This window comes from Streptococcus suis, assembly GCF_002964045.1.
GTDB classification, from domain to species: Bacteria; Bacillota; Bacilli; order Lactobacillales; family Streptococcaceae; genus Streptococcus; species Streptococcus suis_U.
The window spans coordinates 1-49,848 of the sequence record NZ_POPB01000330.1 but is presented as its reverse complement, the minus strand read 5'-3'; the positions used below and the strand labels follow the sequence as shown (position 1 = coordinate 49,848).

The 49,848-nt window shown below is 43.5% G+C and carries 45 protein-coding genes and 3 pseudogenes; 40 read left to right on the top strand and 8 right to left on the bottom strand.

What is annotated here, in order from left to right; all coding sequences use genetic code 11:
* The first annotated feature begins 286 nt into the window (after positions 1-286).
* The 12 genes and pseudogenes from C1E99_RS06775 (at position 287) to C1E99_RS06720 (ending at position 12,741) form a co-directional block, all read left to right on the top strand.
* A complete protein-coding gene (locus tag C1E99_RS06775) occupies positions 287-2,014 on the top strand; it encodes an ABC transporter ATP-binding protein (RefSeq protein ID WP_105207054.1) in 1,728 nt (575 codons plus the stop codon).
* The gene (locus C1E99_RS06770; RefSeq protein ID WP_105207053.1) at positions 2,014-3,753 is read left to right on the top strand and encodes an ABC transporter ATP-binding protein; all 1,740 of its coding nucleotides are present in this window, start codon (positions 2,014-2,016) and stop codon (positions 3,751-3,753) included. The genes C1E99_RS06775 and C1E99_RS06770 overlap by 1 nt, the downstream gene beginning before the upstream one ends.
* 141 nt (positions 3,754-3,894) lie before the next feature.
* Positions 3,895-4,452: a carboxymuconolactone decarboxylase family protein gene (locus C1E99_RS06765; protein WP_105207052.1), complete on the top strand. Its 558-nt coding sequence runs from the start codon at positions 3,895-3,897 to the stop codon at positions 4,450-4,452.
* 361 nt (positions 4,453-4,813) lie between these two features.
* Positions 4,814-5,515 (top strand): N-acetylmannosamine-6-phosphate 2-epimerase, encoded by a 702-nt coding sequence (locus C1E99_RS06760; protein WP_105207051.1) that lies wholly within the window; start codon positions 4,814-4,816, stop codon positions 5,513-5,515.
* A gap of 56 nt (positions 5,516-5,571) precedes the next feature.
* Positions 5,572-6,882 (top strand): ABC transporter substrate-binding protein, encoded by a 1,311-nt coding sequence (locus tag C1E99_RS06755; RefSeq protein ID WP_105207050.1) that lies wholly within the window; start codon positions 5,572-5,574, stop codon positions 6,880-6,882.
* Between the two features lie 154 nt (positions 6,883-7,036).
* Positions 7,037-7,924 carry a carbohydrate ABC transporter permease gene (locus C1E99_RS06750; protein ID WP_024380549.1) on the top strand — a complete coding sequence of 296 codons (888 nt, stop codon included), beginning with the start codon at positions 7,037-7,039 and terminating at the stop codon, positions 7,922-7,924.
* Between the two features lie 13 nt (positions 7,925-7,937).
* On the top strand, positions 7,938-8,768 hold the full coding sequence (locus C1E99_RS06745; RefSeq protein WP_105207049.1) for a carbohydrate ABC transporter permease: 831 nt from the start codon (positions 7,938-7,940) through the stop codon (positions 8,766-8,768).
* A gap of 29 nt (positions 8,769-8,797) precedes the next feature.
* Positions 8,798-9,253 carry a YhcH/YjgK/YiaL family protein gene (locus C1E99_RS06740; protein WP_105207048.1) on the top strand — a complete coding sequence of 152 codons (456 nt, stop codon included), beginning with the start codon at positions 8,798-8,800 and terminating at the stop codon, positions 9,251-9,253.
* A 32-nt stretch (positions 9,254-9,285) separates the two neighbouring features.
* The gene (locus tag C1E99_RS06735; RefSeq protein ID WP_105207047.1) at positions 9,286-9,945 is read left to right on the top strand and encodes a YesL family protein; all 660 of its coding nucleotides are present in this window, start codon (positions 9,286-9,288) and stop codon (positions 9,943-9,945) included.
* On the top strand, positions 9,942-10,862 hold the full coding sequence (locus C1E99_RS06730; protein ID WP_105207046.1) for a dihydrodipicolinate synthase family protein: 921 nt from the start codon (positions 9,942-9,944) through the stop codon (positions 10,860-10,862). Before C1E99_RS06735 ends, C1E99_RS06730 begins: the two co-directional genes overlap by 4 nt.
* Before the next feature lie 9 nt (positions 10,863-10,871).
* A complete protein-coding gene (locus C1E99_RS06725; RefSeq protein WP_105207045.1) occupies positions 10,872-11,762 on the top strand; it encodes an ROK family protein in 891 nt (296 codons plus the stop codon).
* 8 nt (positions 11,763-11,770) lie between these two features.
* Positions 11,771-12,741 (top strand): annotated as a pseudogene (locus C1E99_RS06720) (alpha/beta fold hydrolase).
* A gap of 8 nt (positions 12,742-12,749) precedes the next feature.
* On the opposite strand, the gene C1E99_RS06715 reads toward C1E99_RS06720, so the two are convergent.
* Positions 12,750-13,571 carry a MurR/RpiR family transcriptional regulator gene (locus C1E99_RS06715; RefSeq protein ID WP_105207044.1) on the bottom strand — a complete coding sequence of 274 codons (822 nt, stop codon included), beginning with the start codon at positions 13,569-13,571 and terminating at the stop codon, positions 12,750-12,752.
* 99 nt (positions 13,572-13,670) lie between these two features.
* On the opposite strand from C1E99_RS06715, the gene ybeY reads away from it, so the two are divergent.
* The 11 genes and pseudogenes from ybeY to smpB all read left to right on the top strand — a co-directional run bounded on the left by ybeY (position 13,671) and on the right by smpB (position 22,492).
* Positions 13,671-14,168, top strand: a complete 498-nt coding sequence (gene ybeY, locus C1E99_RS06710; RefSeq protein WP_105207043.1) for an rRNA maturation RNase YbeY — start codon at positions 13,671-13,673, stop codon at positions 14,166-14,168.
* A complete protein-coding gene (locus tag C1E99_RS06705; protein WP_105207042.1) occupies positions 14,149-14,550 on the top strand; it encodes a diacylglycerol kinase family protein in 402 nt (133 codons plus the stop codon). Before ybeY ends, C1E99_RS06705 begins: the two co-directional genes overlap by 20 nt.
* 16 nt (positions 14,551-14,566) lie before the next feature.
* Positions 14,567-15,466: a GTPase Era gene (era, locus tag C1E99_RS06700; protein ID WP_105207041.1), complete on the top strand. Its 900-nt coding sequence runs from the start codon at positions 14,567-14,569 to the stop codon at positions 15,464-15,466.
* Positions 15,467-15,838: 372 nt separating this feature from the next.
* Positions 15,839-16,276: a GNAT family N-acetyltransferase gene (locus C1E99_RS06695; RefSeq protein ID WP_105105288.1), complete on the top strand. Its 438-nt coding sequence runs from the start codon at positions 15,839-15,841 to the stop codon at positions 16,274-16,276.
* A 267-nt stretch (positions 16,277-16,543) separates the two neighbouring features.
* Positions 16,544-17,167: pseudogene (mutM, locus tag C1E99_RS06690) on the top strand (DNA-formamidopyrimidine glycosylase); the annotation flags it as partial.
* Positions 17,160-17,756, top strand: a complete 597-nt coding sequence (gene coaE, locus C1E99_RS06685) for a dephospho-CoA kinase (RefSeq protein ID WP_105207040.1) — start codon at positions 17,160-17,162, stop codon at positions 17,754-17,756. The pseudogene mutM and the gene coaE, both read left to right, overlap by 8 nt.
* Positions 17,749-18,957 carry a multidrug efflux MFS transporter gene (locus tag C1E99_RS06680; RefSeq protein ID WP_105207039.1) on the top strand — a complete coding sequence of 403 codons (1,209 nt, stop codon included), beginning with the start codon at positions 17,749-17,751 and terminating at the stop codon, positions 18,955-18,957. The genes coaE and C1E99_RS06680 overlap by 8 nt, the downstream gene beginning before the upstream one ends.
* The gene (gene rpmG / locus C1E99_RS06675; protein WP_105207038.1) at positions 18,954-19,103 is read left to right on the top strand and encodes a 50S ribosomal protein L33; all 150 of its coding nucleotides are present in this window, start codon (positions 18,954-18,956) and stop codon (positions 19,101-19,103) included. Before C1E99_RS06680 ends, rpmG begins: the two co-directional genes overlap by 4 nt.
* Before the next feature lie 46 nt (positions 19,104-19,149).
* Entirely contained in the window at positions 19,150-19,383 is a 234-nt protein-coding gene (secG, locus tag C1E99_RS06670; protein ID WP_105207037.1) for a preprotein translocase subunit SecG, read from the top strand.
* 269 nt (positions 19,384-19,652) lie between these two features.
* On the top strand, positions 19,653-22,022 hold the full coding sequence (rnr, locus tag C1E99_RS06665; RefSeq protein WP_105207036.1) for a ribonuclease R: 2,370 nt from the start codon (positions 19,653-19,655) through the stop codon (positions 22,020-22,022).
* Between the two features lie 2 nt (positions 22,023-22,024).
* Complete coding sequence (gene smpB / locus C1E99_RS06660) at positions 22,025-22,492, top strand: SsrA-binding protein SmpB (protein ID WP_002935771.1); 468 nt, start codon at positions 22,025-22,027, stop codon at positions 22,490-22,492.
* 86 nt (positions 22,493-22,578) lie between these two features.
* On the opposite strand, the gene C1E99_RS06655 is transcribed toward smpB, so the two are convergent.
* Entirely contained in the window at positions 22,579-23,622 is a 1,044-nt protein-coding gene (locus C1E99_RS06655; RefSeq protein WP_105207035.1) for a zinc-binding dehydrogenase, read from the bottom strand.
* Positions 23,623-23,777: 155 nt separating this feature from the next.
* Here C1E99_RS06655 and tehB point away from each other — a divergent pair, with 155 nt between their 5' ends.
* The 3 genes from tehB (at position 23,778) to tpx (ending at position 27,742) form a co-directional block, all read left to right on the top strand.
* Positions 23,778-24,635, top strand: a complete 858-nt coding sequence (gene tehB, locus C1E99_RS06650) for an SAM-dependent methyltransferase TehB (protein ID WP_105207034.1) — start codon at positions 23,778-23,780, stop codon at positions 24,633-24,635.
* A gap of 91 nt (positions 24,636-24,726) precedes the next feature.
* Positions 24,727-27,177 (top strand): heavy metal translocating P-type ATPase, encoded by a 2,451-nt coding sequence (locus C1E99_RS06645; RefSeq protein ID WP_105207033.1) that lies wholly within the window; start codon positions 24,727-24,729, stop codon positions 27,175-27,177.
* A 79-nt stretch (positions 27,178-27,256) separates the two neighbouring features.
* Positions 27,257-27,742 carry a thiol peroxidase gene (gene tpx / locus C1E99_RS06640; protein WP_105207032.1) on the top strand — a complete coding sequence of 162 codons (486 nt, stop codon included), beginning with the start codon at positions 27,257-27,259 and terminating at the stop codon, positions 27,740-27,742.
* Positions 27,743-27,809: 67 nt separating this feature from the next.
* On the opposite strand, the gene C1E99_RS06635 is transcribed toward tpx, so the two are convergent.
* The 3 genes from C1E99_RS06635 to C1E99_RS06625 are packed head-to-tail and all read right to left on the bottom strand — an operon-like array spanning position 27,810 to position 30,784.
* A complete protein-coding gene (locus C1E99_RS06635) occupies positions 27,810-28,691 on the bottom strand; it encodes a hypothetical protein (RefSeq protein ID WP_105207031.1) in 882 nt (293 codons plus the stop codon).
* A gap of 12 nt (positions 28,692-28,703) precedes the next feature.
* Entirely contained in the window at positions 28,704-29,564 is an 861-nt protein-coding gene (locus C1E99_RS06630; RefSeq protein ID WP_105207030.1) for an ABC transporter ATP-binding protein, read from the bottom strand.
* 2 nt (positions 29,565-29,566) lie between these two features.
* Complete coding sequence (locus C1E99_RS06625; RefSeq protein ID WP_105207029.1) at positions 29,567-30,784, bottom strand: hypothetical protein; 1,218 nt, start codon at positions 30,782-30,784, stop codon at positions 29,567-29,569.
* A 163-nt stretch (positions 30,785-30,947) separates the two neighbouring features.
* Between C1E99_RS06625 and C1E99_RS06620 the strand changes: the two genes are divergently transcribed.
* The 12 genes from C1E99_RS06620 (at position 30,948) to C1E99_RS06565 (ending at position 44,241) form a co-directional block, all read left to right on the top strand.
* Entirely contained in the window at positions 30,948-31,283 is a 336-nt protein-coding gene (locus C1E99_RS06620; protein WP_105207028.1) for a helicase BlpT, read from the top strand.
* A gap of 60 nt (positions 31,284-31,343) precedes the next feature.
* Positions 31,344-31,664 (top strand): DUF6978 family protein, encoded by a 321-nt coding sequence (locus C1E99_RS15580; protein WP_416367536.1) that lies wholly within the window; start codon positions 31,344-31,346, stop codon positions 31,662-31,664.
* A 120-nt stretch (positions 31,665-31,784) separates the two neighbouring features.
* Positions 31,785-32,558 (top strand): DUF1828 domain-containing protein, encoded by a 774-nt coding sequence (locus C1E99_RS06610; protein WP_161951165.1) that lies wholly within the window; start codon positions 31,785-31,787, stop codon positions 32,556-32,558.
* A 93-nt stretch (positions 32,559-32,651) separates the two neighbouring features.
* Positions 32,652-33,353, top strand: coding sequence for an ABC transporter ATP-binding protein (locus tag C1E99_RS06605; protein WP_105207026.1), 702 nt, complete (start codon positions 32,652-32,654; stop codon positions 33,351-33,353).
* An 11-nt stretch (positions 33,354-33,364) separates the two neighbouring features.
* A complete protein-coding gene (locus C1E99_RS06600) occupies positions 33,365-36,730 on the top strand; it encodes an FtsX-like permease family protein (protein ID WP_105207025.1) in 3,366 nt (1,121 codons plus the stop codon).
* Between the two features lie 98 nt (positions 36,731-36,828).
* Positions 36,829-39,465, top strand: coding sequence for a DNA polymerase I (gene polA / locus C1E99_RS06595; RefSeq protein WP_105207024.1), 2,637 nt, complete (start codon positions 36,829-36,831; stop codon positions 39,463-39,465).
* Positions 39,466-39,476: 11 nt separating this feature from the next.
* Positions 39,477-40,226, top strand: coding sequence for a glucose-6-phosphate isomerase (locus tag C1E99_RS06590; RefSeq protein ID WP_105207023.1), 750 nt, complete (start codon positions 39,477-39,479; stop codon positions 40,224-40,226).
* A 50-nt stretch (positions 40,227-40,276) separates the two neighbouring features.
* Entirely contained in the window at positions 40,277-40,711 is a 435-nt protein-coding gene (locus C1E99_RS06585; protein ID WP_105207022.1) for a CoA-binding protein, read from the top strand.
* Positions 40,712-40,737: 26 nt separating this feature from the next.
* Positions 40,738-41,544: a hypothetical protein gene (locus C1E99_RS06580; protein WP_105207021.1), complete on the top strand. Its 807-nt coding sequence runs from the start codon at positions 40,738-40,740 to the stop codon at positions 41,542-41,544.
* Between the two features lie 164 nt (positions 41,545-41,708).
* Positions 41,709-42,206 carry an FMN-binding protein gene (locus C1E99_RS06575; protein WP_105207020.1) on the top strand — a complete coding sequence of 166 codons (498 nt, stop codon included), beginning with the start codon at positions 41,709-41,711 and terminating at the stop codon, positions 42,204-42,206.
* Positions 42,203-42,958 (top strand): FAD:protein FMN transferase, encoded by a 756-nt coding sequence (locus C1E99_RS06570; protein ID WP_105207019.1) that lies wholly within the window; start codon positions 42,203-42,205, stop codon positions 42,956-42,958. The genes C1E99_RS06575 and C1E99_RS06570 overlap by 4 nt, the downstream gene beginning before the upstream one ends.
* Positions 42,955-44,241 (top strand): FAD-binding oxidoreductase, encoded by a 1,287-nt coding sequence (locus C1E99_RS06565; RefSeq protein WP_105207018.1) that lies wholly within the window; start codon positions 42,955-42,957, stop codon positions 44,239-44,241. Before C1E99_RS06570 ends, C1E99_RS06565 begins: the two co-directional genes overlap by 4 nt.
* Before the next feature lie 753 nt (positions 44,242-44,994).
* On the opposite strand, the gene C1E99_RS06560 is transcribed toward C1E99_RS06565, so the two are convergent.
* Positions 44,995-45,840 carry a DUF975 family protein gene (locus tag C1E99_RS06560; protein ID WP_105207017.1) on the bottom strand — a complete coding sequence of 282 codons (846 nt, stop codon included), beginning with the start codon at positions 45,838-45,840 and terminating at the stop codon, positions 44,995-44,997.
* A 167-nt stretch (positions 45,841-46,007) separates the two neighbouring features.
* Here C1E99_RS06560 and tgt point away from each other — a divergent pair, with 167 nt between their 5' ends.
* Complete coding sequence (gene tgt / locus C1E99_RS06555; RefSeq protein ID WP_105207016.1) at positions 46,008-47,150, top strand: tRNA guanosine(34) transglycosylase Tgt; 1,143 nt, start codon at positions 46,008-46,010, stop codon at positions 47,148-47,150.
* A 39-nt stretch (positions 47,151-47,189) separates the two neighbouring features.
* Here the strand turns inward: tgt and C1E99_RS06550 are convergent, their stop codons facing one another.
* Positions 47,190-48,275, bottom strand: coding sequence for a M24 family metallopeptidase (locus C1E99_RS06550; RefSeq protein ID WP_105207015.1), 1,086 nt, complete (start codon positions 48,273-48,275; stop codon positions 47,190-47,192).
* 204 nt (positions 48,276-48,479) lie between these two features.
* On the opposite strand from C1E99_RS06550, the gene ccpA reads away from it, so the two are divergent.
* Positions 48,480-49,487, top strand: a complete 1,008-nt coding sequence (gene ccpA, locus C1E99_RS06545) for a catabolite control protein A (RefSeq protein WP_105207014.1) — start codon at positions 48,480-48,482, stop codon at positions 49,485-49,487.
* 147 nt (positions 49,488-49,634) lie between these two features.
* Here the strand turns inward: ccpA and C1E99_RS06540 are convergent.
* A pseudogene (locus tag C1E99_RS06540) lies at positions 49,635-49,736 on the bottom strand (IS30 family transposase); the annotation flags it as partial.
* Between the last annotated feature and the right edge of the window lie 112 nt (positions 49,737-49,848).

Sequence of the window (49,848 nt, the reverse complement as noted above, 5' to 3'; positions counted from 1 at the left end):
AATATCAGAGTGGCCAATGCCCGAAGCTAAGAACTAGGCTCTTTCTAGATACTTTTCATTTTTTTATCAGTTCGATTGTTTTTACTTGACAAAGGGCTTTACATATCAGTTTTTCTTTTATTACTTCGTTAACTCGCCTTGTCTAACTCTAGTTATGCCTGCGGCTCGTTGCCTAGTACTAAAAGTAAACTAAAAGACTATATTGTAAATACGATTAGTGGCTAAAACTTTTGACTTAGGCAAAAACGATAAATTGTGCATACAGTTTCTAAATGAAAGGAGATTTATGTTTCGATTGATTTTGGATTATGTCAAGCAACACAAGTGGCTCTACTTGGTAGTTGTTGTGACTTTGATTATTTATGATGTCACCCTCTTGATACCGACACAGATTATTCAGAGGATGGTGGATATTCTCACCAAGAACGGACTGACTGAACAAGTTTTGATACAAGAAATGTGCCTTTTGCTCTTGGTGACTTTTCTCAACTATGGGATGGGCTTTATTTGGCATTTGAAACTTTTTCAGGCTTCTGTCAATTTCAAATTTGATATGCAACAGCGGGCCTTTAAAAAGATGGTCACCATGAGGACGCCCTTTTATGAAAAATTTCGGTCTGGCGATGTCATGACCCGTTTTTCGACGGATGTCGATGGTCTGATGGAGATGGTTGGCTACGGACTGATGATTGTGGTCTATGCAGGTGGAATGTTAGCCTTTATCATTCCGACCATGTTTTTCATTGACTGGTGGATATCATTTTTGGCTATTTTGCCTATGATATTCATGGCGGTTGCTATCTTTTTCATTGGCCGTAAGCAGGACCTGGCTATTGATGCCAACCGAGATGCTGTTGCCCAGCTGAATAATGAAGTCTTGGAAGTAGTTGAAGGCATTCGGGTAACCCGTGCCTATAGTAAAAAATCGGCTCAAAAGGCTCAATTTCAAGCCCGTACCAAGGCCTTGGCTGAGGGTGGGAACAGGATTACCTCATTGCAGTCCATCTACAACCCCTTGGCAACAATTTGTTTAGGTCTTTCAACTATTCTGGTACTGATTTTAGGGGCTGAGGCAGTAAAAGCCGGTCAACTAAGCCTGGGTCAGGTCATTGCTCTTCAACTCTATGTTAGTTCCCTTCTCGAACCTTTCTGGACCCTGGCGGATTTCATCTTAGTCTACCAGACGGGCAAGACTTCCTTTGAGAAGTTGCAGGAGCTGATTGAGACGGGCGATGACTTGGAGGAGGATGGCTCTAGGGAAATAGCAGAGCTGGATAGTATTTCTTTCAAGAATTACAGCTTTAGCTATCCACAGGCTGAAAGACCAAGTTTACAGGAGATTAACTGGACCTTGAAAGCGGGTCAGACAGTCGGGATTGTTGGTAAGACGGGCTCTGGTAAGACCAGCCTAGTTAGACAATTTTTAAGACAGTACCCGGTGGGACAAGGAGCATTTGAGGTCAATCAACAGTCTGTCCTCAACTTCAAACGCTCAAGCCTTGAGCAAAAAATTGGCTATGTCCCACAAGAGCACATTCTCTTTTCAAAATCAGTTGGGGAAAATATTGCCTTTGGTAAGCTAGATAGCAGTGTAGAAGAAATTGAGGCAGCCATCGCAACAGCAGCCTTTACCAAGGACTTGGAGCGGATGAGTGATGGCTTAGACACCATGATTGGTGAGCGGGGTGTGTCTATTTCTGGCGGGCAGAAGCAACGGATTTCCATTGCGCGTGCCTTCCTGCGAGAGCCAGACTTGCTCATCCTAGATGATTCTCTGTCGGCAGTCGATGCTCGGACAGAACGTCAGATTATCCAAAATATTCAAAAAGAGCGTGCAGGTAAGACCAATGTCATTGTGACCCATCGCCTTTCTGCTGTCAACCATGCGGACTGGGTGCTGGTTTTGGACGAGGGGCGGATTGTCGAAGAAGGACGACCTGCTGATTTACTAGCCCAAGAAGGCTGGTACTATGAACAATATCAACGGCAACAAAGCCAGGAAGGAGGAGAGTAATGAGAGTTTTAGGTTTTTTATTGAAGCAAATCGGTCGTGTTAAGGGGCTCTTTGCACTTGCTGTGGTCTGCTATTTGGCTGCATCCAGTCTATTGCGCTTTTCTCCCCTCCTCATCCAACAAGCCATAGATGGGCCAATACGGGCCTTGAGTGAGGGGCAGGCTTTTCAAGAAGCCGAATTTTTACAGATGACTGCCCAGTATGTAGCCATGGTTGGTCTGGGTGCCATTGGAATTTACCTGTCCATGCGGCTCATGATGTATTGTGCCAATAGAATTGCGGAGGACTTACGCAATCAGGCTTACGATGTCATGCAAGGCTTGCCTATTTCCTATTTTGATGATAAGCCGGCTGGTAAGATTGCCACCCGTATTGTCAATGATACTGAAACCTTGCGCAATCAGTTTTACGGGACCCTGGTCAATGTTTTCAATAGCTTTGTACGTTTGCTTTTCACCTACGGTATCCTTTTTTATCTGAATCCAAGTTTGGGTTTGGCTCTCTTGTTGCTGATTCCGGTCTTCATAGGCATTCAATTTGTCTATAAAAAAATGACAGATAAGCCAATGAAAGATTTCTATGATGCTCGTAGTGAAGTTAATACCCAGGTCAATGAGACCATGAACGGAGCTAGCCTTATCCAACTTTACGGACAGGAAGAGAACATGTTGGCAGAGTTTGAAGCGACAGCTGATAAAATGCGGCGGGCTGACAATCAAATTATTTGGGCTCAATCCAGTGCAACTTGGACCTTGACAGAGTTTTTGAAATTCTTGGTTTTGACGGGGATTTTGACAATAGTCGGTTATCAATTTTTACAAGGCCAATCCAGTCTATCACCGGGTAAGTTATTTGTGTATATTGATTACATTGAAGGGATTTTCGTTTCACTAGGGGCCTTGGTCAAACAGTTTCCTAATGTCCTTCGTTCCATCGAAACGGGCAAGCGTTTGATGGGCTTGTTGGGAGAAGAGTTGGAAGAGGATGCGGAGGCAACATTGCCACTTGAAGATGGACAGGTTATCTTTGATCATGTGTATTTTAGCTATGAAGAAGGTAAGCCAGTCTTGAAGGATATCTCCATTCGAGCAGAGAAGGGAGAAACGGTAGCTCTAGTTGGTCATACAGGTTCTGGAAAATCATCCATTATGAACCTCCTTTATCGCTTCTATGATCCCCAGGAGGGCAGGGTTCTGCTGGATGGGAAAAACATCCGTGACTTTTCTCGTGAGAGCCTGCGCAGTCACATGGGCATTGTACTTCAAGATCCCTACCTCTTTACGGGGACCATTGCTAGTAATGTGGCCATGAATCTAGAAACGATGGACAGGGATGCGGTATTGGATGCCTTGGAAAAGGTTGGTGCTGGTCCCATGTTGGCTCGTTTGGAGAAGGGGATTGATGAGCCTGTTGTTGAAAAAGGTTCGACCTTCTCTAGTGGGGAACGCCAGTTGATTGCCTTTGCCCGCACTCTGTACTCCAATCCTAAAATTCTGATTTTGGATGAGGCAACTTCTCACATTGACACGGAAACAGAAGAAATTATCCAACACGCCATGGAAGTGGTTAAGGAGGGGCGTACCACCTTTATCATCGCCCATCGTCTGTCAACCATTCAAAATGCAGATCAGATTCTAGTCTTGGATCAAGGGCGAATCGTTGAACAGGGGAGACATGAGGAACTGATTGAACAAGGTGGTATCTATGCTCATATGCATGAGATACAGTCTAAGGTGTAGATCTACTAGATAATAGGTAATCCTTATTGTGTTGATAGGTAAAATATATTAGCAAACAACCTTTTCTTATGGTAGTATAATCCTATATCACTGAGGTCTGAGTAATGATTCTTAGTGAAATAGCAAGAAATGGAGTATCCTATGACACAAGCATTTTTCCCTATTCAAACCTTGGACACTGTTCGACCTGATTTGAAAGAAAATTTAGAGACGGTCAAGAAAAATAACGGGGGCTATATTCCAAACTTGATTGGACTTTTAGCCAACTCTCCATCAGCCTTGGAAACTTATCAAACTGTTGGAGACATAAACCGTCGCAACAGTTTAACAGCGACTGAACGCGAAGTGGTACAGATTACAGCAGCAGTTGCCAATGGATGTGGCTTCTGTGTAGCAGGTCATACTGCTATATCTATCAAGCGGATTAAAATGCCAGACGAAATTTTACAGGCCCTTCGTCAGGGAACACCAATCGAGGCTGATGCGAAATTGGATACATTAGCTCGATTTACTCTGGCAGTCATCCAAGAAAAAGGTAAAGTAGGCGACCAGTTGCTAGAAGAATTTTTCCAAGCAGGCTATACAGCAGAAAATGCTTTGGATGTTGTACTGGGAGTTAGTCTTGCAACCCTTTGTAACTATACAAACAATTTGATTAACACACCGATCAATCCCGAATTGCAACCCTATGCACTTTAGAGCCGATATTCACAGTTCAAAACATCTTACCATATGAAACTAGATCAGTTAGAGTGATGCTCTGGCTGATTTTTTTGTATGGTAATACTCTTCGAAAATCAAAATTATCCGTTGTCAACTTGCCTAGATGAACTTGAGTTCTATCGTCGGCTTCGTTTCCTAGGCTACTTTTGATTTTCATTGAGTATAAAACTAGTTTTAAGAATAGGAAACATTTTAGAAACTAGTTTCAAAAATGTCGTTTTTTGTAAAAAGAAAGAAAGTAGATTTTATGTATAAAAAACTATTGAAAAAATATCAATATATTATATAATAGTTTTGTAAGCGCTATCTCGGATCCGATAATAGAAAGGAGAATGGAATGGCTACCATTAGCAAGGAAGTCCTAAAGGAACAAATAAAAGATGGCTTGATCATTTCTTGCCAGGCTTTACCAGGTGAGCCTCTCTATCGGGAGGAAGGGGGCATAATGCCATTACTGGTTAAAGCAGCAGAAGAGGCAGGAGCAGTTGGAATTCGAGCAAATAGTGTCCGAGATATAAAAGAAATAAAGGAAGTTACAGACTTACCTATTATCGGAATTATCAAAAGAGATTATCCTCCACAGGAACCTTTTATAACTGCGACAATGAGGGAAGTTGATGAACTGGCAGCCTTAGATATTGAAGTGATTGCCTTGGATTGTACCAAGCGTGAACGGTATGATGGGCTCACAATCGTAGACTTCATCAAACAAATAAAGGAAAAATATCCAAACCAACTCTTTATGGCAGACATTTCAACCTATGAAGAGGGGATAACGGCCTATGAGGCTGGAATTGATTTCGTTGGGACAACCCTTTCTGGCTATACTTCTTACAGCCGGCAGGAAGATGGTCCAGATATTGAGCTGGTTGACCGCCTCTGTCGAGCGGGTATTGATGTCATCGCTGAAGGAAAAATTCATTATCCGGATCAAGTCAAAACCATCCATGATCTAGGTGTTGCAGGTATCGTTGTTGGCGGGGCTATTACCCGACCAAAAGAAATAGCAGAGCGGTTTATCCGAGTGTTGAAACAATAAATAAGTAGTCTAAGCACCCATTGGGGTAAGCAAAATAATAAAAAAGGAGAAGTATGATGAAAAAAATCATGCAATCATTGTTGGCTGGTGCAGCAATCTTGTCACTAGCGGCTTGTGGTTCTTCTACAAGTAATTCGACTGCAACCTCTTCTGAGTCTGCAAGTTCAGGTAAGACAGAGATCACTTGGTGGGCCTTCCCAGTCTTCACGCAAGAAAATACAGAAGATGGTGTTGGTACCTATGAGCAAAAAATTATTGCTGCTTTTGAGGAAGCAAACCCAGACATCACTGTAAAATTGGAAACCATCGACTTTACATCTGGTCCTGAAAAAATTACAACTGCTATCGAAGCAGGTACTGCTCCAGACGTCCTCTTTGATGCACCAGGTCGTATCATTACCTATGGAAAAAATGGCAAATTGGCTGAGTTGAATGACCTCTTCACAGATGAATTTGTCAAAGATGTGAACAATAATAACATTATTCAGGCATCAAAAGCTGGTGATACAGCCTACATGTACCCACTAAGCTCTGCTCCGTTCTACATGGCCTTTAACAAAGCGATGTTGAAAGACGCAGGTGTGCTTGATCTTGTCAAAGATGGCTGGGCTACTGACGACTTTGAAAAAGTGATCAAAGCTTTGAAAGACAAGGGCTACAACCCTGGTTCCCTCTTCTCTAACGGTCAAGGTGGCGACCAAGGTACTCGTGCCTTCTTGGCAAACCTCTACAGCGGAAGCATCACCGATGAAGGTGTAACCAAATATACAACTGACTCAGAACAAATGATCAAAGCCTTGGATAAGGCAGCTGGCTGGATAAAAGACGGCTACATGATGAATGGTTCACAATATGCAGGTGGCGATGACATCCAAAACTTTGCGAACGGCCAAACATCTTACACTATCCTTTGGGGTCCTGCGCAAAATGGTATCCAAGGACAATTGCTAGAAGCATCAAAAGTAGAAGTGCTTGAAGTACCATTCCCATCTGAAGATGGGAAAGCAGCTCTTGAGTACCTTGTAAATGGCTTTGCAGTCTTCAATAATGGCGACGAAGCACGTGTAGCAGCAGCTAAGAAATTCATCCAGTTCATCGCAGATGATAAAGAATGGGGTCCTAAGAACGTTGTTCGTACAGGAGCATTCCCAGTTCGCACATCATTTGGAGCACTCTATGATGATGAGCGCATGGCAATGATTGAAGAGTGGACTCAATACTACTCTCCATACTACAACACCATTGACGGCTTTGCTGAAATGAGAACTCTTTGGTTCCCAATGCTTCAAGCTGTATCAAATGGCGAGAAAGAAGCAGAACCAGCTTTGAAAGAATTCACTGAACAAGCAAACGCAACGATTAAATAAATGAATTGAATGAGGCTCCTTTTCTCTGTCAGCTATTCAATAGATATGGAAAGGGAGCCATTCCTTTAATGCTTAATGAAAATCAAAAAAATTTTCATCACTTATTTTGGTTTTCAATGAGTTTTGTTACAAGATTAGAATGGAGGTGTTCTAAGTGCAGATAAATAAGATTAGAATGCGGGAAACGATTGTATCCTATACCTTCTTAGCTCCTATTCTCATTTTCTTCACCATTTTTGTACTAGCTCCAATGATTATGGGATTTGTCACCAGTTTCTTTAACTATACCATGACAGATTTCACCTTTGTTGGACTAGATAACTATGTACGGATGTTTAATGATCCGATCTTTATCAAATCTCTGATTAACACATTGATTATCGTGGTTGGGTCAGTGCCAGTTGTTGTTTTCTTTTCAGTCTTTGTCGCTTCGCAGACCTATGAAAAGAATGTCATCGCTCGTTCCTTCTACCGTGCAGTTTTCTTCCTGCCTGTTGTAACGGGTTCCGTTGCTGTAACGGTTGTTTGGAAATGGATTTACGATCCCCTATCGGGTATCTTGAACTTCGTTTTGAAATCTGGTGGCCTTATTGAACAAAATATCAGTTGGTTAGGGGATAAACAGTGGGCCTTGTTAGCCATCATCATTATCCTCTTAACAACTTCAGTTGGTCAGCCGATTATTCTTTACATTGCAGCTCTTGGGAATATTGATAATTCCTTGGTAGAAGCTGCGCGTGTGGACGGTGCCAACGAACATCAGGTTTTCTGGCAAATCAAATGGCCAAGCCTCTTACCAACCACTCTTTACATCGCAGTTATTACAACCATTAACTCCTTCCAGTGTTTTGCCCTTATTCAGCTCTTGACCTCAGGTGGACCTAACTATTCAACTTCCACCCTCATGTACTACTTGTACGAAAAAGCCTTCAAGTTGTCTGAGTATGGATATGCAAACACCATGGGTGTTTTCCTGGCAGTCATGATTGCACTGATTTCCTTTGCCCAATTCAAGATTTTGGGTAACGATGTGGAATACTAGAAAGGAGGAATTTATGAAAAAGAAAACCATTACACCCTTTGGTGTTATTTCAACGATTACCTTGCTCTTGTTGACCATCCTTTTCATCTTCCCTTTCTATTGGATTATGACAGGGGCCTTTAAGTCACAACCGCATACTATTGTCATTCCACCTCAGTGGTGGCCAACCCAGCCAACACTGGAAAACTTTACTAAATTGACAGTCCAGAACCCAGCTTTGCAATGGCTTTGGAACTCAGTCTTTATCTCCTTGGCGACCATGATTTTGGTTTGTTCAACATCCTCTCTAGCTGGTTATGTCTTGGCTAAAAAACGTTTCTATGGACAGCGGATTTTGTTCTCAATCTTTATCGCTGCCATGGCTTTACCTAAACAGGTTGTGCTTGTACCTCTGGTACGGATTATCAACTTTATGGGTATTCATGATACCTTAGCAGCGGTGATTCTACCACTAGTTGGCTGGCCATTCGGGGTTTTCTTGATGAAGCAATTCTCAGAAAATATTCCGACAGAGCTCTTGGAATCTGCTAAGATTGATGGATGTGGTGAGCTGTCAACCTTCTGGAATGTTGCCTTTCCGATTGTCAAACCAGGTTTTGCAGCCTTGGCTATCTTTACCTTCATCAACTCTTGGAATGACTATTTCATGCAGTTGGTTATGTTGACTTCACGTCAGAATTTGACCATTTCGCTAGGTGTTGCAACTATGCAGGCTGAAATGGCAACCAACTATGGTGTTATCATGGCGGGAGCGGCAATGGCTGCAGTACCAATTGTTACTGTCTTCCTTGTCTTCCAAAAATCCTTTACTCAAGGTATCACCATGGGAGCAGTTAAGGGATAAGAATCTGGTTAATTCATGGAGATAGAACTATGATTTATGATCATATTGACAATTGTTCACAATATAAGGGACTACATCCCAACTTGGATCTTGCCTTGGCTGTTTTGGAAAAGGGTGATTTTCGCGAGCAGGACCTAGTCAGGTATGAAATAGCTGGTCAAGATATCTATTATTTCCTTCAGGAAAATACCCTCTCTGAAGAGTTCAAGGAGGAATTTGAATACCATCGTTCATATGCAGATATCCATTTTGTTATCAGTGGACAGGAACAAATTTCTTACGGTTGTCGTCTAGTTGGAGAAGATACTGGTTTTGATCCAGCAAGTGATATCGGTTTTGTTCCGAGTGAAAAATGGGTGGATTGCCTACTTGATGGGAATTACTTTGCCATTTTCCTACCTGGTGAGGTTCATCAGCCAAACCAATGGGCAGGTGGACAAAAGACTGTCCGCAAGTTTGTCATTAAAGTCTTACTAGACGATTAGTTTTCAACTAAAATAGAAAGGGGAAGATGTAAATGAAAGGAAAGGGTGGTAGAACACTGGTTCAGTCCTTGTTTGATGTCCATCATCCGGCTTGGCAACTGGTAGAGAAAATCTTCGATTTAATGCTCTTAAATAGCTTAACTGTTTTGGCAAGTCTCCCTCTTTTTACCTTGGGAATTGCCAAACTAGCCCTTCAAGCTAGTTTATGGGACATGCATGAAGAGGGGAAAGTCAAGGTCTGGTCGACCTACTGGGGTCATTTTGGTCGCCAGTGGAAACAGGGCTTGGTCTTGTCGCTGGTAGAAATTGGGCTAACGACATTTTGCCTCTTGGATCTATATCTGATTTGGGGACAGGCTGGTCTGGTATTTGACAGTTTTCGTGCAAGCTGTATTGCCATCCTGCTCTTTAGTCAGCTACTTTGGGTCTATATCTACCCGTTAGCCAGTCGATTTGATTTGCAGTTGAAAGACTTATTCCTAAAAGGAATTTTATGCCTGGGGAATATGTTGTCCTTGACCGCTATGGTTGGTCTGGTCTTTCTACTTGTAGCTGCTTTCCTCTTTTATTCAGACCTGACATTTTTAATCGGTCTGGTTTGTCTGCTATTTTTTGCCTATGCGGGCCTATCCTTTCTATTCATTAGAGAGTTTGGTTCAAGAATAAAAACAGTTAAAAAGGAATTAGAATGAAAGATTTATCGAAATATCATGGTATTATCCCAGCCTTTTATGCCTGTTATGATGAGGCTGGTGACATTAGTTCAGAGCGTGTAAAAGCTCTAGTTCAGTATTTCATTGACAAGGGAGTTCAAGGGCTTTATGTCAATGGTTCGTCTGGTGAATGCATTTACCAGAGTGTAGCAGACCGCAAGCAAATTCTTGAAGCGGTTATGGAGGTTGCCAAGGGCAAATTGACCATCATCAACCATGTGGCCTGCAATAATTTGAAGGACAGTGTGGAACTCGCGCGCCATTCGGAAGAATTGGGTGTCGATGCAATTGCAGCTATTCCACCGATCTATTTCCGTTTGCCTGAGTACAGCATCGCTGCTTATTGGAACGGCATTAGTGCAGCTGCACCAAATACAGATTTCATCATCTACAACATTCCGCAACTGGCAGGTGTGGCTTTGACGCCTAGTCTGTACAAGGAAATGTTGAAAAATCCACGCGTGGTTGGGGTGAAGAATTCTTCTATGCCAGTTCAGGATATTGATACTTTTGTTAGTCTAGGCGTTGAAGATTATGTGGTCTTCAATGGTCCAGATGAGCAATTTCTCGGCGGTCGCCTTATGGGGGCTAAGGGAGGAATTGGTGGTACCTATGGCTCAATGCCAGAACTCTTCCTACGACTTAATCAGTTAATTGCTGACAAGGACTTGGAAACAGCCCGTCAATTGCAGTCAACCATCAATACAATCATTGGTAAATTGGTGTCTGGTCATGGTCATATGTATGCTGTCATCAAGGAAGTTATCCGTATCAATGATGGCTTGGACATTGGCTCTGTTCGGGAACCTCTAACGGCTCTGACAGAAGCTGACCTTTCCATTGCTCAAGAAGCGGCTCAGTTGATTCGGGATGCCAAGGAAAGATTTGGTGCCTAGGAGGTGTCTATGAAAACCTATCTTGCTATTGATATCGGCGGAACCCAGATAAAATATGGCCGCCTAGATGCAGCAGGTCAGATTTTAGAAAGTTACAAGATGGATACGGAAGCTCACAAGGGTGGTCCGCATATCCTTGCGACAGTCAAAAAACTAGTAGCAGATTTTCATGCTCAATCTCCACTTTCAGGTGTAGCCATTTCCTCAGCAGGGATGGTCGATCCTGATAAGGGAGAGATTTTCTATTCAGGGCCGCAGATTCCAAACTATGCTGGAACCCAATTCAAGTCTGAAATTGAGTCAACTTTTGATCTTCCTTGTGAGATTGAAAATGATGTTAACTGTGCAGGGCTGGCAGAAGGGATTTCAGGAGCAGGTCAAGATTGCCAGATTAGTCTTTGTTTGACAATTGGTACAGGTATTGGTGGCTGCTTGCTGGTGGACGGTCAAATCTTCCACGGCTTTAGTAATTCGGCTTGTGAGGTAGGCTACCTTCATCTTTCTGATGGCGCCTTCCAAGACCTGGCTTCAACTACGGCTCTTGTACAAGAAGTGGCTCGCCTGCATGGTCAGAATCCGGCAGACTGGAACGGCTATAAGATTTTCCAAGAAGCCAAGGCTGGAGATGCCCACTGTATTGCGGCTATTGATCGCATGGTCAACTATCTCGGCCAAGGCATTGCCAACATCTGCTATGTAGCCAATCCAGAAGTGGTTATTCTTGGTGGTGGTATTATGGCGCAAAAGGATTATCTCTTTGAGAAAATCCAGGCAGCCCTTAAAGAAAACTTGGTTTCTAGCCTAGCAGACAAGACCAGACTTGCCTTTGCAGAGCATGAAAATGCGGCTGGCATGCTGGGTGCCTTTTATCACTTCCAACAGAAGCAAGGTCTGGGTTAGGAGGAACTATGATTGATACAATGTCTCTGCAGGAGATGCAGGAATACCGAGGTCGCCATGAGGTGCCAGAAGATTTTGATCAATTTTGGCGGGATGAAAAAGATAAGCTAGGAGGCTTGCCTGATCATCAATTTGTGGACAAGGAGTGTGGCCTGGATCAGGTAACTTGTTCAAGCTTGTGGTTTGAAGGGACCAATGGTTCCAAGGTATTTGCCAAATGCCTCTTTCCCAAGTCTAATCAGCCTGTTCCTGTTCTCTTTTACTTCCATGGTTACCAAGGACAAGGTCCTGATTGGACAGAGTTACTCAAGTTTGTCGCAGCGGGATTTGGTGTTGTTGCCATGGATGTTAGAGGCCAGGCGGGGCATTCTCAAGACCACGGCCACTTTGATGGGATGACTGTCAAAGGCCAGGTTATTCGTGGGATGTTGCAGGGGCCTGACCACCTCTTTTACAAGGATGTCTACTTGGATGTTTATCAACTGGTGGAAATTATTGCCAGCCTTGACTTTGTGGACAAGAAGCGTCTGGTTTCTTACGGAGGATCCCAAGGCGGAGCCTTGGCCTTGGTTGCGGCAGCTCTCAACCAACGGATTGGAAAACGGTGGCTATCTACCCATTCCTTTCCGATTTTAAACGGGTGTTGGAACTAGGAAACACTAGCGAGGCCTATGATGAACTCTTCCGATATTTCAAGTTTTCTGATCCATTTCACCAGACAGAAGATGCGGTTTTACAGACCTTGTCTTATATCGATGTGAAAAACTTGGCGCATTTGATTTCCTGTCCTGTTGCTATGGTGACAGGCTTGGAGGACAGTGTCTGTCCACCTTCTACTCAATTTGCCATTTACAACCGACTCGCAGGTCCAAGAGAAATGAAAATCATGCCTGACTATGGTCACGATGCCATGCATGTCCAGGTCAATGACTATGTCTTTGACTATTTACTGGGAACAAGTTTTTTTGAACAAAAATAAGGCACTACTTAAATGGTAGTGTCTTTTATCGTATGTTTAAAAATGGTTTCTTTTCTTTCTTTATCTATAGCCAAAAAGTAGGCGTAGATAATGTCCAACATAATCAATAATGGAATTTGTGGCGAAATACGGTTGCCATAATTAAGGTGTCGGACAGAGGCAACAGGAATAATTTGGTCATAAGGTGCTTGTTGAAAAGATTTTGTCGTCAAGAGGGCGGTTGGTATTCCTTTTTGACTCGCAAGGAGCAAGTGTTCCATGACTTCCTCGGTTTGTCCAGACAAAGAAAGGCCGATAACCAGGCAGCTAGTATCCAAAATATTAGTTGTCCAGATGAGATTGTTTTTATCAGTAATAGCATCACAAACCACACCAAGTCGTGTAAATCGAGACTTGATTTCCATGGCAACCAAGCCAGAACTGCCTATTCCGTAAAAATAGACACGCTTGCTGCTGTCAATCAGTTTGGCAATTTCTTCTAATTTTTCCTCATCTACCAGTTTATTGGTAGCAGTTAGAATTTCTTCGTAGTCTACCAAGACTTTTTTTGTTAAGCTACGCTGCAATTTTTCAAAATGATGGTCCAAGTATTCTTGGTTATTCTGAAAGGCAAAGACAAATTCTCGATAACCGGAAAAACCACATTTTTTAGCAAATCGGGTCAGAGCAGATGGAGAAATGTGGAGTTGTGAGATGGTATATTCTTGGCTAAGGTCAGCGCTTGCAGGGTCTAACTGAGTGAAATAACTGGCAATTTGTTTTTCTAATTTTGTCATCTGGTCCATATGAGACTCAATGATGGCTGTTATATGTTTTGGAGTTTGTAACATGTTGCATACCTCTGTTAGCTTCTGAGGATATTATATCATTAAAAAAACCTCATTGATAGGTTTTATGATATAATGGAATCGTAAAAGGAATGTAAGATTATGTATATAGAAATGATTGATGAAACAGGGCAGGTTTCTGCTCAAATGCAGGAGCAGATTACAGAATTGCTCCAGTTTGCTGCTAAAAAAATCGGAAAAGAAAATAAGGAAATGGCTGTGACTTTTGTGGACAATGCTCGCGTCCATGAGGTCAATTTGGAATACAGAGGAATTGACCGTCCCACTGATGTTGTCAGCCTAGAGTATAAGCCAGAGTCAGAAATTATCTTTGATGAGGAAGACTTATTGGACAATCCTGAGTTGGCTGAAATGATGGAAGATTTCGATGCTTTTATTGGTGAATTGTATATTTCCATTGATAAGGCGCGTGAGCAAGCTGAAGATTATGGTCATAGCTACGAGCGCGAAATGGGCTTTTTAGCTGTACACGGTTTTCTGCATATCAATGGCTATGATCATTATACGCCAGAAGAAGAAGCAGAAATGTTTGGTTTACAAGAAGAAATTTTGACGGCCTATGGACTTACAAGAGAATAATTCAAAAAATCGCTGGAAAAACCGAGAATTGATTGCTAGTCTAGAATTTGCAGTAACGGGTCTGTTTACGGCATTCAAGGAAGAACGCAATATGAGGAAGCACCTTGCTTCAGCTATCCTTGTTGTGCTTGCAGGGCTTATTTTCCAAGTATCTGTGACAGAATGGCTCTTCCTCTTGCTTAGTATCAGTCTGGTTATCGCTTTTGAAATTGTGAATTCTGCTATTGAGAATGTGGTGGATTTGGCGTCAGACTATCATTTTTCTATGTTGGCAAAAAATGCAAAAGATATGGCAGCAGGGGCAGTCTTGTTTGTGTCAGGATTCGCCTTGTTGACAGGGCTGATTATCTTTGTACCGAAAATTTGGGACTTTATTTTTTAGAAGTTAAGGAGAATACATGACATTTAAGTCAGGTTTTGTGGCGATTTTAGGTCGTCCAAACGTTGGGAAATCAACCTTTCTCAACTATGTAATGGGGCAAAAAATTGCCATCATGAGTGATAAGGCTCAAACCACCCGTAATAAGATTATGGGGATTTATACGACTGAAGAAGAGCAGATTGTCTTCATTGACACACCAGGAATCCACAAGCCCAAGACGGCTTTGGGTGACTTTATGGTGGAGTCTGCTTACAGCACCCTTCGTGAAGTTGATACGGTCCTCTTTATGGTGCCAGCCGATGAAAAACGAGGCAAGGGTGACGACATGATTATGGAACGGCTTAAACAGGCCAAGATTCCAGTTATTTTGGTGGTTAATAAGATTGATAAGGTTCATCCAGACCAGCTTTTAGAACAGATTGATGATTTCCGTCATCAGATGGACTTCAAGGAAATTGTGCCAATTTCTGCTACCCAAGGGAACAATGTCAACCGCCTTATGGAAATTCTCAAGGAAAACTTGGATGAAGGCTTCCAGTATTTCCCAGCGGACCAAATCACAGACCACCCAGAACGCTTCTTGGTGTCTGAGATGATTCGTGAGAAGGTCTTGCACCTGACCCGTGAGGAAATCCCGCACTCTGTGGCAGTTGTCATCGAGTCTATGAAACGCGATGAGTTTACTGACAAGGTTCACATTCGTGCGACGATTATGGTTGAGCGTGATAGCCAGAAAGGCATTATCATCGGCAAGCAAGGGGCTATGCTCAAGAAAATCGGCTCCATGGCCCGTCGTGATATTGAATTGATGTTGGGCGATAAAGTCTTCCTCGAAACCTGGGTCAAGGTCAAGAAAAACTGGCGAGACAAAAAACTCGACCTCGCCGACTTTGGATATAATGAGAAAGAGTATTAATAAGGTTCGGGGAACGTGATCGACGTTTCTCACATCATTCGACCATAATGATGTGAGAAACTAGTAAGTCGCCTAGGCAATTCTGCTGGGAATTGCCGTAAGTTGAGTAGCTTTTCAAAGCACTCAACTTTGGCGAGTTGAACCCGAGCTTGAAAACTGGAGAGCGAGGTAGTCCGGGGGAGTGAAACAGTCTGGGAATAGACTGTTTCAGCTGGTCACCTAAAAATGCGAAAGTGACCATGTGAAAACCCGAGCTTTAAAATTGTAGAGCGAGGTATTCTGGTGTGGCTTGTCTCACCAGAATAGAAATGAATCAATTTCAAGCGTGAAGCACCACTTTTGTGGTGTTTTCCGTAGTTACGGTGAGATATTATGACGATTAGAGCAGTTAATGAACAGACTCTTTCTATCTGGGCTTCTTTTGCAAGTCAGGTTTGGCAGACAAAAGAGCAAGTTTTGATAGAAGAATTTTCAAATAATGAGTTTCCTTTTGAATTTTTGTATTACTCTCAAAGTGAGGAGCCGATAGCGTGGATTAGTTTGTCGCTTCGCCACGACTATGTAGAAGGATGCCAGGCGAGTCCAGTTGCCTATTTAGAAGGGATTTTTATTAGCCCGAATTACCGTAGTCAAGGGATTGCGAAAGAACTGTTGAATTTTGCTGAGCATTGGGCTAAAAGTCAAGGGATATGCCAACTAGGATCTGATGCGGAACTGGATAATCTACTGAGCCAGAATTTTCATATCAAACATGGCTTCCGAGAAGTTAGCCGAAACGTTCACTATGTTCGAGATTTGAATAGTGAATAAAAGTATGTTTATCAAAAATTTAGTTAAGAAAGGAAAGCCGATTAGGCGTTGTCTTGAACTCGCCTAGGCCTCTTTGAAAATCACAACCGTGACCTAGGTGCCACTGCACCGTTGGTCAGGTTTCTATTTTTCTTTTATTTTGTAATTTTGTTAGAAAGGACGAGTGTTTGCGTACTTGAACCCGAGCTAAAAGCTCGGAAAATAGATAGAGCTCCTTGTGTGCAAGCCACACAGCGTCGCTCTCCTAATTTTCAGTCGCTTTTTACGCTCTTGTCCCACTTGCGAATGGAGGGCAAGTACAATTTCTTTCCAGAACAGGTGCCTGCCAACAAGCACTTCCATGCCTTTTTTACTTTTTCAGATGGCTCGACCTTGGTTTATCAGGATGTCCGCAAGTTTGGCACAATGGAACTGCTGGGCAAGGCAGATGTGGATGCCTATTTTATCAGTCGAAAAATTGGTCCTGAGCCGACGGAGGCGGATTTTGACTTAAAAGAATTTGCAGTCAAGTTAGCCAAGTCGAAAAAGCCCATAAAAGCTCATCTCTTGGACCAGTCCTTAGTGGCTGGTTTGGGCAATATATATGTCGATGAAGTCTTGTTCAGAGCTCAAGTCCACCCTGCTCAAGTCAGTTGTCAGTTAGCAGCAGAGCAGGTAACTAGCCTCCGTCAAGCCACCATAGCAGTCCTGCAATTAGGTATCGAAAAAGGTGGTTCAACCATTCGGACCTATAAAAATGCCTTGGGCATGGATGGGACCATGCAGGATTATTTACAAGTTTACGGAAAGACAGGACAGGCCTGTCCCCGTTGCCAGACGGAGATTGTCAAAATCCAGTTGGGCGGACGGGGGACACATTTCTGTCCCAAGTGTCAGGTGAAAAATGGCTAAAGTTATCGGAATAACAGGGGGCATCGCCTCTGGAAAATCAACCGTTACAGCTTTTCTGAGAGAACAAGGTTATCCAGTCATTGATGCGGATGCGGTTGTTCATGAATTGCAGGCTAAGGGTGGCAAGCTCTATCAGGTCTTACTTGCGGAGTTTGGGGAAGCTATCCTGTCAGCTGATGGCAGTCTAGATAGGGCTAAGCTGGGTCAGGCTGTTTTTGCGGATAGCAAATTGCGGGCTCGTTTGTCTGTCTTGCAGGACCAAATTATCAGGCAGGATCTGTTAGACAGAAGGGATGCTCTCAAGCAGACCGAGGATGTGATTTTTATGGATATCCCCCTGCTCTACGAGGCGGATTATAGCGGGGAAGTGGATGAAGTTTGGCTGGTCTATGTCGATAGAGCGCAGCAGTTGGAACGGCTCATGAAACGCAATAGCTTGTCCGTTCAAGATGCGGAAAATCGGCTGGCAGCTCAGCTTTCTTTAGAGGAAAAACGGATCAGGGCTCAGATCCTTATTGACAATAGCGGAGCGGTTGAGGCGACTTTGGATCAGGTTGCCGCACTTTTGGAGGAAATGAAAGATGGATGAGGCTAGTCATTACTGGCAGCGAAATTTGAAGGTAGCTTGGTTGGGCAACTTCTTAACGGGTGTCAGCTTTACCTTGGTCATGCCCTTTATCTCGGTCTTCGTAGAGGAGTTGGGAGTGGGAGCGGGTCAGGTGGAACACTATGCAGGGCTGGCGGTGTCGGCCAATGCCTTGGCAGCAGCAGTCATGGCACCAATCTGGGGAAGTTTGGCAGACCGCTATGGACGTAAGCCCATGATGGTAAGAGCGGCCTTTGCTATGATTTTTACCATGGGTGGTATGGCCTTTGTGCCCAATGTTTTTTGGTTGATTGTCCTGCGTGTCCTGAACGGAATGTTTACAGGCTATATTCCTAATGCAACAGCCTTGATTGCCAGTCAGGTACCTAAGGACAAGACAGGCTATGCTCTGGGGACCTTGTCAACGGGTGCGGTTGCTGGAAACTTGATTGGACCAACGCTTGGTGGCTTTTTAGCAGAATTGGTTGGGGTCCATGCTGTCTTTCTCTTAGTTGGCTTGCTTTATGCCCTGGTCGTAGTACTGACCATTTTTCAAATTCGAGAGGACTTCAAACCATTGACAAAAGAAGACCAACTGTCCATTTCAGAGGTTTTTGCACAGGTCAAGGACAAGCAGATGTTGGTTGGACTCTTTGTGACCTCGATGGTTATCATCGCAGCGGCTCAGGCTGTGGTGCCGATTCTGACTCTCTATGTGCGGCATCTGGGCCAGACAGACAATCTCCTTTTTGTAGCTGGCTTTATCATTTCCTTGCCTGGTATGGCATCGCTAGTGACATCAGGATATCTTGGGAAAATAGGTGATAAGATTGGTAATCATAGACTATTGCTAATGGCTTTGGTCTATAGTCTGCTCATCAACATCCTATGTGTCTTTGCTCAAAATCCCTTCCAACTAGGTCTTTTGCGGTTCCTCTATGGATTTGGAACGGGGGCCTTGCTACCTTCGGTCAATTCTCTTTTGACAAAGCTGACGCCTAAGGAGGGGATTTCCAGGATATTTTCTTATAATCAGATTTTTAACAATATGGGGTCTGTTATCGGGCCCATGTTGGGGTCAAGTGTAGCAGGTCAACTGGGTTATGATTGGGTATTTTATTTGTCCAGTGGCCTGGTCTTGTTCAATTTACTTTGGTCCTTGACCAATTTTAGAAATTACTTGAAAGTAAGGGATGTTTCGTGAGAGTTAAAATCAATTTGCAATGTACGGAGTGTGGAAGTAAAAATTACTTGACTAGCAAGAATGCTAAAAATCACCCAGATAAAATTGAAGTCTTAAAATACTGTCCAAAAGAGAGAAAAGTAACCCTTCATCTTGAAACCAAATAGGTATTGTGGTATAATATGCTAAGTTATTGTAGAAAGTGAAAAAAATATGTATCAAGCATTATTAACAATTCTGTTGATTTTATCTGTTATTTTGATTGCAGTGATTTTTATTCAACCAGCTAAGAACCAATCTAGCAATGTCTTTGACTCAACTAGTGGTGCTTTGTTTGAGCGTACAAAGGCGCGTGGTTTTGAAGCGGTTATGCAACGTATTACAGCTATCCTTATTTTTCTATGGATGTTGGATGCGCTAGCACTTGTTATCATTTCAAGTAGATAGATAAATCAGACTGGGACTTGTTCTTGGTCTATTTTTTTGGGAGTGGGCCAGAACTCGACAAGTATAAAGAGTTCGTCTGCCCACCCCCGCATAAGTTGAATAGGTATGGTTCGGAGCGTTACGCGAACTATTGAGATTTGCTTTGCAAATCCTATCTCCCACCTCCAACAATCATTTGATTGTTGGAGCAATCAACCACTGCGTCTGGATATAACGCACACTAAGAGAAATAGTGCTAGGTTTTTATCCTGCACTCTGGTAATTACAACATGAAAAACAAAATTATAAACTATATTAAAGAAGTTGGTCCTATGACCATGGATCAACTAGCAGACCAACTTGGAACTAGTTCTGCTAAGAGTTTTACAGACTTGGTCAAGCTGGTTTCGAGCATGGAAGGTAGCCGTCAACTTGTCTTTGACAATGCGGGTCGAATTGCTCTGCCTGCTCCAAAAATCTCCAAGAATAAGGTGACCTTACAGGGTATTTTCCGTGCCCACAAGTCAGGTTTTGGCTTTGTGACCATTGACGAGGAGGAAGATGATCTCTTTGTCAGTCGTGACGATGTTAACTTTGCTATCGAAGGTGACAGAGTTGAAATTGCAATCAAAAAGGTTGCAGATCGTCTCAAGGGAACTGCCGCAGAAGCGGAAGTCATTGATATTTTGGAACATAGCCTGAAAACAGCGGTGGGCTTGATTGTTTTTGACGAAGACAAGCCTGAATATGCAGGCTATATCAAGTCTAAAAATCAGAAAATCGCTCAGAAGATTTACATCAAGAAATCACCTCTGGTATTGACCGGAACGGAAATCCTAAAAGTTGATATCGAAGCTTATCCAAACAAGAAACGGGACCACTTTGTTGCGACCATTCGGGACGTGGTGGGCCACAAGGACGATGTGGGGATTGATGTCTTGGAAGTCTTGGAGTCTATGGATATCGTGTCGGAGTTTCCAGATGAAGTCTTGGCAGAGGCCAATCGGGTACCAGAAAGTCCGTCTGAGAAGGACTTTGAAGGACGCTTGGACTTGCGGGATGAAATCATCTTCACTATCGACGGTGCGGATGCCAAGGACTTGGACGATGCGGTCCATATCAAGCAACTTAAGAATGGCAATCTGGAGCTAGGTGTCCATATCGCCGATGTCAGCTACTATGTGACGGAAGGCTCAGCCTTGGATCAGGAAGCTGTCAAGCGTGGAACCTCTGTCTATGTGACCGACCGTGTGGTGCCAATGCTGCCAGAACGCCTGTCAAACGGCATTTGTTCCCTCAATCCAAATGTGGATCGCCTGACCCAGTCGGCTATTATGGAAATTGACCGCAAGGGCAAGGTAGTCAAGCACTGGATTGGCCAAACAGTTATTAAAACGACCTTCCGTATGACCTATTCCGATGTCAATGACATGATTGCAGGCAACAAGGAAAAGCTTGCTGCATACAAGGCTATCGTGCCAAGTGTAGAGCTTATGGTTAAACTCCATGAAACATTGGAAACCATGCGCTATAAGCGTGGTGCTCTCAACTTTGACACGACTGAAGCCAAAATCATCGTCAACAAGGACGGTCTGCCCGTCGATATCCAGCTGCGTCAGCGGGGCATTGCCGAGCGGATGATTGAGTCCTTCATGCTGGCTGCCAATGAGTGCGTTGCCGAGCATTTTGCCAAACTGGACCTGCCTTTCATCTATCGGATCCACGAGGAGCCCAAGTCGGAAAAGTTACAGAAGTTCATCGACTATGCGACTAGCTTTGGTCTGACCGTCTATGGAACGGCCAGCTCTATCAGCCAGGACGCCCTTCAGGATCTCATGGAGCGGGTCAAGGATGAACCCTATGCGGATGTCCTCAACATGATGTTGCTCCGTTCCATGCAGCAGGCACGCTACTCGGAGCACAACCACGGCCACTACGGACTGGGTGCCGAGTTCTACACCCACTTCACCAGCCCTATCCGCCGCTATCCCGACCTGCTGGTTCACCGTATGGTACGGGAATATGGTCACAATCCTGTGGAAAAAGCAGAGTATTTTGAGCAGGTTATTCCTGAGCTTGCCAAGTCTTCGTCCAGTTTAGAACGCCGTGCCATTGAGGCAGAGCGGGAAGTTGAAGCCATGAAGAAGGCAGAGTTCATGCAAGAATTTGTTGGGCAAGAGTTTGATGGTGTCGTGTCTAGCGTGGTCAAGTTTGGTCTTTTTGTCGAGTTACCAAATACGGTTGAAGGTCTGATTCATATCACCAACCTCAACGAGTACTACCAGTTCCACGAGCGAACTCTGACCTTGCAGGGTGAGAAATCTGGTCGGGTCTTCCGTGTCGGTCAGCCAATTCGTATCAAGCTAACGCGGGCGGACAAGATGACAGGGGAAATCGATTTTGCCCACGTTCCGTCCGAGCTGGATATTGTGGAAAAAGCTCAGAAAGCCAAGCGGAGAACGGCTAGTCACTCCAACCGAGATCGTGATGATCGGTCAGGGCGAGGACGAGGTAAGCACCACAAACAAGAAGCTGCTGGTCGCGACAGCGGACGTCACAAGTCTGGGAAAGACCACAAGTCAAAAAGTGGCAAAAAAGACAAGAAAAAGAAACCATTTTACAAAGAAGTGGCTAAAAAGAATAAGAAGAAAAGGAGATAGGCATGGCCAAGGGTGAGGGCAATGTGATTGCACAGAATAAAAAAGCCCGCCACGACTATACCATTGTCGATACAGTGGAGGCGGGGATGGTCCTGACGGGGACGGAGATTAAGTCTATTCGTGCGGGGCGGATCAACCTTAAGGACGGCTTTGCCCAGATCAAGCAGGGCGAGGCTTGGTTGGTCAATGTCCATATCGCTCCCTACGATGAGGGCAATATCTGGAATCAGGAGCCAACGCGGACCCGCAAGCTCCTCTTGCGGAAGAAGCAAATCGAGTCTTTGGGCAATGAGGTCAAGGGAACAGGGATGACTCTGGTGCCCCTCAAGGTCTATATCAAGGACGGCTTTGCCAAGGTTTTGATTGGACTTGCCAAAGGGAAGCACGACTACGACAAGCGAGAGTCCATCAAACGCCGTGAACAAGACCGTGATATTAAGCGGACTATGAAGGCGATTAATAGTCGATAGAGGCTGGGAGAAATCCTGGTCTTTTTTGTTATAGGAAAACAAAAGCCCCAGACAGTTTCGAGACTATCTGGGGCTTATTATTTATCTTAATCCACCGTCACCATTGCTTTAATAGTTTTGCGGTTGGCCATGTCTTTGTAGGCTTGGTCGATATTGTCCAGGCTGTAAGTTTGGGTGAAAACTCGACCTGGATTGATGTGGCCTTTGAGGACGGCATCTAACAGGATGTCTTTGACATAGGTGGTCACGGAAGCTGCCCCACCACCGATGATAATGTTGGTGGAGAAGGTGGAGCCAAGTGCGTGGTTGCTGTAATGAGGCACACCAACAAAACCGATGCGACCGCCATTGTGAAGAACACCGAGGGCTTGGTCAATGGAGGCTTCTGTTCCGACACATTCGAGGGCCGCATCCGCTCCACCGCCTAGGATTTCACGGACTTTGGCAATGCCTTCCTCGCCCCGTTCAGCAACAACAGCTGTAGCGCCTGATTCTAAAGCCATTTGCTGACGATCTGCGTGACGGCTCATCATGATAATCTGAGAAGCTCCGCGCATTTTTGCAGCAATGACGGCACATTGCCCCACTGCACCATCACCGATAACGACGACCTTGTCGCCTGGTTTGACATCTGCTACGCGAGCTGCGTGGTAGCCTGTTGGCATAACATCTGCCAGAGTCAAGAGAGATTTAATCATGCCTTCTGAGTAGTCGCTCGGCTGACCAGGGACTTTGACCAAGGCCCAATTACCGTAGTGGAAACGGATGTACTGTGATTGGTAGTTGTTACCAAAGTTTTGGGCACCTGGATGGTTGTCACAGGTACCGTCAAAGCCTGTACGACAAGCATCGCAGTGTCCGCAACCGTGTGTAAATGGAACAATCACAAAGTCACCAGGAACAAGGGTTGTAATATCTTCGCCTACCTCTTCAACGATCCCGATGGCTTCATGACCGGAGTTGGCGTCGCCATGTTCGTGGGGAACATTCTCATCATAACGCCAAAGGTCTGACCCACAGACACAGGCCCGCACGACCTTGATAATGACATCATCCTTGGCTTGAAGACTTGGTTTTTCGATTTCTGCAACGGTCATCTTACCGGCTTTTTCATAAATAGCTGCTTTCATATTTATCTCACATTTACTGTGCAAGTAAATATCCTTTCTGATTGATAAGAACTATTATACACCTTGGAGTCAACTCCAAGTCAAGTAAAAAATAGGTTTGAATTCATATTTCCTTTGTGATAGACTAGAACTACTATTGACTAGAAGGAGAAATAATGACAGTTTTAGTTCCTTACAAACGCATGCCCATTTGGAATCAGGATACGGTTCCCCAGCATTTTTTGACCAAGCATAATACCAAGGTGGGCACTTGGGCCAAAATTAAGGTCTTGAAGGGCCAGCTCAAATTTGAGCCGATTTCAGATGATAATGAGATTTTGGGAGAATATGTTTATGGTCCGACAGACGATATTCCTTTTGTGGAGCCACAGGCTTGGCATCGGGTGACCCTGTTGACAGAGGATACGGAGTTTTTCTTGGAATTTTTCTGTCAGCCAGAGGATTATTTTGCCAAAAAATATGATTACACACGGACACATTCAGAAGTCTTGGAGGCCTTGAAAATCATCGAGCCCTGCAAGGTTTTGGATTTGGGTTGCGGTCATGGTCGCAATAGTCTCTATCTAGCCCAGCAGGGATTTGAGGTGACGGCGGTTGACAAGCACGTGCCGAGCATTCAGACGCTCTTGCAGGTCAAGGAAGCAGAGGATTTGGATCTACAAGCTGGGATCTATGACATCAACTCAGCTATTCTGGAGCAGGATTACGACTGGATTATCTCGACCGTAGTCTTTATGTTTTTGGAGAGGGATCGGGTGCCAGCTATTATCCGCAATATGCAGGAGCAGACACGGCCGGGTGGTTACAACTTGATTGTAGCAGCCATGGATACGGAAGATGCCCCTTGTCCTATGAATTTCTCCTTTACCTTCGGAGCGGGTGAGTTGAAGGAATACTATCGTGACTGGGAATTGGTCAAGTATAATGAAGACTTTGGTCAGCTCCATAAGCGTGATGAACATGGTAATTTCCTCAAAATGCGGTTTGCGACCATGCTAGCAAGGAAGAAGTAGAGGGCAACCTCTATTTTTTGAAACAAATTTGTTTACAAATGTAGTCGTTTTGTGTATAATGTGATTACAAATGTAGTCAAAGGAGAAAGATATGAAACAAGCTACCTATCCCGTTACAGGCATGACCTGTGCCTCTTGTGCCATGACAGTTGAAAAAGCTGTCGGTAAATTAGCAGGAGTAGAAGAAGCCAGTGTCAACCTAGCGACTGAAAAATTGAGTGTTAGCTATGATGAAAAGCTGTTGGGACTAGAAGATATTCGTCAGGCAGTTGAAAAGGCGGGATACCAGTTAGTCGATAACTTGGTGACCGAGTCTTATGACATTTCAGGCATGACCTGTGCTTCCTGTGCTATGACGGTTGAAAAAGCTCTGGGCAAACTAGAGGGCGTAGAAGAAGTCAGTGTCAATCTGGCAACAGAAAAGGCGACCATCCGTTATAGCCGTGATAGGCAAAATCCAGCTAGTCTTGAAAAAGCAGTTGAGCAGGTAGGCTATCAGCTGATTCGACCAGAAGAAGTAGAAGAGGCTGCGGACAAGGGACCGAGCAAGGAAGAAAAGCTGTGGCATCGATTTGTCTGGTCAGCAGTCTTTACCCTTCCCCTGCTCTATATTGCTATGGGTCCTATGTTGCCTTGGGGAGGGCTTCCATTACCAGCTTTGCTCCACCAACCGCTAGTCTATGCGATCAGCCAAGTCATCTTGCTCATCCCTATCCTCTATATCGGACGCAGTTTTTTCCAAAAAGGCTTTAAAACTCTCTTGCAAGGCCATCCCAATATGGATTCCTTGATTGCTGTTGGGACTGGGGCAGCTTTGGTTCAAGGTCTTTTGATGATTGCCTTTCTTCTGATGGGGAAAGAAGTAGCCATGCACGGTCACCATCCTGAACTGTATTTTGAATCAGCCGCCGTTATCTTAACCTTGATTACCCTAGGAAAATATTTTGAAGTAAGATCCAAAGGTCAGACTTCTGAGGCCATTAAGAAATTGATGGATCTTGCTCCCAAGACGGCCCAGGTCCTACGAAATGGGCAGGAAATACAAGTACCGATTGAAGATGTGGTAGTCGGTGACCAGGTCATTGTTCGCCCAGGTCAACAGATTCCTGTTGACGGTCAAGTTCTAGAAGGCCAGACACGTGTCGATGAATCCATGCTGACGGGTGAGAGCCTGCCAGTGAAGAAGGCTCTGGGCGATAATGTTTTTGGCGGTACCCTTAACCAGCAAGGCGCCATTACCATGCAGGCTACCAAGGTTGGTCGTGATACGACTCTGGCACAGATTATTCGCTTGGTGGAAGAGGCTCAAGGGTCTAAGGCCCCCATCGCCAAAATGGCTGACCAAGTATCTGCCGTCTTTGTGCCAGTTGTCATGGGCTTGGCTTTCTTGTCTGGTCTGGCCTGGTATTTCTTGGGGCAAGAATCATGGATTTTTTCACTTAGTATTATCATCGCCGTCTTGGTCATCGCCTGCCCTTGTGCTCTGGGTCTAGCAACTCCGACGGCTATTATGGTTGGGACTGGAAAAGGGGCAGAAAACGGTCTTTTGTTCAAGTCTGGACAAGCTATTGAGACCCTACAAGGTGTGAACACCATTGTCTTTGACAAGACCGGGACCATTACAGAAGGTAAACCCCAGGTGACAGACATTCATCTCTTGTCTACGAAAAATCGTGAGCAGGTCCTCCAGCTGGCAGCAAGTAGCGAGCAATTTTCCGAGCATCCTCTGGCTCAAGCTCTTCTGCAAGCTGCTCAGACAGAAAAGATTGATCTCTTGCCTGCCACTGATTTTCAGGCTCTTTCTGGCCGTGGTCTTTCGGTGATAATAGCAGAGCAGACCATCTATCTGGGAAATGAACGGTTGATGCGGGAACAGGGAATTGATGTTTCCCAAGGGCGTGCAGTTGCGGAGGCATTTGCCCATCAAGCCAAGACGCCTGTTTTCCTAGCCAGCCAGCGAGAATTACTAGCAGTCATTGCCATTGCTGATAAAGTAAAAGAGACCAGCCGTCAGGCTGTCCAGACTCTGCAAGCTATGGGATTAGAAGTGGTCATGCTGACAGGGGACAATGAAAAAACTGCCCAGGCCATTGCCAAGGAAGTCGGCATTGAGCAGGTGGTCAGTCAGGTCCTGCCAGATGACAAGGCCAACCAAGTCAAGCTCTTACAAGAACAGGGCAAGACAGTCGCCATGGTGGGGGATGGCATCAACGATGCCCCAGCCCTAGCTCAAGCCCATGTAGGTTTGGCCATTGGTTCTGGGACTGATATTGCCATTGAGTCTGCCGATATTGTTCTCATGCATAGTGACATTTTGGATGTGGTCAAGGCTGTCAAACTCAGCCAGGCAACCATGCGGACCATCAAACAAAATCTCTTCTGGGCCTTTGCTTATAATGTAATTGGCATTCCAATCGCCATGGGTCTGTTACATGTATTTGGTGGTCCTCTGCTCAATCCTATGTTTGCAGGTGCAGCCATGGCCCTCAGCTCAGTGTCAGTCGTCTTGAACGCTCTGCGATTGAAAACCTACAAACTATAATGAAAATACCAGTCAAAAAACTGGTATTTTTGCTTATAAACGCTTACAATAGTTATATTAAGTGCAAGGGAGATGTTTTATGACAACCTTTATTGGAAAACCAGTGACCTTGGTAGGTCCGCAGTTGCGAGTGGGAGACATGGCTCCTGACTTTGTCCTCATGGCCAACGACTTGAGTTTGAAAAGCCTGAAAGACTTTGGCAAGCAGACTAAGGTCATCAGTGTGGTGCCTTCTATTGACACAGGGATTTGCGATACCCAAACTCGTCGCTTCAATCAGGAACTGGCTGACCGTGACAATACGGTTGTCATCACCATTTCGGCTGACCTGCCCTTTGCCCAGAAACGCTGGTGTGGGGCTGCAGGTCTGGAAGATGCCATCACCCTGTCTGATTACTATGACCATGCCTTTGGTAAATCCTACGGTGTGCTCATGCGGGAGTGGAATTTGCTGGCGCGTGCGGTCTTTGTCCTTAATGCCGACAATGAAATCACCTACGTAGAATACCTAGACAATGTCAACGAACATCCCGACTATGAAGCAGCTTTGGAGGCTGTCAAATAAAAGAATATAACGATGTCTGAACGGGCATCGTTTTTTGCATTCAAAAAGCCACCATTTTCGCGATGGCTTATTTTCGCTTGTATGTTTGTAGGACTTTAGCAGTTGCTAATCGGATAAAGGTCAGATATAAACCTGTCACTCCAGCCATTACCAGCAGGAGTTTCTGTAATTGTTCCCTGACAGATATGGTAGATAGAGTATTTGTGCCGACAAGTAGAGGATAGTCTTCTTGGAAGGTAAATTGGAACTGATGTGCCAATATAAGTAGCATGAACAGGATGAGAGCATAGATAGCAACTTGTAGGAGAAAAGCAAGTAAGGTCAGGCTAGTGGCATATTGACCAGGAGATAGTCCGTTGATAAAGAGGAGACCACGATGTTTTGAAAGGTCAGTCATAAGGAGCCAGACTATCAAAGAGCAGATGACAAGGGGGATCATATAGATACTGGTAGGAAGAAGTTGCAAGAAGGTCATATAAAAGTCCTTAGGAGCAGTAGGGTAGTGAAAAGTAAGAGCTTGCTCTAGAACGTTTTTATAGACTGTGATACGTTCTGCCAGTTCGCTGTTCGTAAAATGGTTGATATTATGCCCCTTTGCCTCCCAGTTTTGCAAGGTCTGGTAGAGTTCTAACTCTGTTTCCAAGACCTCCTGACTTTTTCCTTGGATATGTTCCTTTTCTAAGTAGGTGGTCGTCAGTTCCAAGAGTTTTTTATAATAATCCATGCTTTCCTGGTCTAAGGCTTGGGCTTCCTTATCGTCAGCATACAAGAAGGTTTCAGCTTCTTTTTTGACTTGTATGATACGGGTTCGGTCCTCAAAGCGCAAGTTTTCGGCCTCTAGAACATTCCGATAGGACAGAGCAAGCGGGATAAGAGCCACAGCAGTCATGAGGGCTAGAAAAATAGCATTGCGTTTCAGTCGTAGAATGAAAAGGGACAATAGATTCATGGTCAAGCCTCCCTATTCAAATAGTTCTTTATAGATTTCTTCGGACTGGTGCTCCTGAATGCTAATATCTAGAATTTCCACCTGACACGCCATGACTTGGTCTAGGTAGAAATGCAGACTGTGAACACTGGTGTCTAGCTGAATGCTATCATTGGCCAAAGTCAGTCCCTTCATTTGCCCAAGTTTCTGATACACTGTCTGATTGTCACTAGTCTGAATGGCATATTGTCGCCCAACCTGTTCCAGTTTCCACTCAATGATTTTTCCTTGTTTGAGAAAGAGCAGTTGGTTGGTTAGCTGATCCACCTCGTTTAATTGGTGGGAAGACACGATAATGGTTGACCCATTCTTGGCTAGTTTCTGGAGCAATTTTCTGGTCTGGATGTAGCTGGTCGGGTCCAAGCCGTTCAAGGGTTCATCCAAGAGCATGACCTGGGGCTTGTTCATAATACCGATAGCCAGCAGGAGATGTTGTTTCATTCCCAGTGAATAATTTTTGACAGGGATCTTCACGTAATCACGGATACCGATTTCTTGAATGACTTCCTCAATCCGCTCTTTTGGTAAATCTTGGATAGTTTGGACCAATCGCAAATGCTCCAGCCCAGTCAATTCAGGGTAGAGGACCCGGTTGTCCTGCAGGTAGGCAAAGGTTCGATAGATAGTTGGGTCATTGTGTTTCTTGCCGTTTATAGAAATCTCTCCCGAATCAAAGGTTTGCAGGTTGGCAATGCAATCTAAGAGGGTTGTCTTTCCAGAACCGTTTGGTCCAATCAAGGCCCAGATCCCAGGCTCTACCAGTTCTAGGTTTAGCTGGTCTAGTATTTTCTTTTTCCCGTAGGATTTACATAGCTTGTGAATGGATAATCGCATGGTTAAACCTCACTTTTTCTTGTCAGGAGATAGAATTGTAGGCAGTAGATGAGCAGGTTACTGATGAGAAGAACCGTAAAGACTTTTGGAATGCTGTATCCTGTTAATTGATGGTAGATGATAGCACTTCCGTCTGCCAGATTGCCTGCATTCCATAGGCTAAATGGATTGAAGATATGGGGAAAGAAGTTGGCAGAGATGACAAGTCCTAGTGTGACCACTAGTCCAGCCAGTCCATTTTTTAAGACTCTAGCCAAGGTCTGTGCCACTCCCAGCAAAAATAGCAGGTAGAGATAGTGCATGCCACAGGCCAGCAAGATGACCTGGTAAATAGGTTTGATAGCTGTTTGGATTAGACTGAAATCAATTCCCTTACTGCTATAGGTGGTGACGGGATAAATCCAGCTACTATTGCCATTTAGCAAAAAAGCGATGAGCAAATGGCTCAGATAGAGGGTGAGAAAGAGGGCAGTATATAGTGTTAGGAAGGCTAGGTATTTATTGGTTGTCATTCGAATTCTAGTCAACCCCAGGGTCTGTAAGAGGCGAATCTGTCGGCTGGTTCCCTGCTGGTCTTTGATGAAAAAATTGGTGAAAGCCAGGAGAAAGAGGGGAAGGGTGATGACAAGGCCTAGCTGTTTTTGCCCCTGCCAGATTTCATGGCTAGTACCTTTTAAGGCCTGCTGGCCCAGGCTCTTGACGATTTCTCTATCTGTTGGTGTTTGGGGATTCTCAAAGGCTGTTAGGTAAAGCTCAGTTGGAAAGGCTGAGGGTATCTCCTTTTCAAGCAGATACTTGGACATCAAGAAGGTATTTTCGATGGTTTGTGGGGTAAAATCATAGCTTTGGTAGGAAAGGCTGATGTATTGACCATCCTTCTGATAGTGCTGGATATTTTTCTCATAAAAATAGGTCCAGTCCTCCTTCTTGACCGCTTCAATCTCCTTCTGGTGGTTGGCAATATAGTTTGTAAAGAATGTTTTTTCAGCCTGGTAATCCTCTTCACTGAGAGTTTGAGTCTGATACTGTGTTTCTAAATCTTGTATGATATTTTCAAAATTTTGGATAGACTCTTCATAGTGTTGGATGACCTTTAATTTGACCTGGCGATTGTGGTAGCCTGCTAGAAGGGAACTAGCTAGGATTACAATCAGCATGACCAAAATAGCGAACAAGTTTTTCTTGCTACGGAAAAATAGCTTTCCTTCAATTTGAAACATAGATACCTCCAGGGGAGAAATGATGAAGGGATAGATGAATAAATGTTTTATTTTCTACAATTATAATATCAACATAAATATAAATCAAGAAATTGTACAAATAACTTGAATATCTTTGTCTAATTTGATATACTAAATTCATCAAAAACAAGGAGGGTCTTTTATGGAAAAGACACAGATTATTCAAGACGTTTTGGCCCTCATTCAAGACTTGAATCGGGCCTTCCAAGCAGACAAGCTAGGAACAGCTGATGAACAACGACTCCAGCATAATCTGACAGAGACGACACGCATATTGTCGGAGGCAGAGTCTGTTACCAATTCTGAGCTGATTGCGATTGAGAAATTTTATCGTTCGACCAGTTTTTTGGTTGGACTGGGCGATCTGCGGTTGAGTGAGACTAGCAGGCAGGCTTGGAAGGCCTTTGATCGTTACTACTACCAAACAATCAGAGAAGAGTTAAAACTCTATGGTGGCTCTGCTATTGCCCAAGTATAAGGGATTTCCTTGATATTAGTAACAAATTTTGTTATGATTAGGGTAAGTGAGGTATAGTTAGTGGACCAAGTTTATTTTGATGAGTTATTGCGATGTTTAAAGATATTAAAGAACAATTCTCTAGAGTTTCCAGAACCAGGAACTCAAAATAAGCATGGGGTCTATAAACAAGACGATGCTAGTGAACAATTTGAGTTAGTTATCAATAGAAAAGGTCACCTCAATAAGTCGAATCTGACCTATCTAATGAGGTCCAAATCCTTGAATGGAATCCTCGTTCGTTTGGACTGTAATGGTACACCTCATAATGATGTACCTACTCCACATATCCATATTTTTGATGAGGAACATGATTTTGGTCGAATAGCAATCGGTCTATAGGATATTGAAGCCGATTTAGCTCATGACTTAATGGAGAGTTTGATTTACTTTTTAGACTATAATAATGTTCATCATGTTGGCATAAATATTCCTATGTTATAAGAGATGAGGGGAGGTGTGATGATGTTAGATGGATTGAAATTGGTCGATGACTATGTATCTTGGTATAAAAATAATGCCATTGTCAAGGATTTTTCTGATTACACACAGATTATCACGCCTTTTGTAAATCATATTAATGACCGTATTCAACTCTATTTACAAGCCTTACCAGATGGTAGGGTTAGGATATCAGATGATGGAGAGACATTATCTGAGTTGGAACTCATCGGTCTGGATTTGTCTACCAGGACTCGGGATCGCCTCAAGCAAGGAATATTGAGACAGTTTGCTACGAAAATTGAAGGAGATATCCTGTATATCGATTGTGAAATAAAAGCCTTTCCAAAATGTAAGCATAAACTGATTGAAACAATTATTCGAGTCTATGATCTTTTGAATACGAAACGATCTATTGTGACCAGTTTATTTTCGGAAGAAGTACAGACTTATTTTTTTGAAAATGAGTTTGGAGGAACTCCGAATGTCAAATTGACGGGAGAGTCAAGTATTGATTACCAGATTGACTACATAGTAGGGGCTAAAAAATCTCATCCAGAAGTTTGGATTCAGATTCTTAATCATTTAACCTATGATGCTGTAGCTAGAGTGAATACCATCTACGAAGATATTACTCAGGGGAGACAAGTGGAACTAGGTGTTAAAAAAATCATTGTTTTTAATGATTTGGAATCCAAAGGACAGCATAAGGCAGAGTTGATTGCTAAACAAAGGGATATTATCATTGCACCGTGGTCAAGTAAAGAGCAGCTCAAAAAGACAATTTTAACATAAGAGTTCAAGAGAGGTTTCAATTAGTTGACCTCTCTTTATGCTATAATAAGTAGTAGAATACAGCCGATAGAAAGAGAAGAAGCGAGGTGTGCCATGTCCTATATCCAAGTAAAGAATTCGTCAAAATACTACCAAATGGGGGATGCGACCATTGTGGCCAATGACGGTGTGTCCTTTGAAATTGAGCAGGGTGATCTAGTCATCATTCTCGGCTCGTCTGGTGCGGGTAAGTCCACTCTGCTCAATATATTAGGTGGCATGGACAGCAATGATGAGGGAGAGGTTTGGATTGACGGTGTGGACATCGCCAAGTTATCAAGTCATGAATTGACCAACTATCGCCGAGATGACGTTGGCTTTGTCTTCCAGTTTTATAATTTAGTCGCCAACCTGACCGCCAAGGAAAATGTGGAGTTGGCAGCAGAAATCGTCAAGGATGCCTTGGATGCTGAGGAGGTCTTGGAACAAGTCGGACTCGGTCACCGTATCAATAATTTCCCCGCTCAGCTTTCAGGCGGCGAACAGCAATGGGTGGCCATTGCCCGTGCGGTTGCCAAAAAGCCTAAAATTCTCCTCTGTGATGAACCGACTGGGGCTTTGGACTACCAAACTGGTAAGCAGGTCTTGCAAATCCTGCAAGATATGTCCCGCAAGCAAGGTGCTACGGTGATTATCGTGACCCACAATAACTCACTGGCTCCCATTGCCGACCGAGTGATTCGAATGCGGGATGCCCGTGTACATTCTGTAGAGCTGAATGCAAATCCGCAGGATATAGCTAGTCTAGAATATTAGTGGGGGAGCCTATGAAAAAGAAAATCTACTGGAAAGATATGAGGCAATCCCTCCTTTCTTCCAAGGGGCGTTTTCTGTCCCTATTTAGCCTGATGATGTTGGGCGCCCTGGCTCTGACAGGTCTGAAAGTAACAGCTCCCAATATGGAACAAACAGCCCAAGCCTATATTACTGAACAGAAAACCATGGATTTGGCAGTCATTTCTGGTCTGGGTATCAGTCAGGCTGACATGGATGAATTGGCATCCATTAAAGGTGCGACAGTTGAGGCTGGCTATTTTAAGGATGTGCTGACAAGCAAGGATCAGTCGGCTGTCCGACTCTTTTCTGCTCCCAAATCCATTTCAACCTATAAGCTACTAGAAGGCCGAATGCCCAGTCAAAAGGGGCAAATAGCTTTGTCTCCTTCCTTACAAGCAAGCTATCAATTGGGAGATACATTTCAAGTAACCGAGCCTGACAAGGATGGCACTATCCTGACCCAAACGTCCTTTACAGTTGTTGGTTTCGTAGCTTCGGCGGAAATTTGGGATAATGAAACCATGGGAATGGCTGCAAGTGGAGATGGTCAGTTGACAGGCTATGGAGTCGTTTCAGAGGATGTTTTTCAATCTGAAGTCTTTACCATAGCTAGAATTGTCTATGATGATTTGGCAAATTTGTCTTACTACAGTCAGACCTATCAGGAGAAACTGGACCAACACCAAGAAGACCTAGAAAAGCTATTGGCAGATAATGATGAACAGCGGTTGGAAGCGATTCAAGCAGAAGGGCAGACGGAAATTTCCCAAGGAGAAAAAGAAATTGCCCAAGCTCAATCTCAGCTGAATCAAGCGACAGAAGAATTGGCGGCTGGTCAGGAACAAGTCGCAAGCGGTCGCAGTGAATTTGCGCGTGGACGGGCTAAACTCTTACAATCAGAGGAAGAATTACGAGCCGTCCTTGCCCAATTATTACAAACCAAGTTTCAATTGGATGAAAGTAAAAAAGAGTTGGATAGTCGCAAGGTCCAGCTGGACCAGACGGCTTCATTTCTAGAAGGAAATAAGGCCTCTTTGGACCAAGCGGTTCAGCGTTTAGATACAGCAAAAGTTGAACTGGATAGGCAAAATGCCCAACTCAGTCAAACGGCTTCTCAAATTTCAACTGGTCGTGCCAACTGGTACCAAAACCAACAAAGTTTAAATCAGCTAATTGCCAATCAAGTTCAAGCTGGTCAAACTTTGTCTGACTATCCTGACTTATTGGCTAGACAGGAAGCCTTGGATGCAGAAAAAGCTCGCTTAGATCAACTTGAAGCTAACTATGAGCAAGCCAACCAAGACTATATCAATAATTATGATTATTACCAATCAAAGGTTGCAGAATATGAAGCAAGCCTAGCGGACTATCAATCATGGAATCAGGAATACCAGACTGGTTTTGCCCACTACCAGGCTGGTTTCGCTCAGTATGAGCAAGGTTTAGCAGCCTATCAAAATGGTGTTTCAGATTATGAATGGGGTGTCAGTCAATTAGAATCTTCTGACTTGAAACTTCGACAAGAGGAACTCCGCTTGGAGCAGGCTGATGAAGAACTGAACCAGGCTCAATCCCAATTATCAGAAAAACAGGCGGAAGCCAATCAAGAAATTAGCCAAGCCCAAACAGAGATTGCCCAGGCCAAATCCGACTTAAGCAAATTAGAAAAATCTCCCTATCAGATTTATAGTCGGACCAGCCTTCCTGGTGGAGATGGATACGCCACCTATAGCAATGCGACCAAGTCCATTGCGGCAGTAGGCAATGTCTTTCCAGTAGTTCTCTATCTGGTCGCAGCTCTGGTTACCTTTACCACAATGGCCCGATTTGTCGATGAAGAGAGGACCCAGTCAGGGCTCTTCAAGGCACTTGGCTATACCAATGGTCAGATTATGGCTAAGTTTATCCTTTATGGACTAGCTGCCGGTCTCCTTGGTACTCTTGTCGGCATACTGATGGGGAATCTTGTCCTATCCCCTATTATTTCAAGCATTATCACCCAGACTACAGTCATCGGTTCAGCCAAGCTCCACTTTTATCCACTTTGGACAGGCCTAGCCCTTTTGCTTTCTTTGATTTCCTCCGTCCTTCCAGCCTATCTGGTCGCTCGCAGAGAATTGACAGAGAAGCCAGCCCAGCTCCTGCTTCCAAAACCTCCCGCTGCTGGCTCCAGCATTTGGCTAGAAAAATGGCCAGCCATCTGGTCACGCCTGAGCTTTACCCACAAGGTGACTGCCCGCAATATCTTTCGTTACAAGCTCCGCATGCTCATGACCATCTTCGGTGTGGCAGGGACAGTCGCCCTCCTCTTTGGCGGTCTTGGCATTCGTTCCTCTATCTCAGGGGTTGTCCAACGGCAGTTTGGGGACTTGATCCATTATGATATGTTGGTAGTGGAAAATAGCAGAGCAGAGGAGAAGGACTTAGACAAATTAACAGACTTTCTCCAGTCAAACCAAGTTCGGCAATCCCTGCCAGTGGCTTTTGAACAACTCCATCAAACAGTGGAGACAAATGGCCAAAGAAAGAATGTATCAATCAGCCTCTTTATTTCAGACCGTCAGGATCTAGGAAATCTAGTCAGTCTTGAAACATCAACTGGTCAGTCTATTCAACTGAGTGGCAGGGGTATTGTCCTCACAGAAAAACTCGCAGCAATCTACGGTGTGACAGTCGGAGACAAGCTATCGCTGACCTTGGAGGATAAGGAAGTGCCGGTCAGGGTCGCTGCTGTGGCGGATATGTATGCTGGACACTTTATCTATATGACCAGAGGCTACTATGAACAAGTGACGGGCAAGCAAAAGACTGCTAATGCCTATCTGATAGAGCTGAAAGATGACCAGACCAGCCATGTTCAAACGATTTCTAGCCAGTTATTGGCCATGCCAGCAGTCAGAAGTCTGGTGCAAAATACTTCCCTCATGTCCATGCTGACCACTATTGCAGGCTCACTACAGACCATTATGACTATCTTGGTGGTCTTGTCCATCTTGCTTGGTTTGGTTATCCTCTACAACCTGACCATTATCAATATGTCTGAGCGGATTCGTGAATTATCGACCATAAAAGTTCTGGGCTTCCATAATAAGGAAGTGACCCTCTATATTTATAGGGAAACTATGGTTCTTTCCTTGATTGGTATGGGGGTTGGACTGATTGGCGGGACCTACCTACACAAGGTTCTTCTTGCCATGATTGGTTCGGATAGCATTCGTTTCAATCCAGCAGTCGGTCTGGAAGTTTATGCCATTCCAATTCTAGCCATTATCGGAATTCTAGCCGCCCTTGGTATCTATGTAAATCATCACCTGAGAAAGGTGGATATGTTGGAAGCACTCAAATCTGTTGAGTAATGTTTGATGCACAAAAATCCTAGTTTCGGCTAGGATTTTCTTTGTATTCCAGCCCTCCAACCCCCACAAACACCCCTCATCCATGCTATAATAGACCTATGAAAAAAAATAAATTATTACTCATTGATGGCTCTTCCGTAGCCTTCCGTGCCTTCTTTGCACTTTATAACCAAATTGATCGTTTCAAGAATGCCAACGGTCTGCATACCAACGCCATTTACGGCTTTAATCTCATGTTGGACCACATGATGAAGCGGATTGAGCCGACCCACATTCTCGTTGCTTTTGACGCAGGCAAGACCACCTTCCGTACTGAGATGTACGCCGATTACAAGGCGGGTCGTGCCAAGACTCCAGACGAGTTCCGCGAGCAGTTCCCCTTCATCCGTCAGATGCTGGATGCTATGGGAGTCAAACACTATGAGCTAGCTCAGTACGAGGCAGACGATATTATCGGTACTTTGGACAAAATGGCAGAGCGGACAGACATTCCCTTCGATGTGACCATTGTCAGCGGAGACAAGGACTTGATCCAGCTGACAGACGAAAACACCGTTGTAGAAATTTCCAAGAAAGGCGTAGCCGAATTCGAAGAATTTACCCCAGCCTACCTCATGGAAAAAATGGGTATTACCCCCACTCAGTTTATCGACCTTAAGGCCCTCATGGGCGATAAGTCCGATAACATCCCTGGTGTGACCAAAATCGGTGAAAAAACAGGCCTCAAACTCCTGATAGAATACGGGTCACTGGACGGCATTTACGAAAACATCGACAGCATGAAGGCTTCAAAGATGAAGGAAAACCTGATTGCGGATAAGGAACAAGCATTTCTTTCTCGAACCCTTGCCACCATTGACACAAATGCTCCAATCGAAATTGGACTAGATGATATTGTTTACCAAGGTCCAAAGCTAGAAGAACTCGGTCAATTCTACGACGACATGGGCTTCAAACAGTTGCGGGCTCAATTGGGAACTAGCGCTGAGGAAGAGCTTCCTACAGTAGAATTCCAACCAGTCACCGAATTGACTGAGGACATGCTGCATGCAGATCAATTTTTCTATTTTGAAATCTTGGGTGAAAACTACCACCGAGAAGACTTGGTAGGACTAGCTTGGGGAGACAAAGAGCAGATCTATGTCGGAGGACCAGAACTCCTCGATAGCCCAATTTTACGCCAGTTCTTGGAAAACCACACTATCAAAACCTATGACTTCAAGCGTGGAAAGGTTCTTCTAGCCCGTCATGGTTTGGACTTGCCACTGGCTAGCTTTGACAGTCGTTTGGCAAAATACCTCCTGTCAACAGTCGAAGACAATGCCATCACCACTATTGCCAACCTTTATGGTCAAACTCGTTTAGTACCAGACGAAGTAGTCTATGGCAAGGGAGCAAAATTGGCTCTGCCAGAACGAGCAGAATACTTCCCTCATCTTGCTAACAAGCTACAGGTTCTTATCGAAACAGAAGCAGTCATGCTGGAAAAACTGGAAGAAAACCAGCAAGTTTCCCTTCTTTTTGACATGGAATTGCCTCTGGCAAATGTCCTAGCTAAGATGGAAATCACAGGAATCAAGGTTCAAAAAGAAACCTTGCAGACCATGCAGGCTGAAAATGAAGTCCTCATCGACCAACTAACCAAGGAAATCTACGAGCTGGCTGGTCAGGAATTTAATATCAACTCGCCAAAACAACTGGGAACCATTCTCTTTGAAGACATGGGCTTGCCTTTGGAATACACCAAGAAAACCAAGACAGGTTACTCAACAGCGGTGGATGTCTTAGAACGGCTTGCCCCAATCGCCCCAGTCGTTTCCAAGATTTTGGACTACCGCCAGATTACCAAGCTCCAATCAACCTACGTTATTGGCTTGCAGGAAGCGATTTTGGAAGACGGCAAAATCCATACCAGATATGTTCAGGATTTGACCCAGACGGGTCGTCTGTCTTCGACAGATCCTAACCTGCAAAATATCCCTGTCCGTCTGGAACAAGGTCGCTTGATTCGTAAGGCTTTTGTACCTTCGCTTGAAGACAGTGTTCTTCTGGCTTCGGATTACTCACAGATTGAATTGCGCGTCTTGGCCCATATTTCTCAAGATGAGCACCTGATTGAAGCCTTCAAACGAGGCGATGATATCCATACCTCTACAGCCATGCGGGTCTTTGGCATTGAAAAAGCAGAAGACGTAACAGCAAATGACCGCCGCAATGCCAAGGCTGTCAACTTTGGAGTGGTCTACGGTATCTCAGACTTTGGCTTGTCCAATAACCTGGGCATTACCCGTAAGGAAGCCAAGGAATATATTGACACCTACTTTGAGCGCTTCCCAGGTATCAAGAACTATATGGAAACTATTGTGCGTGAGGCGCGTGATAAGGGCTATGTAGAAACCATCTACAAGCGCCGTCGAGAATTACCAGATATTAACTCACGCAATTTCAACGTCCGAAATTTTGCCGAGCGAACAGCCATCAACTCTCCTATCCAAGGATCCGCTGCTGATATCCTCAAGGTAGCCATGATCAACTTGGACAAGGCTATTGAAGAAGCAGGCTTGTCGACACGCATGCTCTTGCAGGTGCACGATGAGATTGTCTTGGAAGTACCGAAAGCTGAATTAGAAACGGTAAAAAAATTAGTAAAAGAAACCATGGAATCAGCCATTGCACTTTCTGTCCCACTAATTGCGGATGAAAATGATGGACAGACTTGGTATGAAGCGAAATAGAAAGGAATGACATGAAGAAAACCTTAGTATGTATTGGACTATTTAGCTTGCTATTAGTAGGCTGTGGAGAAAAGACAGAAAATAAGGGAACTGACCCTTCTGGAGCTGATTTTTCAACACAATTGCCAATCTTAAAAGAAAAACAGGACACCACAAATGAAACCTTAAATGTTCTTGCTAATGCACCTCTTGTGGTGGTTAATGCTACTCCACCAGCAGACGAGACGCAAAAAGGCCACAAGATACATGCAGCCAATAATGGTGTTGCGGAAAAGGATGAAGCTGGAAATATCAAGGAATATTACCGCTATTATGATGTCCCTTCCAACTGGACCATCAATGCAGAGAATACAGAAGATGAAACCGTAGCAGCAGTTTACGATGTCAAAGTGGATTCTAGTAACTACATGGTCCAACTTTACAACATCAATGCCTTCAACAAATCTCCGCTTGAAGAAGGTCGCAATATGACAGCTGAGGAATTGGAAGCGCGAATGGCTGAAACCAATCACTCATTTGTTGAAAAGACCATTGTTACAATTAATGGTCAAGAATGGCAGGTTGGTCGACAAATTATGAAAGACCAGAAAATGGGCCGCATTACCTTCTATCGGATGGAGTCAACTGGAGCCTATGATGATTCTGTAGTTGTCGGTACAATCTATTACTCACTTGACCCAGGTTTGGACAAGGACCGTACCAATTTGAAACAAACAATTGGCCAGCTCAAGGATGTTCTCTACAATATTTCTAAAAAATAAATGCAATAATCGTTTTGCTAATCTAGATGTCAAATTATAAGGAGCTCATGATGACTTATTCATTTCAAAATCCCAGTCAAGAACAAATTTTTACTTACCTGAAGAATGCCAAGACCATTGCAGTCGTTGGCTTATCCAGCCGTGAAGAAACAGCAGCCTATCGGGTGTCTAAGCTTATGCAAGAAGCAGGTTACAAAATCATTCCAGTCAATCCAAGAGCAGCAGGTGAGACTATCCTCGGAGAAAAGGTTTATGCCAGTCTTCTGGAAATCGACCAGCCAGTTGACATCGTTGATGTCTTCCGACGCTCTGAGTTTTTGGCAGATGTGGCGCGTGAGTTTGTCCAGACAGAAGCCAAGGTTTTCTGGGCTCAACTTGGGTTGGAAAGCCAAGAAGCAGAGGAAATCTTGCGCCAGGCCGGTCGTCATGACATCGTCATGAACAAGTGTATCAAGATTGAATACTTAGATATGCAGGAAGCCTAAAGCATAGATAGTCGGAGGGAGTAGCGATGAAATTGCTCACTAAGTATATAAGCTATGCAAGTTTATCTGTTATTCTGTTAGTCAGCCTACTAGCTTGTTCAAGCCAGACCTCTTCGATAGAAACAGGCTTAACAAGTTCTAGCTCTTCTACAAAAACAAGCTCATCAACCGATGCTTCAAGCAGCAAGTTAGAAGAATCAACCAGCTCGTCAACCTCAGCTTCAAGCCTTAGTAGTACGAGCTCAAGCGTATTGGAAGAGAGTTCCAGTCAAACCCAGACTAGCCAGTCAGAGGAAAACAATCAAGCAGGTTCATCTAGCCAACCCACTCTTCATCATAATTACCAGTCTATCTTGGCAACTTACCGTAAGTGGATAACCGTATTGAGGAGCGGTGGGACCTTTGATGACCCTACGGTGGAAGAAGGCTACTTGAAAAATATCTATCCTCAGGTTTCATTCTACTATGCCCTGTATGATATTGATGGAAATGGTCAGGCTGAACTCTTGCTGGCGACTGGTGGGGAGCGCATGTTTGTCTTTTCTATTTGGGGAAATGAAGCCTATCCAACCCGCTTGGTTTCATCAGAAAATGTACGAGTATATGTAGATATTTTTGAGAATGGCTTAATTAGTAGCTTCTTCTTGGACGGCTATCGACCAGAAAGTCAAGGAACGATTTTCAGAATTGCTACTGATGGAAGCCAGGCCTACGCAGTCGGAACCTTTGTTCTCAATAGCCAAACTGGACAAGTCCTATCAGCTGGACCAGAAGTCCTGCCAGACAGGACCATTGCGATTCAAGATAGTTTGAATTGGCAATTGTTGCAATAAATAAAATAGGCACCCAGAATATTCTGGGGCCTTTTCTTAACGATTTCTTAAACCACATTTAAAATAGCTCTAATTGGAGATTATTTACTTGCATTTCAAACTTTTAGCGTGTTATAATTGAAAATCGTTATTTGCAAATTTTTTTAACTAGAAATGAGGATAAGATGAAGAAAAAAATAACAGCTATCTTTGTTGCCTTGCTGGCATTGGCAGCAGCTGCATACAACGTATTTTTACTCTTTTTCCAAACAGATACTGCAACAGAAACAAGTTCGACCGCCACAAGCCAACAGGCAACAAGTACCAGTCAAACAAGTTCTTCAAGTCAAGATAGTGCGACGACAGAGTCAAGTTCTACAACAGAATCCAGTCAATCAAGCGGTCTTAAAGATGGGACCTATTCAGGTGCAGTAACATCGACCAATCGAGGGGATTACCAGGTCCAAATGACTGTGGCAGGTGGAGTGATTAGTGATATTTCGATTTTGCAATTTCCAAATGATAATCCGAGATCGCAGGAAATTAACGATAGTGCCCTGCCAACCTATACTGCCGAAGCGATTTCCAATCAATCTGCTCAAGTCAATCAAATTTCGGGAGCAACAGAAGCCTACAAAGGTTTTACAGGTTCCTTGCAAGACGCTATCAACCAAGCTTCATGATACAGATTATCAGTCGAACGGTTGAAGCCATGACCCTGCCCTTCACAATTAGTTTGGCGACGGTGTCAGCTAGTCAACTGGAACAAGAACTAGATAAACTGAGTGCAGGTATACTGAGCGAGTTGGAACGATTGGAAGAAAAATTTTCAGCCTTTCGTTCAACATCATTGGTCTGTCGATTTCAAGACGGAGATAAAAGTGTCTTGCTAGACCAGGAATTTCAAGAGGTTTTTGCCTTGGCAGAGATGGCCTATCAAGAAACAGAAGGCGCTTTTGACCCCTACTACAAGGGAATCTACGACCCAACGGGACTTGTCAAGGGCTGGGTGATTGAGGAGCTTTTTAAATCAAAAATGCTTCCATATCTTCAACACCCTGATGTTGAAGCAGTCTGTCTAAATGGTGTTGGAGATATGCAGTTTGCGACCAAGGAAACCAGTGATTTCCTTTGGAAGATTGGCATTGAAAATCCAGAGAATTTACAGGAAATCCTAGCCGTATTTTCAGCTAAGAATGGCGCGATAGCCACATCAGGTTATAGTAAACGGGGGCAGCACATTCAAGCAATGAATGGCCTCCAACAGATTACCTTTATGGACACCAGTTTAACAAGAGCTGATGTTTGGGCTACAGCTGGATTAAGCATGCCAGAGAACAAATTGGCTCAAGCTATTGCTCACCACCAACTCAGTGGCTTAGCTATCAAACCACAACAATTACAATTTTTTCAAAAAGGAGAATTTATTTCGTGATTAAGAAAAATAATTATGCATTAGGATTGGCTTGGATGGTTGCCTTATTTATCCTACCTTTTCCATTTATCTATACATTCGTAACAGGCATGCCAGCCGGTTACGGAGATATGAAAATCGGAATCGCGCTAGGGATTGTAGCCTATGTATGGATGTTGTTAGCCATTTACATAGGAACCAAACCGAAATGGTTGGACCGTTTGATTGGTCTACCAGCAGCTTATATGATTCATGGTATTCTCAGTTTGGTTGCTATTTACTTTTCATTTATGCACAAGAATCTAATGCCATCCTATGGTTTGATTCAACAGACTGGTAATTTAGCCTTTCTCATCTTTCTCTCTTTAGCCATTTATTCGATGGTCTTCATGGCGGGTTGGTTAACATCTAGAATTCGTTTCCTAGCTAATCTGAAGCGTAAACTGGAAACAACCTTTAAACACGAAGTGTCTGTTTGGCTCCATCGCTTAAACCTCTTAGCCACCTTCCTCATCTTTGTCCACGTTCAATTAATTGACTATATCAGAGCCAATACCAGCTTTATGGCAGTTTTCTACCTAGCTTCTGGATTTGTCTTTCTTTCCTACCTCTGGGCTAAATTCAAGCCAAATGCCAAAGGCTACACAGCAAAATTGATGGCCAATCGTGAAATTGCCGATAATATCCGTGAATTGCAAATCCAGTTGCCGAAAGGGAAGGCAACTAAGATGCGTGCGGGTGACTTTGTCTTTATTTCTTTCCCTGGTGTAAAAGGATTGGCAGAACCTCATCCCTTCTCTCTCGTCAATGCTCCTGACCAAGATGATCAGATTACCTTGGCCATTCGTGGCGATGGTGACTTCACGCGCAAGCTACAAACAGTATCAGCTCCAGCCCGTGTTCGAGTGGATGGTGGCTATGGAATGTTCCAAACGGTAGTAGAAGATCAGCAGCCAAAAAATATTATCATGATTTCAGGTGGTATCGGTATTACGCCTTTACTCTCACTTATTGATCAATTCCCAGAAATTGATACTACAGTCTTCCATGGTGCCACTACAGAGGCAGCCTTGATTTACGAAGAAAAATTCAACTCATGGGAAGTAGAAAGAGATAATTTTAGAGCTGTCCGTAAAATCGGTGCCTTTGAAGAAGCAGAAGTCTTGTCTGCCTTGCCACAAGATTTTGATGATTTAACTGTCCTAGTATCAGGACCACCAGTCATGGCCCGTTACTGGATCAAGACCTTGGCTAAAAATGGTGTACCTAAAACACAGATTTTCTATGAAGAATTTGGTTGGTAATACTCTTTGAAAATCAAAATTATCCGTTGTCAACTTGCCTTGATGAGTGAAAAGCTCCTGTGGAGCTTTTTAGCCTGTTGCCTTGAAATAAGAAAGCAATAGAGTTCTATCTTCGGCTTCGTTTCCTAGGCTACTTTTGATTTTCATTGAGTATAAATTGTGTGCAACATTTTCCTAACAGAATAAATTTTTGCAAAAGAAGTCGGTTTCAATAAACGAAACTGACTTCTTTTTTCTGCAAATTTGATTCAAGTAATATCAAAAAAGTCCAGCTCGCAGGTTGGACCATTTTGTTTGACTAAAAAGAGGGGAGATTAGAATTGGAATAAGCTACTACACATGGCGTAAAAATAGAAAGGAAGAAACCTATTTCAATGCTAAATCGAGTAAGTTAAAAACTTACTCCCCCTCGATTAATAGTATAACATAAAGCTATATACAATTCTACTATTTACCTTTTTTTTTTTTTAATTATCGACATAAAATGATAAAGTTAACCTTTTATTCAAATTTTGCATAAAGAAAAGAAGTTGAATCATTCAACTTCTAAGCAAGAAGAGCATATATTAACGAAGAATCCGTATTCACAGTGAGTCTTCCAACCTAAGACTATTTTCTAGCTCGCATCGTTCTTTCTTATACAGTTAGTATTCCACAAAAAAACGAAAAATAATCTCTTAAATTCAAGCACCTCACTTGTGAATCCAAGTTCCAACTATTACGCAGTTTTTACTAAACCTACATTTCACATTTTTAATAGTCATAATTTAACTTTGATGCATAGTCATCTAAGATTTCTTCATAAAAGTGAATCTGTGCTGCATAATGATAAGGCCAGACGTAGAGGCCAGCTAATCCAAACGTGATAGAAACCAGTATAAACCAACCAATAAAAGATAAATCAAGTAAAAATCGCTTAAACTTATACCCTTTCATTAACTGCCTACTAGATTTGATAATGGAAAACGCTCCTGTGTATTCGTCACGGTCCAATTGTTCAAATAAAATATATTCTGCTTGTGAATAGGCATAATATTGAGGGATATATATGAAAAGACCGATAATTGCCAAAATGAAACCAACTATGAATAAGGTTCCTAATGTGGCTAGCACATCTTGAGGAAGGGCACTAGGATCTACCAGACCAGTTGTCAGAATAATTGCTGCTAGAATGATGATAACTCCAAGCAGTAAACTCAGTCCGAAATAGAATAATAATCCCCATAAAAATAAAAGAACCCCTTTTAACAGGAAGGTGCGAAACATTTTACCAAAGTTTTGAAGATTGAAAATAACCAATGAATCTCTAAACGTCGTTTCTTTTTTTCTCCCTTTTATTAAATTGAAAATTGTCCACATAATGGAGAGATGAAGCAATCCCACTAATAAACCATAGAATAATGGGAATAGGGAGGTTGAAACTATATAACTCGGACTAGCTAACTCTTCAAGACTTAAATTTGTTGCACTATTTCCAGAAAAGGAAATCAGTTGAACAAGTACAGAAATCAGAACAGGAATAATGGCAAGCTGATAAATTCCAGGAGTATCAGCCAATGTCTGTCGTGCTCTAACTCGAATATCAGAAATTGTAAACATCTACATAACCTCCATACCAAACATTGTAACATAATTCTAGATGACAAGAAAGTATTTTTTTGATAGACTGGAAGATGCTGTGGAAATTGGTTGTTTTTTTGTAAAGCTGACCGATTGACCATACAAGATTAAATTCCTAGGACTGTTTTTCCTAGTTGGAGGTAACCATGACAGATGTACCAATCAAGTACCGCTTGATTAAGAAAGAAAAGCACACAGGTGCTCGTTTAGGGGAGATTATCACACCCCACGGGACCTTCCCAACCCCTATGTTTATGCCCGTAGGAACTCAGGCAACAGTTAAAACCATGTCGCCTGAGGAGTTGAAAGAAATGGGATCAGGCATTATCCTATCAAATACCTATCATCTCTGGCTTCGTCCAGGTGATGAATTGATTGCCCAGGCAGGTGGCTTGCACAAGTTTATGAACTGGGACCAGCCAATCCTGACAGACTCAGGCGGTTTCCAGGTTTATTCCCTGGCTGATAGCCGCAATATCTCAGAAGAAGGGGTGACCTTCAAGAACCACCTCAACGGCAGCAAGATGTTCCTGTCACCTGAGAAAGCTATTTCCATTCAGAACAATCTGGGTTCAGACATTATGATGAGTTTTGATGAGTGTCCGCAGTTCTATCAGCCTTATGATTATGTGAAAAAATCCATCGAACGTACCAGCCGTTGGGCAGAACGTGGACTCAAGGCCCACCGACGTCCGCATGACCAAGGATTATTTGGTATCGTGCAAGGTGCAGGCTTTGAAGACCTCCGTCGCCAATCAGCTCATGATTTGGTCAGCATGGATTTTCCAGGTTATTCAATCGGCGGTCTAGCTGTTGGGGAAACCCATGACGAAATGAATGCCGTCCTGGACTTCACAACCCCGCTTCTGCCTGAGAACAAGCCACGTTATCTCATGGGGGTTGGGGCACCTGACAGTTTGATTGATGCTGTCATCCGTGGTGTCGATATGTTTGACTGTGTTTTGCCAACCCGCATCGCACGTAACGGCACCTGTATGACCAGCCAAGGTCGCTTGGTAGTGAAAAATGCTCAATTTGCAGAAGACTTCACGCCACTTGATCCAAACTGTGATTGCTACACATGTAAAAACTACACTCGTGCTTATCTCCGTCACTTGCTCAAGGCAGATGAAACCTTTGGTATCCGTTTGACCAGCTACCACAATCTCTACTTCCTAATCAACCTGATGAAAAATGTCCGTCAGGCCATCATGGATGATAATTTGCTAGAGTTCCGTCAAGACTTTATGGAACGATACGGCTATGGGAAAAATGGTCGAAATTTCTAAACAAAATGACCTCCTACAAAATCGTAGGAGGCTTGTTTTTTATCCTTCAAAATACAAAAGTTCTTTCGGCGTTTTGGTGAAGACCTCAAAGCCATTTTTGGTAACATAGCCACAATCCTCGATACGAACACCAACTTTTCCAGGAATGTAAATACCAGGCTCGATAGAGAAGCACATGCCTTCCTCGATGACCAGGTCATTTCCTTCCATAATAGATGGGAATTCATGGACACTCATTCCCAAACCGTGACCGAGTCGGTGGTTGAAGTACTCGCCATAACCTGCTTTTTCAATCACAGATCGAGCAGCATAGTCAATCTCGCCAGCCGTCACACCAGGCTTGATCATATTGACTGCAGCCATATGAGCTTCCAAAGTCAGATTGTAAATATCTTTTTTAAACTGATCAGGTTTACCGACAGCGACAGTCCGCGTCATATCAGACGTATAGCCCAGAGTTTCAACACCAAGGTCGAACAATAGCAGAGCGTTATTTTCGATTTTGTTTGTTCCAGGGATACCATGAGGGTTTGCAGCATTGTTACCTGTCAAGACCATGGTATCAAAACTCATCTTGGAAATACCCTGTTTTTTCATCTCAAACTCAATCTGAGCAATGATATCTGTTTCTGTTACATCGAGAGAAATGTTGTCAAAACCAACCTGCATAGCCTTGTCCGCAAATTCACCAGCCACCAACATCTTTTCAATCTCATCTCGGGACTTGATCAATTTCATGGTATTGATAAGTGGAGTGATGTCAGAAAAAGGCTGATTGAAGATAGATTGGAGACCGTGGTAACGAGTCAGGTTGAGATTATCAAATTCAGCACCGATAGCAGAGAAAGTCTTCTGAGGCAATTTGTTTTTGATAATCTGCCAAGGATTTTCAGAGTCCATATAGCCAGCCACTGGGAAATCAACTGTCGCAATAGCCCGCTCCACATCCAAAGCAGGAAGGAAAAGAAGAGATTCGTGTTCAGGCATGACAAAGAGCATCATGTGGCGCTCATGTGGATCACTATGATAGCCTGTTAAATAATAAATGCTGATAGGATCTGAGAAAATTGCTAAATCCAATTTATTGGATTCAAGGTAGGTTTTTACTTGTTGAAGTTTAGACATAATGAGACCTTCCTATATTAATTGATAATAAGCCTGAAATTTTCGTTTATTATATAGACTATTGTTCCAAAAAATGAAAGAAATTGCAAGTATTATCAAAAAAATAGTGTTTATCCCTTGAAAGTGGTTTCAAAAAGTGATACACTATGATTGAGTGAAAGCGTAATTTTCAAGAAATAGAACGATTGAAAGGAAGATACCACTATGTTAAACACAGATGATACGGTAACGATTTATGATGTTGCCCGCGAAGCTGGAGTATCGATGGCGACTGTTTCGCGCGTAGTAAATGGCAATAAAAATGTAAAGGAAAATACCCGTAAAAAGGTATTGGAAGTGATTGAACGTTTGGATTATCGTCCAAATGCTGTTGCGCGTGGCTTGGCAAGCAAAAAAACGACGACTGTGGGGGTTGTGATTCCAAATATTGCCAACGCTTATTTTGCAACCTTGGCTAAGGGGATTGATGATATTGCAGACATGTACAAATACAATATTGTCCTTGCCAATAGTGATGAAAATGATGAAAAAGAGATTAACGTTGTCAACACACTTTTCTCTAAACAGGTGGATGGAATCATTTTCATGGGCTATCATTTGACGGATAAGATTCGTGCCGAGTTTTCACGTTCACGCACGCCAATCGTCTTAGCAGGTACTGTGGATTTGGAACACCAATTACCAAGTGTAAATATTGACTACGCAGCTGCAAGCGCTGACGCGGTCAATCTCTTGGCTAAAAACAATAAAAAAATCGCCTTTGTCTCAGGTCCACTTGTTGATGATATCAATGGTAAGGTTCGACTATCAGGTTATAAGCAAGGCTTGAAGGATAATGGTATCGAATTTAACGAAGGCCTTGTTTTCGAGTCTAAATATAAATACGAGGAAGGCTATGCACTAGCAGAACGTTTATTGAATGCAGGAGCTACGGCTGCATACGTAGCGGAAGATGAGATTGCTGCAGGACTCCTAAATGGTATTAGCGATATGGGTATCAAGGTACCGGAAGACTTTGAAATTATCACCAGTGATGATTCCTTGATTACCAAATTTACTAGTCCAAATCTGACCTCTATCAACCAACCACTCTATGACATCGGTGCAATCGCCATGCGTATGTTGACGAAAATCATGCACAAAGAAGATTTGGAAAATAGAGAAGTGATTCTCAATCACGGAATTAAAATTCGTAAATCAACTAAAAAGTAAATAGTCTATCAAACTTGTCGCAAATATATTGTGACAAGTTTTTTGTAACTAAAATGTTATGAAAAATTCATGAAAAATCAGTTTAAAAAAGAAATAAACATGGTATGATGTAGCAATAATAGAATTTCCCCAAATTTCAAGTTGAAGTTAGCCACCCAAAAGAAATTCACTTGGCGACTTGTAGTCCAAGCATTTTTTAGGGTAGTTGTTAATCCAATTTTCGATAAAAGCGACTTCTTTCGGAGTCGTTCAGATTGCAGACAAACATCGTTTTGGTGTTTGTCTTTTTTACTGTTTTTAGGGAAAAATAGCTGTTTTGGTGCTTAAACCACCTCATCTGGACAAAATAAAAAGGCCTTCT

Excerpts from the sequence above, each read along its gene's own strand:
- ccpA (WP_105207014.1), top strand. The coding sequence starts at position 48,480 with ATGTTAAACACAGATGATACGGTAACGATTTATGATGTTGCCCGCGAA.
- C1E99_RS06635 (WP_105207031.1), bottom strand. The coding sequence starts at position 28,691 with ATGAATCTATTGTCCCTTTTCATTCTACGACTGAAACGCAATGCTATT.
- C1E99_RS06550 (WP_105207015.1), bottom strand. The coding sequence starts at position 48,275 with ATGTCTAAACTTCAACAAGTAAAAACCTACCTTGAATCCAATAAATTG.
- C1E99_RS06605 (WP_105207026.1), top strand. The coding sequence starts at position 32,652 with ATGTCCTATATCCAAGTAAAGAATTCGTCAAAATACTACCAAATGGGG.
- polA (WP_105207024.1), top strand. The coding sequence starts at position 36,829 with ATGAAAAAAAATAAATTATTACTCATTGATGGCTCTTCCGTAGCCTTC.
- era (WP_105207041.1), top strand. The coding sequence starts at position 14,567 with ATGACATTTAAGTCAGGTTTTGTGGCGATTTTAGGTCGTCCAAACGTT.
- coaE (WP_105207040.1), top strand. The coding sequence starts at position 17,160 with ATGGCTAAAGTTATCGGAATAACAGGGGGCATCGCCTCTGGAAAATCA.
- C1E99_RS06570 (WP_105207019.1), top strand. The coding sequence starts at position 42,203 with ATGATACAGATTATCAGTCGAACGGTTGAAGCCATGACCCTGCCCTTC.
- C1E99_RS06745 (WP_105207049.1), top strand. The coding sequence starts at position 7,938 with ATGAAAAAGAAAACCATTACACCCTTTGGTGTTATTTCAACGATTACC.
- C1E99_RS06560 (WP_105207017.1), bottom strand. The coding sequence starts at position 45,840 with ATGTTTACAATTTCTGATATTCGAGTTAGAGCACGACAGACATTGGCT.
- C1E99_RS06585 (WP_105207022.1), top strand. The coding sequence starts at position 40,277 with ATGACTTATTCATTTCAAAATCCCAGTCAAGAACAAATTTTTACTTAC.
- C1E99_RS06655 (WP_105207035.1), bottom strand. The coding sequence starts at position 23,622 with ATGAAAGCAGCTATTTATGAAAAAGCCGGTAAGATGACCGTTGCAGAA.
- C1E99_RS06740 (WP_105207048.1), top strand. The coding sequence starts at position 8,798 with ATGATTTATGATCATATTGACAATTGTTCACAATATAAGGGACTACAT.
- C1E99_RS06775 (WP_105207054.1), top strand. The coding sequence starts at position 287 with ATGTTTCGATTGATTTTGGATTATGTCAAGCAACACAAGTGGCTCTAC.
- C1E99_RS06575 (WP_105207020.1), top strand. The coding sequence starts at position 41,709 with ATGAAGAAAAAAATAACAGCTATCTTTGTTGCCTTGCTGGCATTGGCA.
- C1E99_RS06645 (WP_105207033.1), top strand. The coding sequence starts at position 24,727 with ATGAAACAAGCTACCTATCCCGTTACAGGCATGACCTGTGCCTCTTGT.
- tehB (WP_105207034.1), top strand. The coding sequence starts at position 23,778 with ATGACAGTTTTAGTTCCTTACAAACGCATGCCCATTTGGAATCAGGAT.
- rnr (WP_105207036.1), top strand. The coding sequence starts at position 19,653 with ATGAAAAACAAAATTATAAACTATATTAAAGAAGTTGGTCCTATGACC.
- tpx (WP_105207032.1), top strand. The coding sequence starts at position 27,257 with ATGACAACCTTTATTGGAAAACCAGTGACCTTGGTAGGTCCGCAGTTG.
- C1E99_RS06610 (WP_161951165.1), top strand. The coding sequence starts at position 31,785 with ATGATGTTAGATGGATTGAAATTGGTCGATGACTATGTATCTTGGTAT.
- C1E99_RS06715 (WP_105207044.1), bottom strand. The coding sequence starts at position 13,571 with ATGTTACAAACTCCAAAACATATAACAGCCATCATTGAGTCTCATATG.
- C1E99_RS06580 (WP_105207021.1), top strand. The coding sequence starts at position 40,738 with ATGAAATTGCTCACTAAGTATATAAGCTATGCAAGTTTATCTGTTATT.
- C1E99_RS06590 (WP_105207023.1), top strand. The coding sequence starts at position 39,477 with ATGAAGAAAACCTTAGTATGTATTGGACTATTTAGCTTGCTATTAGTA.
- C1E99_RS06755 (WP_105207050.1), top strand. The coding sequence starts at position 5,572 with ATGAAAAAAATCATGCAATCATTGTTGGCTGGTGCAGCAATCTTGTCA.
- secG (WP_105207037.1), top strand. The coding sequence starts at position 19,150 with ATGTATCAAGCATTATTAACAATTCTGTTGATTTTATCTGTTATTTTG.
- C1E99_RS06760 (WP_105207051.1), top strand. The coding sequence starts at position 4,814 with ATGGCTACCATTAGCAAGGAAGTCCTAAAGGAACAAATAAAAGATGGC.
- C1E99_RS06680 (WP_105207039.1), top strand. The coding sequence starts at position 17,749 with ATGGATGAGGCTAGTCATTACTGGCAGCGAAATTTGAAGGTAGCTTGG.
- C1E99_RS06765 (WP_105207052.1), top strand. The coding sequence starts at position 3,895 with ATGACACAAGCATTTTTCCCTATTCAAACCTTGGACACTGTTCGACCT.
- ybeY (WP_105207043.1), top strand. The coding sequence starts at position 13,671 with ATGTATATAGAAATGATTGATGAAACAGGGCAGGTTTCTGCTCAAATG.
- C1E99_RS06695 (WP_105105288.1), top strand. The coding sequence starts at position 15,839 with ATGACGATTAGAGCAGTTAATGAACAGACTCTTTCTATCTGGGCTTCT.
- C1E99_RS06735 (WP_105207047.1), top strand. The coding sequence starts at position 9,286 with ATGAAAGGAAAGGGTGGTAGAACACTGGTTCAGTCCTTGTTTGATGTC.
- C1E99_RS06770 (WP_105207053.1), top strand. The coding sequence starts at position 2,014 with ATGAGAGTTTTAGGTTTTTTATTGAAGCAAATCGGTCGTGTTAAGGGG.
- C1E99_RS06620 (WP_105207028.1), top strand. The coding sequence starts at position 30,948 with ATGGAAAAGACACAGATTATTCAAGACGTTTTGGCCCTCATTCAAGAC.
- smpB (WP_002935771.1), top strand. The coding sequence starts at position 22,025 with ATGGCCAAGGGTGAGGGCAATGTGATTGCACAGAATAAAAAAGCCCGC.
- C1E99_RS06725 (WP_105207045.1), top strand. The coding sequence starts at position 10,872 with ATGAAAACCTATCTTGCTATTGATATCGGCGGAACCCAGATAAAATAT.
- C1E99_RS06705 (WP_105207042.1), top strand. The coding sequence starts at position 14,149 with ATGGACTTACAAGAGAATAATTCAAAAAATCGCTGGAAAAACCGAGAA.
- C1E99_RS06600 (WP_105207025.1), top strand. The coding sequence starts at position 33,365 with ATGAAAAAGAAAATCTACTGGAAAGATATGAGGCAATCCCTCCTTTCT.
- C1E99_RS06630 (WP_105207030.1), bottom strand. The coding sequence starts at position 29,564 with ATGCGATTATCCATTCACAAGCTATGTAAATCCTACGGGAAAAAGAAA.
- C1E99_RS06730 (WP_105207046.1), top strand. The coding sequence starts at position 9,942 with ATGAAAGATTTATCGAAATATCATGGTATTATCCCAGCCTTTTATGCC.
- tgt (WP_105207016.1), top strand. The coding sequence starts at position 46,008 with ATGACAGATGTACCAATCAAGTACCGCTTGATTAAGAAAGAAAAGCAC.
- C1E99_RS06625 (WP_105207029.1), bottom strand. The coding sequence starts at position 30,784 with ATGTTTCAAATTGAAGGAAAGCTATTTTTCCGTAGCAAGAAAAACTTG.